Origin of the sequence: Streptomyces sp. ME02-8801-2C, assembly GCF_033793965.1 — a bacterium.
GTDB lineage: Bacteria > Actinomycetota > Actinomycetes > Streptomycetales > Streptomycetaceae > Streptomyces.
In genome coordinates this window covers 1-57,671 of sequence record NZ_JARAXP010000021.1, presented here as the reverse complement: position 1 = coordinate 57,671, position 57,671 = coordinate 1, and the positions used below count along the sequence as shown (strand labels likewise).

Below are 57,671 nucleotides of genomic sequence, written 5' to 3'. Positions count from 1 at the left end.
CCGAGCACATGGCCGACCTGAAGATCGGCCTGCGGTCGCTGACGCAGTCCGTGGAGACGCTCTCCGGCGGACAGCGGCAGGCCGTGGCGGTCGCCCGTTCCGTCGCCTGGGCGAGCAGCGTCGTCGTCATGGACGAACCCACCGCCGCTCTCGGCGTCAAGGAGTCCGGCCAGGTCCTCGACCTCATCCGCCGGGTCCGCGACAAGGGCATGCCGGTCGTCCTGATCAGCCACAACATGCCCCATGTGTTCGAGATCGCGGACCGCATCCATGTCCACCGGCTCGGCCGGCGCGCCGCCGTGATCAAGCCCTCCGACTACTCGATGGCCGAGGTCGTGGCCATCATGACCGGTGCGCTCAGCATCGACGAGGCCGGAGATACTGTCGTAGCGGATTCGGAGGCCGCGAAGGCCGCCGGAGTCCAGGCCACCTGACAGCTCAACCCCGCTCTCGCAACTCCGGCCGAGGCCGCGGCCGGAACCGAGAGCCCTCAGGAGACGGTTTCCTCCATGGCAGCGAACCGCCGCCCCACCCTTGCCGACGTCGCCCGCGAAGTCGGCGTCAGCGCCAAGACGGTCTCCCGAGTCCTCAACGAGGACGGACCCGCCTCCGCGCAGACCAGGGAACAGGTACTCGCCGCGGTGGCCAAGCTCGGCTTCCAGCCGAACCTGATGGCCCGCAACATCCGCGTCGGCGGCCCCGACACCACCATCGGCCTGGTCATCCCCGACCTCGCCAACCCCTTCTTCGGGGCCGTGGCCCGCGCCATCGAGGACACCGTCCGCGACCGCGGACTCACCCTCCTCATGGGCTCCTCCGCGGACACCCCCGAGCGTGAACGCGCCCTGACGGACAAGTTCCTGGCCCGCCGGGTCAGCATCCTGCTCGTCGTCCCGTCCGTCGGCGCCGACCACTCCCACCTCAAGTCCCACCGTACGGCGGGACTGCCCGTGGTCTTCCTCGACCGACCCGGGGTCGGTCTCGCCACGGACAGCATCGTCAGCTCCAACCGGGCCGGGGCCCACGGCGGGGTCGCCCATCTCGTCGCCCACGGGCACCGGCGTATCGGATTCGTCGGTGACCTGCCCCCGAAGCTGTACACCCGCCGGGAACGGCTGGCCGGTTACCGCTCGGCGCTGCAGGAGGCCGACATCCCCTACGACCGCTCGCTCGTCACCAACGCCCACGACCAACACGGCGCCGAGGCCGCGACCGCCCGGCTCCTCGAGCTGGCCGATCCGCCGACCGCCCTGTTCGCCGGCAACAACATCATGGCGCTGGGCATAGTCGCCGAACTGGCCCGCGGCAGGCGCAAGGACGTCGCCGTCGTCGCCTTCGACGACATCGCGCTCGCCGAGGCGCTCGAGCCGGCCCTGACCGTCGTGGCCCAGGACGCGGAGGAACTCGGCAGAACGGCGGCGACGACGGCGCTGGCCCGCCTGGACGGGGACCGCTCCCGAGCCCGGACCATCACCGTCCCCACCCGTCTGATCACCCGGGGGTCGGGCGAACTGCGTGTTCCCGCACTCCAGGAGGCGTGAAAGGAATTCCTCCCCGGGCGATGAGTTCCGGCGGGCTCGCGAGTCTCTTGTGGTGACCGTGACACGGCGTCGTACGAGGGCGCCCGGCACAGGACTCCACGGAGGACACCATGACGACCACGCCCAGTGACCCGACCGCAGCACCGGCCGGCCTTCCGCCCGTCGTCGACCTGGCCACCTGGCAGGTTGCCAGGGACGAGCTGCTGCTCCGCGAGAAGGCCCACACGCGTGAGGGCGACGCCATCGCGGCGGCCCGCCGCCGACTGCCCATGGTGGAAGTCGACGGGTTGGCCGAGGTCGTCGGACCGGACGGCCCCGTCCCGTTCCTGGACCTGTTCCAGGGACGGGACGAACTCGTCGTCTACCAGCACATGTGGTACGACGGCGCGCCGCACCAGGGGCAGTGCGAGGGCTGCACCACCACGGCCTGGCATCTCAAGGACTCCGTCTATCTCAACGCCCGCGGCGTCTCGTTCGCCGTGCTCACCACGGGCCCCTGGGACGAGGTGGCCTCCTATGTCGATTTCATGGGCTACACCCAGCCCTGGTACTCGGTACGCGACACGGACGCGCCGATCGGCGGCGAGATGGGTTACCTCGCCTCCTTCCTGCGCGACGGCGACCGCGTGTTCCTCACCTACTCCACGACCGGCCGTGGCAACGAGCCGGTCAACGGTTCCCTCGCCCTGCTCGACATGACGCCCTACGGCCGCGGCGAGGCGTGGGAGGACAATCCGGCGGGCCGGCCCGAGGGGCACAGCCCTTGCTGGTACTGGCGCTCGGACGCGGACGGGAACGCCGACTGGGGTCCGACCAGCCGCCCGGTACCGCAGTGGACACGGCCCGGCGCGACCCCCGTACAGACCCTCGGCCGGCAGGGCCACCACCACTGACGGGCGTCCGCCCCGACGGGGTGTGCGGCTTTCTGTTCGTCGGACGGGGGGTCATCTGCCGCGCAGCCGTGCGCTGATCGTCCTCCCCGTCTGCTGGACCACGTCGACGAGCCGGTCCAGGCTGTGCGCGGGATCGGTCACGACACTCAACGACGCGATGAGTACGCCACCCGGCCCGTACAGGGGCACCGCCACACAGCACACGCCGGGCACCACTTCCTCCCGGTCGAAGGCGACGCCCCGGTCGTGGATCGCCGCGCACTCCCGTCGCCAGGACGAGGGCAACTCCCCCAGCGGGAGACGCGGGTGCGCCCCGGCCACCAGGACCTTGCCCGCCGCGGTGAACCACGGCCAGACCGTGCCGTCGGGCTGCGGGTCGAGCGCGTCGTCGGTCTCGCATGCCGTCCAGTCGAGAACCAGGGTCCGTCCCTCCCGCAGGACGTTGACCCCGACCGAGGTGCCCGTGGCGCGTGCCAGCCGGCGGGCCGGCCCCCGGGCCGCGGATCTCAGCCCGGGATACGGCTGCCACGCCTGCCCGAGCCGGAACATCCGCGAGCCCACTCGATAACCCGTACGACTCCGCTCGACGGCGCCCAGGTCGACCAGTTGCTCCAGCAGCCGGTACGCGGTCGTCTTGGGCAGCCCGCACTCCGCCGCGAGCCTGGTCAGTCCCGCCTCACCGGCCCGCTCCAACGCCTCCAGCAGCGCGAAGGCGCCCTCCAGTACGCTCCGTCCGCCGACGTCCCGCACGACCGGCGGTCGCACCGCCACCTGTTCCGGCACGGTCAGCCGGTCCAACTGCCCCACCGGTGACGGTGCCGTCCTTGTCGCTGTCGCTCCCCGTGGTTCCTTCAAGTTCCTCTCCCCAACCACCGCCCGCAGTGCGGCCGCAGCCCGGACGGCTCGGGTCCCCGCGGCCGGACCACCCGTGTCGCACGACTCCCCGGCTCGCCGCGCCACGTCCCCCGTGTGCGGAGCGCCGCCGTGCGTGGGCGCCTCTCTCCCCCACACACTGAGGTCCGAATGTGGCTCAGAACGTTGTCGATACGTTGTCGCCCAGCGTGAGAGTGTGCGCGACACGTGGAGAAGATCTGCACGGGGGGTGCGGAGAACGTGATGGATTTGCGACTTCTCGGTGTGGTGGAACTGTCGGTGCGGGGCCGGACGACGGAGGTCGGACCGCCCCAGCGCCGGGCCGTGCTGGCGGCGCTGGCGGTGGACGCGGGCCGGCCCGTCACGGCCGACGTACTGATCCAGCGGGTATGGGGCGTCGATCCACCCGACGGTGCACGGCGTGCCGTGCACGCCCATGTCGCCCGGATCCGGCGACTGTGCGAGCAGCACGCGGACGCGGAGGACTCCCAGTTACGCCTGGTGCGCCGTTCCGGCGGGTACCTGCTGGAGGCCGCCCCGGAGCAGGTGGACGTCCATCGGTTCCGGCAACTGGTCTGCCGGGCCCGGGAGTCGGGGCGGACGGAGGAAGGGCGGGCGTCGCTGCTGCGCGAGGCGCTCGGTCTGTGGCGTGGGGAACCGCTGGCCGGGCTGAGCGGACAGTGGGCGGGACGGGTGCGTGAGACATGGCGGCAGCAGCGGGTTGACGCCGCCGTGGGGTGGGCCCACCTGGAGTCGCGGGTCGGCGATCCTGTCGCCGTGATCGGTCCGCTGACCGAACTGCTCGACGAGTATCCGCTGGTGGAGCCGCTGACCGGGGCGCTGATGCGGGCGCTGCACGCCGCCGGGCGCGGCGCGGAGGCGCTGGACCGCTACGCGAGTGTCCGGCGGCGGCTGGCGGAGGAGCTGGGCGCCGACCCGGGGACGGCGTTACGGGAGGTGCACCAGGCAATTCTGCGGGGAGGGCTGTCGGCGCCGCCCGCGCGGCCGACCGTCCGAGGGCCTGCCGAGGCGGCCCACCTCGTCCGTCGGGGGGCGCGGCCGACGTCTGCGGCCGTAGCTCGGCCGGGCGAGGTGCCCGTGCAACTGCCCATGGGCGTACGGGGTTTCACCGGGCGCGACCAGGAACTCGCCCGGCTCGACGAGATCCTCGCCTCGGCGGTGGAGCAACCGTCGGCGGTGGTGATCTCGGCGGTGTCGGGCACCGCGGGGGTGGGCAAGACCGCGTTGGCCGTGCACTGGGCGCGCCGAGCTCAACGGGCCTTTCCCGACGGGCAGTTGTATGTGAACCTCCACGGGTTCGACCCCGGCGGGCCGGCGGCGGGTCCGGCGGAGGCGGTACGGGGGTTCCTGGACGCCTTCGGGGTGCCGCCGTCCCGAATCCCGGCCGGTCTGGAGGCGCAGACGGGGCTGTTCCGCAGTCTGCTGGCCGGGCGGCGGGTGCTGGTGGTGCTGGACAACGCCCGTGACGCCGAGCAGGTCCGGCCGCTGCTGCCCGGGGCGCCCGGGTGTCTGGCGCTGGTCACCAGCCGGCGGGCGCTGACCGGGCTGGCCGCGGCCGAGGGGGCCCATCTGCTGACCCTCGGTCTGCTCGGACCCGGTGACGCGCGGGAGTTGCTGATCGGCCGGCTGGGAGCGGACCGGGTGGCGGCCGAGCACGCGGCCGTACGGGAGATCGTCGGTCGGTGCGTGGGGCTGCCGCTCGCGCTGGCGATCGTCGCCGCCCGCGCGGCCGCGCAGCCGGGTCTGCCGCTCGCGGCGCTCGCCGGGGAGCTGCGCCGGGCCGACGGACGCCTGGACGCCCTGGACGGTGGGGAGGCGGCCAGTCAGGTGCGGGCGGTGTTCTCCTGGTCGTACCACGCGCTCGGTGCCGACGCGGCCCGGCTGTTCCGGCTGCTGGGTCTGCATCCCGGACCGGACGCCTCGCTGTCGGCGGTCGCCGCGCTCGCCGACGTGCCGCTGCCGCGTGCCCGTGCCCTGCTGGCGGAGCTGGTCCAGGGGCATCTGCTCACCGAGCACGTCCCGGGCCGGTACGCCTTCCACGACCTGCTGCGCGTCTACGCCGCCGAACTGGTCGCCGCGTACGACAGCGACGACGTCCGGAACACGGCCGTACTCCGGATACTCGACCACTATCTGCACACCGCCCACGCGGCGGACGCCCTGCTCACACCCCGACCCCGGCCCACTCCGCTGCCGCCCGCCCAGCCGGGCGCCTCGCCGGTGCGGCTGTCGGACCACTCGGAGGCGCAGGCGTGGTTCACCGTCGAGCACGCGGTCCTGCTGGCCGCCGTGGAACAGGCCCCCGCCGCGGGCTTCGACACCCACGCCTGCGGTCTCGCCTCGGCGCTCACCACCTATCTCGACCGGCACGGATACCGGCGGGCACTGACCACGGTCCACACCACCGCGCTGGAGGCCGCGGTGCGCCGGGGCGACAAGGAGGGGCAGGCCGACGCCCACCGCGGGCTCGGGCTCGCGCAGGACCGGCTCGACCACCCCGACGACGCACGCGCCCACTACCTGCGGGCGCTGGACCTCTTCGACGAATCCGGCAACCACGCGGGGCAGGCCCGCGTCCACCAGCATCTGTCCCGGATGTACGAGGCACAGGGGCGGCACCTGTGCGCGCTCGGCCATGCCCGCGACAGCCTCGCGCACCACCGGGCCGCCGGTGACCGGGCCGGGCAGTCCGCCGCCCTCAACCACATCGGCTGGACCCTCGCCCAGCTCGGCGACCACCAGCAGGCGCTCGCCCACTGCCGCGAGGCCCTCGAGCTGGCCCGGGAGACCGAGGACCTCAACGGCCAGGCCCACATCCAGGACAGCCTCGGCTACGTCCACCACCATCTCGGCCGGCACGAGGCGGCCGTCGGCTGCTACCGGCAGGCCGTCGACCTGTTCCACCGGACCGGGGACCGGCACGGCGAAGCCACCGGACTCGTCCGGCTGGGCGACATCCAGCACACCGCCACTCACACCCACGCCGCCGCCGACGCGTGGACCAGGGCCCTGTCGCTCACCGCCGACCTCGGCCTCCCGAACACGGACCCCCTACGCACCGGCCTCCTGGACCGCCTCGCTACCGCCTCCAACCCCGATCCCCCGACCCGGCCCAGCCCAGATCCCCTACGGCCGACGCCGAGAACCAACCCAGACCGCCTCGCTACCGCCTCCAACCCCGATCCCGCATCGCGGCCCGCCCCGGACCCCCTACGACCCACGCCAGGCACCAACCCGGACCACCCCTCCCCCGCCTCCAACCCCCATCCCCCGACCCGGCCCAGCCCGGACCCCCTACGACCCACGCCAGACACCAACCCAGACCACCCCTCTCCCACCTCCACCCCCGATCCACCAACCCGGCCCGTCCCGGATCCCGTACGGCCGACGCCGGGCACCAATCCGGACCGCCCCTCTCCCGCCTCCGCCCCGAATCCCCCGTCCCGGCCCCTCCGGGATCCCGTCCCGGCGACGCCGGGTGCCAAGGCCGGGCCAGGTCCGATGAGCCCCTCTCCGGTCCACTGAACGGAGTCGGTCAGGCGGAGTCGCGTGCCTGGACCCGGAGTTCGGCCTCGACGAGGGCGGCGGGCGTGTCCTGGTGGTCGAGGGCGTCGACGATGCGGCGCGCCAGACCTCGGGCGATGGCGTCGGTGTCGCGGACGACGGTGGTGAGCGAGGGCCTCAGCAGTGCCGAGGCCGGGATGTCGTCGACGCCGATCACGGCGAGGTCGTGCGGGGCGCGCAGCCCCAGGGACTGCAGGGCCATCAGTACGGCCATGGCGACATCGTCGTTGAACGCGCAGATGCCCGTCACCGGCGGGTCGGCGGCGAGCCAGGCCTTCACCGCGTGGACGGCGCCGTTCAACTCCAGCGGAACGGTCCGGACGTCGGGCTCGGGGAGGCCGTGTTCGTCGCAGACCTGGCGGACCCCGGCCAGGCGCGGCTGGGCGAGGACGTCGAGCCGGCCGATGTCCGGGTAGGCGTAGCCGAGCCGGTGGTGCGAGGGGACGAGATGGCGGGCCTGCAGCGCGCCGATCGGTTCCTCGGCCACCAGTGGTGACTGGAGGTCACGCGCCACCGCGCCGTGCATCGTCATGACGACCTCGATGCCCGCCGCCCGCATGGCGTCCGCCTCGGACTCGGGGAACTCGTTGAGGGCGAGTACGGCGGCCGGGGTGAGGGCCCGCCAGATCTCGCGCAACGGCCGGGCGGGATGGGCCGACGAGTGCACAAGGAAGGTGAACTCGTGTTCGGCGAAGGCGTTGGTCAGCTGCTGGATGAGCCGTCCGAGGACGTGCTGGATCGGCCAGTCGGGCAGCAGGCCGAGCACGATGTCCGAGCGCCCCGTCCGCAGGGTGCGGGCGGCGGCCGAAGGGGCGTAACCGAGGCGGGCGGCGGCTTCCCACACCCGGCGGCGCGTCGCCTCCGCGATCTTCTGGTGCGGGGTGTCGTTGAGGACGTAGCTCACCGTCGCGCGCGAGACTCCGGCCTCCTGAGCGACATCCCCACTGGTGACCCGTCTGCCTCTGGACGTCCCCGCCATGCGCCCCCACCCTCTGGCCTCTGACCCACCGACAGACCTCTTGCCAAACCCACGATCGCGGGCTAGCTTACCGGCTCAGTCAACCTACACGTTTAAGTGACGCGTTTAAGTAACCCTTGGTAGTCGCCCCCCGGTACTCAGCGAAGAGGACCCATGCCTGGCCCGAACGAGACCACGAGCAACCCCTGGAAGACCGCGACGCTCGCCGGCATGGCCTCCTACCTCGATGCCGCGGCCCTGGTGACATCGGGAATCGCCATCGGCGGCTACTACGCCGCACCGCTCCAGCTCGCTCCCGGGACCATCGGCTCCCTGCTGGGGCTGCAGACCCTGGGCTTCGCGGTCGGCGCGCTGTTCGGCGGCCGGCTGGGCGACCGGTTCGGCCGGCGTGCCGTCTTCACCTGCTCGCTCGTCCTCTACGCGGTCGGCGTCCTGCTGCTCCTCGTGGCGGCGGGTCCCGCCGTGCTCTTCGCCGGTGTGGTGGTCACGGGGCTGGCCATCGGCGCCGACCTCCCGGTGTCACTGGCGCTCGTCAACGAAGAGGCGCCGGACGGCAGGAAGGGCACCATGGTGGTGTTCTCCGGCATGCTCTGGCTCGCCGGAATCGTGACCGTGCTGACGCTCAGCTCCTTCATGGGGGCGCGGGGCATGGCCGGCGGCCGGATACTCTTCGCCCACCTGCTGGTCGTGGCCCTCGTCGTCCTGGTCCTGCGGCTGAGCCTCGGCGAGTCGGCCGAGTGGCGCGCGGCGCGCCGGGCCGCCGACGCACATGCCGACGCCGACGCCGGGACCATCGAGTTCAGCCGCGTCCGGGATCTCTTCCGGGCACCGACCGTCCACGCCCTGCTCGCGACCGGCCTGTACTACGCCACCTGGAACCTCGGCGCGAACACCCTCGGGCAGTTCGGCACCTTCCTGTGGACCGCGCTGGCCGAGGGAGAGGTCGCGCGGTTCTCCCAACTGTCCCTGCTCGGGCTTCCGTTGGGCTTCGTCGCGGGCCTGGTGTTCATGCGGGTCATCGACCGACCGGCCAGGCACGGCTGGTTCGCGGCGGGCACCGGTCTCATCGTCGTCGCCTGGGCGCTGCCCGCCCTGCTCGGGCCCACCAGGTTCACCCTGGTCGCCGTCATGCTCGTCTCCGGTCTGGGCAACGCCTTCGCCGGCGAGTCCATCTACAAGATCTGGTCCCAGGAACTCTTCCCCACCCTGCTGCGGGCCACCGCCACGGGCGTGACCATGGCGTTCACCCGGGCCGTCGCCGGTCTGGCCGCCCTGGGCACGCCCGCCTTCGCCGTGGGCCACACCCGGCTGTTCTTCGGTCTGCTGTTCGGCTTGATGGTGGTCTCGGCGGTGATCGGCCTGCTCTGGGTGCCGCGACTGCCCGAAGCCGCCCGGCCCGAGGAGGCCGCCGGCCTCAGCAGCGACCCCGTCCTCACGCTCAAGACGACCGAAAAGGCTGCTCCTTGATCCGCCATCACGACTTCCGCCACCGCGAGCTGACCCTGCGCTCCACGCTGCACATCCCCGACGGCCCGACGGGAACCCGCTGGCCGACCGCCGTGTTCGTGCACGGCTTCGCCTCCAACCGGCTCGAACTGCCGGACTTCGTCGCCATGTCCCGGCTGCTGGAGTCCCACGGCATCGCCTCGGTCCGCTTCGACCTCTCCGGACACGGCGAGAGCGACGGCGACTTCTTCGACGTCACCATCACCGGTGAGCTCGACGAGACCCGCGCGGTACTGGAAGTGGTGCGGACCTTCGACTTCGTCGACCCCGGCCGTGTCGCCCTGGTCGGTATGAGCATGGGCGGCGTGGTCGCCGGCATCACGGCCGCAGAGGTGCCCGGGATCAGCGCCCTGTGCCTCTGGTCCCCGGCCGCCGTCGCCCCCTTCGAGATCGGCAGCGGCCGGCTCAAGGGCCGCAGTCTCGCCCCCGAGCTGGCGGAGAAGGGGTACGTCGACACCGGCGGCCACCGGATGAGCCCCGCGCTCATCGAGGACATCGCCGGCCTCGACGTCTACGGGCGCTCCGCCGCGTACACCGGGCCCGTGCACATCCTGCACGGCGACATGGACGACATTGCTCCCCTCGAGTACGTACGCCGCTATCTGGACCACTACGACGGCAACGCACAGCTGGAGATCGTGGAGGGCGCGGACCACGCCTGGGCCTCCATCCCGCACCGCACCACGCTGCACCAGTCCACGCTGCGATTCCTCCGGAGGCACCTCCAGCGATGAACACGTCGAGCCCTGCGGCACCTGACGCGCCGGACACCGCGACCTCGGTCGTCGCGCTGCGCACCGAGGACGACTCGGGTCTGGTGGCCACCCCGTACGCCGCCCCGCGCCTGTCGTGGTCGCTGACGAGCGAACGACCGGACGTCCTGCAACACGCGTACGAGGTCCAGGTGTCGGCCGGCCTCCCCTTCGACGACGGCCCGCCCGGCGAAGTGGTCGAGTCCGGCACGGTGACCGATCACCCGTGGCCGGCCGAGCCGCTGCGCAGCCGCGAGGTCCGGTTCTGGCGTGTCCGGGTCCGCACCGACGTCGGATGGACGGCCTGGAGCGACCCCGCCAGGGTGGAGGCGGCGCTCCTGGACGACGCGGACTGGGTGGCCCTTCCCGTCCATCTCCCCAGCGACCGGGGCCGTACCTCCCCCGGCCCGGCACCGCTGCTCCGCCGGGAGTTCGAGCTCCCGGCGGAGCCGGTGTCCGCCCGCCTGTACGTGACCTCACTGGGCGTCCACCGCACCGCCGTCAACGGGCATCCCGTCTCGGACGACCTGCTGGAGCCGGGCTGGACCAGCTACCCCAGCCGGCTGCTCTACGCCACCTACGACGTCACCGCCCTCCTGCTGCCCGGCACGAACGCCCTGTCCGCCGCGCTCGGCGACGGCTGGTACCGCGGCCACCTCACCTGGCACAAGAACCGCAACGTCTACGGCGACACCACGGCTCTCCTCGCCCAGCTCGAAGTCACCCTGGCCGACGGCAGCGTCGTCACGGTCGCCACGGACGACCACTGGCGAGGCGGCTACGGCGGTCTGCTGGCGGCGGATCTGTACGACGGCTGCGAACACGACCTGCGTCACGAACCGGACGGCTGGCAGCTGCGCGACTTCGTCGACGACGACTGGGAACAGGTCGCCGCCCTCCCCCTGCCCAGGGGGCTGACGCAGCGCGCGCACCCTGCCGTGCGGGTCGTCCAGGTGATCCGGCCCGAGCTGCGGACCCTGTCCGACGGCACGATCGCCGTCGACGCGGGCGAGAACATCACCGGCTGGCTCAGGCTCCGCGTGGACGGCCCGGCGGGCGGCACGGTCACCGTGCGGCACGCCGAGGTTCTCGACGCGGAGGGCCGGCTGCTGACGAGCCTGCTGCGCGGCGCCCGTGCCACCGACCAGTTCACGCTGGCCGGCGGCCCGACCGAACTGCGGCCGGAGTTCACCTTCCACGGCTTCCGGTACGCCGAGATCGTCGTCCCACCGACCGTGACCGTCGAGGCGGTCGAGGTCGAGGTGGTGGCCAGCGACCTGCGCCGCATCGGCGGGTTCCACTGCTCCGACGAGCGCGTGAACACGCTGTACGCCAACGTCGTACGCTCCCAGCGCGGCAACTTCCTCGCCGTGCCCACGGACTGTCCGCAGCGGGACGAACGGCTCGGCTGGACCGGCGACCTCATGGCCTTCGCCCCGACGGCGTGCGCCACCTTCGACAGCGGTTCCTTCCTCGACAGCTGGTTCACCGACCTGCGTATCGAGCAACGACCCGATGGCGCGGTCCCGTTGGTGATCCCCGATGTGCCGCTCGGCGAGCCGCCCCCGGCCGAGCTTCCGCACGCCGGCGGCGCCGCCGGCTGGGGCGACGCCGCCACCGTCGTACCGGCCGCCCTGTTCGAGGCCTACGGCGGGCACGCCATGCTGGAGCGGCACTACGCGGCGATGCGGGCGTGGGTCGGCTTCACCGTCGATCACCTGGACGAGGACGGTACCTGGAGCGGCAACGCGCAACTCGGCGACTGGCTCGACCCGGCCGCGCCACCGGAGGATCCGGCGCGTGCCACCACCGACTCCGGCTATGTCGCGACCGCGTTCGTCGCGCACAGCGCTCGTCTGCTCGCCGACGCGGCACGGGAGTTGGGGCACGCCGAGGACGCCGAGCGGTACGCGGACCTGCACCGGCGTACCGCCGAGGCGGCCTGGCGCAAGTGGGGCGACCACGCCCGCACCACGCAGACCGGCTGTGCGCTCGCTCTCGAGTTCGGTATCGCGCCGGCCGCCGAGCGCGCCGACGTGGCCAAGGCCCTCGCCGGTCTGGTGCGCGCCCGGGACGGACGCATCGCCACGGGGTTTCTGGGGACACCGTTCGTGCTGCCCGCACTCACCGGTACCGGGCACACGGACGAGGCGTACCAGTTGCTGCTCAACCCGGAGTGCCCGGGCTGGCTCTACCAGGTCGCCCGGGGTGCCACCACGATGTGGGAACGGTGGGACGCCGTCCGGCCCGACGGCACGATCGACGTCGAGAACGCGGGCATGATGCTGTCGTTCAACCACTACGCGTACGGCGCGGTCGCGGCCTGGCTCTACCGGTCCGTCGCGGGACTGCGTCCCGCCTCTCCCGGCTACCGCACCCTTGAGATCGCGCCCCGCCCCGGCGGCACGATCACATCGGCCGAGGCCTCGATCACCACTCCGTACGGGCCGGCGTCCGTCGCCTGGTCGATCGCCGACAGCACCCTCACCGTGAACGCCGTACTGCCGCCCGGCACCACCGGGCAGTTCAGCGCCCCGGAGGGCTGGAGCGGTGCGGAGGCCGTGGGACGGCTCGGGTCCGGCAGCCATCTCCTGACACTGCGTCCGCTCTGAGCCGTCGTGCGCCGGGTTTCGTCACCCCGCCCTCCATACCGCGGCCCGCTGTCTCTGACACGACAGCGGGCCGCTCCCCCTGGCCGCCGCGGTCCCTACTGCCGCAGGGCGTCGGCGAAGAAGTCGAGGGAGCGGTCGACCTCGGCCAGAGCCGGCGTCCGATTGAGGTGGCCGTGCGGCATGCCGACGGCGAGGTAGGCCGTCACCGGCACCTCGGACGCCGTCAGCTGCCGTGCCAGGAGTTCACCGGAGGGCCGCAGATCGTCGTACTCGGAGACCAGGAGACGTACCGGCGGGAGTCGGTGCAGCGCGGCCGCTCCCGGCAGTGCGTCGCGCGGCAGGTCGGTGAGCCTGCCGACGTAGTTCTCCACCATGAACTCGATGTCGGTCGTGGTGAAGCGCATCGTCGGTGGGAGGTGGGCCATGTCGGCGGCCGTGGCGGCGGTCGGCGCCGGGACGGGGAAGTGCGCGAACGGGTAGGCGAGCAGCAGGAGATCAGCCGGTCGCACGTCCTCGTCGCGGTCGTGCACGGCGGCGGCCAGAGCCAGGGCCGCGCCCGCGCTCGCGCCGCCGAGGGCCACGGTATGGGCGTCGGCGGCCCGTTCGTTCCGGAACCATCGCCATGCGGCGCGCACGTCGTCCAGCGGTACGGGATGACGGACCCCGTCCGTGGCCAGCCGGTAGTCGACGCAGACCACCGACGCCTGGGCCCGCGCGGCCAGTTCCGATGCCACGACGTGCGCCTCGGGCATGTCGAGGTCACCGGCGAGGAAGCCGCCGCCGTGCACCCACAGCAGGGCCGTGGAGCCCGGGTCCCGCGGTGTGTAGGTCCTGACCGGCACCGGCCCGTGAGGTCCGGCGATCTCGCCGTTCTCGACGGCGACATCGGGTTGCACCCAGGGCGACGGATCCTCCGCGAACCGGCCGAACCGCGACGCGGCCTCCGGGTCCACGAGGTCGGCGAACGTCAGGTCGGCTATGAGGTGCAGCCGCTGAGCGAGATAGGAGTCCAGGGGCAAGGTCGTCAGCTCTCTGTGCGGTCATGGGACACGGGAAGGGGCGACGGGGAGGCGTCGGGATTCGGCCACCCCGGTTTCGATGACGCCGGGCCGTCACGCCGACGCACGCACCTCCAGCCGGATGCGCGGCTCGACCACTTCCCCGGAGAGCTGCGTACCGGCGAGCGCCGCCGTCACGGAGTCCGCGTAGTACTCGGCGATGGCGGCGACGTCCTGGACGACCGTGGTCAGCGGCGGGCAGGCCACGGCCGAGGCAGGGCTGTTGTCGACGCCGATGACCGCGATGTCCCGGGGAGCCCGGAGGCCCAGGTGGTGCGCACCGGCCAGCACGGCCATGGCGACCTCGTCGTTGAACGCGCAGACGCCGGTCACCGGGATGTCCATGGCCCGCCAGGCCCGGATGGTGTCGGCGGCCCCGGCGGGATCGAGCGGGACCGTCCGGACGTCGGGCTCGGGCAGCCCCAGGTCGGCACAGACCTCCCGGACGCCGTCCAGGCGTGGCCGGGCGAACACGGCGACCCGTTCCTCGTCCGGATAGGCGTACCCCAGGCGCTGGTGGGAGGCGGCCAGATGACGGGCCTGCAGGGCGCCGATCGAACGTCCGCTGGTGTCGGCCTCGCCCGCGCCCTCCTCCTGCGCGTCGTACATGGCGACGATCACCTCGATACCGGCGGCCCGCATCGCCGCGGAGTCGAGGTCGGAGAACGGTTCGAAGGCCAGTACGGCGGCGGGGGTGAGGGCCTTCCAGATGTCACCGAGCGAGCGGGCCCCCCGGATGCTGGAATGGACGACGAAGGTCAGGCTGCGGCTCGCGAAAGCGCGGGTCAGCTCCTGGATCAGCTCTCCCGCCGAATGACCGAGCGGCCAGTCCGGCAGCAGCCCGAGCACGACGTCGGAACGCCCGTTGCGGAGCGTTCGCGCGGCGGGCGAGGGAGCGTAGCCGAGTGCGGCCGCGGCCGCCAGGACGCGTTGTCGGGTCGCGTCGGTGATCTTCTGATGTGCCGTGTTGTTGAGGACGAAACTCACCGTCGCTCGGGAAACACCGGCCTCACGGGCCACATCCGCGCTGGTGACCCTCCTGCTCCGTGGTGCCACTCACAACCGCCTTCCAGGAACCTCTTGCGCAATGCGAGAGACGCCGTTAATTTACAGGACATCAACTTTAACGTGTTAGCGACACGTTAAAGTAACTCAAAGTAGCGCACTGGCTCTGTGATCCAACCGCTGATCACGGTCGGTTGCAACCGCCGCGGAGACCCGCTCCACCCACACCGGGCTGGGACCACCCCACTGCCGGGCCCCGTCCCGGAACGTCCGCTCATCGGCGCCCCCATGAGTCACCCGATCCTCCCGGTTCCTGCCCCTCTCCCCGGCAATTCCACGCAACGGAGATCCTCAATGAAGAGAAGAACCGCACTCCAGGCCTCCATCGGTGTGGTGGCGACGCTCACGCTCGCCGCCTGCGGCGGTGGACAGACCAGCGGTGCCGGCGCCGGCCCGGTGAACCTGACCATCGCCCTGTCCTCGGCTCCCAACAGCCTGGACCCCGCCCAGGTCGCCGTCGGGCCCTTCCTGAACTACATGGACCCCGCCTACGCGACGCTGCTGACCCGCAAGGCCGACGGCACCCTGGGCGCCGGGATCGCCGACAAGTGGGGCTACGTCGGCCAGGGAAACACCAAGTTCCAGCTCCAGCTGCGCAAAGGCGTGAAATTCGCGGACGGCACGCCGATCACCGCGACCGATGTCGTCAACTCGTTCAAGTACTTCCAGAAGGGCAGCGGACCCACCGTCGCCAACTTCCGGCCCCTGACCTTCGCCACGCCCGACGCCTCGACCGTGGTCGTCAGCAGCCCGACGCCGAACCCCGACATGGGCACCCTGTTCACGCCCGCGTACATGGGTGGCGCCATCATCAGCCCGGCCGGGCTGAAGAACCCGAAGAAGCTGGCCTCCGCGACCTTCGGCTCCGGGCCGTACGTGTACAGCGCCAAGGAATCGGTCTCCGGTGACCACTACGTCTTCGTTCCGAACAAGAACTTCTGGGACCAGTCCGCCGTCCACTTCAAGAAGATCACCGTCCGGGTGATGCCGAACGTCAACTCGCAGGTGCAGGCCCTGAAGTCCGGGCAGATCGACATCATGTACGGTACTCCGGACGTGGGGCCGACGATCAAGGGCGTCAAGTCGCTCACCACGCTCACGAAGCCCACCACCTGGGCGGGCCTGTTCCTCCTGGACCGTGCGGGCACCATCGTCAAGGGCCTGGGCGACGAACGCGTCCGGCAGGCGCTGAACTTCGCCGTCGACCGCCCCGCGATCACGAAGGCGGTCTACGGCAAGTACGGCACCCCGGTCTCCCAGCCGCAGATGCCCGGTTACGACGGTTACAGCCCCGCGGCCGAGAAGGTGTACTCCTACGACCCGGCCAAGGCCAAGTCGCTGCTGAAGGCGGCGGGCTACGGGAACGGGCTGACCATCCCGGTGAACTACGGTTCGTTCGACCCCTCGACGACCAAGATGGTGCAGGCGGTGCAGGCCCAGCTCGCCGAGGTGGGCGTCAAGCTGGAGCTGAGGGCCGCCACGAACTTCGGCGCCTGGATCAACGACCTGCTGACGAAGAAGTACGCGGCCACCGTGCTGTCACCCGGCACGGGTGGCGAGTCCAACTTCTACGCACAGCAGGCGGGCTTCACCAAGACGGGCATCATGAACCTCTTCGGTGTGACCGACCCGGACGTGGATGCCGCCTACGCCCGGCTCGCCACGGCGGACGCGCAGTCCAGCGGGGCCGCCGCGAAGGATCTCACCGATGTGATCGTGCGCAAGGCGCTGGCGTTGCCGGTGTCCGGTACCGACACGATCGTCATGTACAACACCAAGCTGCACGGGGTGCAGTTCCCGGAGGGCAGCGCCCAGCTGACCCCGGACACCACGTGGACCGTTGGCTGACGAGGACCGATGTTTCCCATCCTTCTCCGCAGGCTGGCCCTGTCCATCCCGCTCCTGGTGATCGTCTCGGCGATCACCTTCCTCCTCGAGTCGTTCGTGCCCGGAGACCCCGCGCGAACCGTCCTCGGCATCAACGCGACACCGGAGCAGTACGACGCGCTGAAGGCCGCGATGCATCTCGACCAGCCGGTCGTCGTGCAGTACTGGCTGTACTTCCGGGACATGGTCCGGGGCGACCTCGGCACCTCGCTGTTCACCGGTGAATCCGTACTGGGGCTGATCGGGCAGCGACTGCCGGTCACCCTGGCGCTGGTGATCGGGGGAACCGTGCTCGCGAGCCTGGTCGGCGTGGTGCTCGGCGTGTTCAGCGCGACACGCGGCCGGTACAGCCGCCGGCTGTTCGACATCGTGTCGCTGCTGGGCAGCGCGGTGCCGAACTTCTGGATCGCGCTGCTGCTGGTCGCCGTGTTCGCCGTCAAGTTCGGGATCTTCCCCGCCACCGGTTACACCCCGTTCGCGCAGTCCCCGGGGCAGTGGGCGACGGGCCTGGTCCTGCCGGTGGTCGCTCTCTCGATCGGCGGGATCGCCTTCATCTCCAAGGTCACCCGCGACGCGATGCTGTCGACCCTGAGCCTCGACCACATCCGAACGCTGCGGGCCTCGGGCATCCGGTCCTCGTCGATCATCTGGAAGCACGCCCTACGAGGCTGCGGACTGCCGGTGGTGACCACTATCGGCCTCATGATGATCACGTTCATTCCCGGCACGATCCTCGTCGAGAACGTCTTCACCCTGCCCGGCCTGGGCACCACGGTCGTGGACGCGACCAACCAGCACGATCTGCCGGTCGTCCAGGGCCTCGCCCTCACCTTCACGGTCATGGTCATCGTGGTGAACCTTCTCGTCGACGTCCTCTACAGCCTCCTCAACCCGAAGGTACGTACGGAATGACCACTGTCGAGGCGCCCCCCAAGGCGCGAGCGCGGGCGAGGACCAACCCCTTCGCCGGGATATGGCGTCGTCCCGTCACCGTCACAGCGCTCGCTGTCGTCACGGTGATCAGCGTCGCCGTGATCCTCGCCCCGCTCCTGGCACCGCATCCGCCGCTCGCGCAGGACCTGTTCCACACCCTGTCCGGACCGTCGGCGGACCATCCCCTGGGCACCGACGCACTCGGCCGCGACGTACTGAGCCGGCTCCTCTACGGCGGACGACCCACCCTCGTCGGGGTGGGCCTGGCGGTACTCGTCTACGCCTTTGTCGGCATGTCGCTGGGCATGCTGGCCGGTTACCTGCGTGGCTGGACCGACCGGATCATCGTCGCCGTGCTGGACATCATGCTCTCGGTCCCGGCGGTCATCATCACGCTCGCGGTCCTGGCGATCTTCTACCAGAGCAATGTCGCCGCCATGCTCACGCTCGGCTTCTTCGCCTCCGCGGGCCTCGCCCGGATCATCCGCAGCTCCTGTCTGGAACTGCGCGAGGAGCTGTTCGTGGACGCCGCCCGGGTGAACGGGCTCGGCCCGGCACGCATCATGGCCCGGCACATCCTCCCCCGGCTGACAGGGCAGCTGCTGGTCCCCGTCTTCCTCTTCTCCGGCAACGCCCTCGCCATCCAGACCGGCCTCGGATTCCTCGGCCTGGCCACTCCGGCACCCGCCCCGAGCTGGGGCGGCATGGTCGGGGAAGGCGCGCAGATCATGCAGCAGAACTCCTATCTGCTCTTGGTGTCCGGTGGCGTGATCGGCCTCATGTCCCTGTCGTTCGGGCTGGTCGGCGACGGGCTGCGCGACCTCGACCAGGACCGGCGGCAGGCCACCGGCGGGCGCTCGCGCCGGCCGGTCCGCACGACGGCCCTCGAGGTCGCCGCGAAGCCGTCGGACACCCCGTCGGCCGACACGGTTCTCGCCGTACGGGACTACTCGATCGCCTTCGCCACGGCACAGGGGCCCCGGACGGTGGTCGACTCGATCAGCTTCGCCGTCCGTCCCGGGGAGATCTTCGGCCTCGTGGGCGAGTCGGGCAGCGGAAAGACGGTGACGGGCCTGTCCCTGCTGGGGCTGCTCGCCCCCAACGGGGCCGTGACCGGCGGTTCGGCGTGGCTGGCCGGCACCCGGATCAGCGGTCTGCCGGAGCGGGAGCTCGAGGGCATCCGCGGCCGGGAGATCGCCCTCGTGTCGCAGGAACCGATGGTGGCTCTCGACCCGTACTTCACCATCGGCTCCCAGCTGTCGGAGGTCATCCGGCGCACCGGCACCGCGCCGGGCGGGAAGGAAGCCGTACGACAGCGGATGCGGGAGCTGCTGACCAGCGTCCATCTGCGTGATCCGGACGATGTCGCGCGCCGCCATCCGCACGAGCTGTCCGGGGGCATGCTCCAGCGCGTCGTCATCGCCATGGCGCTGGCCGGATCCCCGAAGGTGCTGATCGCCGACGAGCCGACCACGGCTCTGGACGTGACCGTGCAGGCGGGCATCCTGGACCTGCTGCGGTCGCTGCGCGACGAGCACGGCATGGCGATCATCCTCATCACCCATGACCTGGGGGTGGTGGCCGACAGCTGCGACCGCGCCATCGTGATGGAGCACGGCCGGATCGTCGAGGAGGGCTCGGTCGACGACATCTTCTACCGGCCCCGGCACCCGTACACGAAGAAGCTCATCGAGAGCACGCCCAGCATCGCTCGTACCGAGGGCAGGATCGCGTGACCACAACACCCGTATCCCAGACACCCGTCCTGCGGCTCGACTCCCTGGCGGTCCGCTATCCGGGCCGGGGCTTCCGCAGGCCCCCGGTCACCGTCATCGAGGACGTGTCGTTCGAGGTCGGTCAGGCCGAGACGGTCGCCCTGGTCGGCGAGTCCGGCTCCGGGAAGACGACCATCGGCAGGGCGGTGCTCGGCCTCACCCCGGTCAGCGGCGGGCGCGTACTGCTCGACGGGCGGGACATCACCCGGCTCGCCGGGCGGGCCCGCCGGCTGCTCGCCGGCGACCTCCAGGCGATCTTCCAGAACCCGTACGGGTCGCTCAACCCCGCGCTGCCCGTGGGCCGGACACTGGCGGAACCCCTGCTCACCGGTTCGACCCGCTCACGTCAGGAGGTCCGCGACCACATCGGCGAACTGCTGCGCCGCGTGGGCCTCCCGGAGGACGCCGCCGACCGGTATCCGGCCCAGTTCAGCGGAGGTCAGCGTCAGCGTATCGCCATCGCCCGGGCGGTCGCCCGGCAGCCCCGACTCATCATCTGTGACGAGCCGACCAGCGCCCTCGACGTCACCACCCAGGCCGCCGCGCTGAGTCTCCTCACCGAGCTCCAGGACACGCTGGGGTGCGCGTACCTGTTCATCACGCACGACCTCGCCGTCGTCAAGGAGTTCGCGGCGCGCACCCTGGTGCTGCAACACGGGCGCATCGTCGAGGAGGGCCGCAGCACCGATGTGTGCGACCGTCCGCAGCACGAGTACACCCAGCGCCTGGTGGCGGCAGCGCCCGTACCCGACCCGGTACTGCAACGCAGCCGCCGGCAGCAGCGGTTGGAGGTGGAGGCGGCGACCGTATGACGGCCTCACTCCGTCTCCGCCCACCGGCGGATGAGTCGTACGGTGCGTTCGGGCTGTTCCTCGTGCAGGTAGTGCCCGACGCCGGGCCAGTGCTCCACCCGCGAGCCGGGCATGTGCAGGGTGGTCTCCTCCCAGGCGGCGGCCTCGGCGGACGTCCACACCGTCAGGGCCGGGCGGATACGACGGCGCAGGTACTCCTCGCTGTGCGGGCGGACGCCGACGGCCTCCGGGTCGGTGTACATGCCGGCGTACGTCTGCGCGACGACGTGGTCCGGAGTACCGAGCATGGTGCGGATGTGGGCGGTGCGCAGCCCGGGCGGGGCCTGGGCGGAGAACGCGCCGGCGACGAAGTCGGCCGCCGCGGCGGCTCCGTGCTCGCGGTAGGCGGCCAACCGGCCCGGAATGCCGTCGACTTCGGTGCCGTATGCGCCGTGCGCCGGGTCGAGGGCGACAACCGAGCGAACCAGGTCGGGCCGTCGTACGGCGAGCAGGTTGACCACCTGCCCGCCCATGGAGTGGCCGACGGCGACCACTGGACCGCGGTCGAGGACCTCGACCAGCGCCGCCAGGTCGTCCGCCATCTCCCTCGGCGAATTGCCCGTCCCCGGCACCTCGGAACGGCCGTGGCCGCGCAGGTCGGGGACGACGACACGGAACCGGTCGGCCAGGTTCTCGGCGTGGAACGACCATTCGCGGCCGTCGCCGCCCCAGCCGTGCACAAGCAGCAGGGCGGGGGCGTCGACGGGCCCCGAGTTCACGCAGAACAGGCGGCCACGACCGAGGTCGATCACGCGTGGCCCTCCTGACAGGTGGCGTACGCGCAGGCCGCGTGCGGCATGTGTTCGTCCTTCTTCACCCGGCGTCGCCCCTGTACAGCACCAGGGTGCTGAGCGGGCCGAGGCGGGGCCGCTTCCCGGCGCCGATCATCTTGCCGGTGACCAGATCCCGGGCGGGGCCGAAGTCGAGGCGGGCGGGCAGGACGCAGGTCCGGTCGGTGCTGGTGTTCATGGCGATGAGGTAGTCGCCGTACTCGCAGAGGTAGAAGGGCGCGCGGCCGACGAGCATGGTCTCGACGCCGTCGAAGTGGACGCCGAGGGTGGGATCGGGCACGTCGTCGGGGACGGGGGCGAGACGGTACACGTCACCGGCGAGTGCCTGGTGGAGGGTGTCGCCGGGCGGCGGGAAGCCGCCGGGTGGGAGGTGGGAGGCGCCGGGGTCGTTGATGGCGTAGTCCCACAGGACCCAGTCGCGGGCGGTGAAGGTGGAGTCCGTGGTGCCCGCGCTGTGCTCCCGGATGGTGGCCGAGCGCTGGTCGACTGGGGTGACGTGGTGGATGCGGGCGTAGTTGTTCACGCCCTGGCGGGAGCGGAAGTAGAGCGAGGCGAAGAAGAGTTCCTCGCCGTTCTTGACGGCGACACAGCCGTTCTGCTCGTCGGTGAGGACGAAATCCGGCTGGTCCCAGGCGGTCGGGATACGGGCGGGCCGGGCGGCCAGGGACTGGAAGCCGTCCCAGTCACGGGAGAGGAACCGCAGGGCGTTGAGGCCGACCCGGGTCCAGGGATGCGTGGCCTGGAGGTTGAGCTGTGGGTAGAGCTGGCCGTCGGCGACCATCTCCTGGGTCCAGCCGACGATCTCCGGGTCCTTGAACACGGCGGCCGACATGACGGGGTTGGAGTCCCAGGCGGTGCGTGAGGCGTATGCGGTCTCCCCGGGGTAGACCTCGTTGCGCCAGCCGATGACCGTCTCGATGCGGGAGATCCGATGGTGGTCCTTGTCCACGTCGACGACCCGGAACCGGCCCCGTGCCTTGGTCATCATGACCATGTGGTCGCGCAGTTCGGGCGCTTCCTGGCCCTGGTACCCGCGGGTGACCGACTCGTACATCATGACGAGCCAGTCGATGACCTCGCCGTAACTGCCGACGTAACCCAGTTCGCGGGTCAGGCCCGCCCTGGTCACCTGGTAGTAGTCGGCGCCGAGCGGTCTGGTCGGGTTGCCGTCCTGGTCCTCGGGGCCGAGGTAGGGGACCATCCCGATCGACTGGTACAGGTAGTCGCGGGCCCTGTCCTCCGGCAGAGCCAGCTCCGGAGCGAGCAGCCGCAGGCCGCGGTTGGTCTGGTAGAGGCCGATGGCGCAGATCTGGGCCTGGTTGCTGTAGTGCGGGAAGTGCCGGCGCCAGTAGTCGCGGCTGGACCTGAGCATGTCGACGTACGCGTCCCTGCGCGGCGGCGGCACGGGGACGGTGGTGTCGGTGGGGGCGACGAGGGTGATGTCGTCGAACCAGGCCGTGCCCGGGCCGGACAGCCGCAGGTGCAGCTCCAGTTGGGTGGCGCCGGTCGGGGTGGCGAAGACGAACTCGACGTACTCCCAGTCGTGGGTGCCCTTGCTCGCGTACACCTTGTGGTCGCTGCCGACGAGCTTGCCGCTCGCGTCGAAGAACAGCGGGTCGATGTGGGCGCCGGCGCCGGTGACACCGTCGGTCCTGATCCAGGCGCCGTACCTGTACGTGCCTGGCGTGATCCGTGTTCTGGGCGCCGAGTTGACGTAGCTGTAACCGCTCGCCGAGGTGACCTGGAGCTTCAGGGAGGCGGTACCGGAGCGCCGGACGGTGGTGTCGCGGGCCCAGGTGCCGCCGCCGGCGGTGGCCCAGCCGGGCATCTGCCAGGCCGTGGGTGTGGCGCCGCCGGACTCGAAGCCGGGGTTGGCGATGGCGTACGGCGAACCGGTGACCTGTCCGTCGAGGCGGTCACCGAGGTGCTCCCACAGCAGGGCCAGTACCAGCCCTACCCGTCCGAAGCCCTGCCACTGCTGGTCGGAGCCGGTGAGTACGGTGGCGTCGGCCTGCCATGCCATGTACCGGCCGTCGATGGCCATCAGGACCCGCTCGACCGCCTGCGGGTCCTGATGGGCGGGGCTGCCCGGCCACAGATAGCCCTCGGCCAGGGACTGCATGGCCCAGCCGTCCATGGTGGCCGGGGTGGCGGTGGTGAGGAGGTTCTTCTGGTCCTTCTGCACCCTCGCCCTGATGGCGTCCATGACCTCCTCGCCACCGGTGCGGACGGTCGCCGTGGGCGCGGTGCCCTGTACCTCTCCCCTGGGCGCCTCGAAGTAGGGGTCGGTGTGGGTGTAGAGGCGGTAGATGCCGCGCGAGGGCGTGGTCATGGTCCGGTACAGCTGGCTCGCGTCCTGGCCGTAGGACCAGATGCGGCCCATCGAGCGGATCTCCAGGGTCACCTTGTTCCGGCCCGCGGTCATGCGTTCCGGCAGCGGCAGGGTGTGGAAGAAGAAGCGGCCCGGGGTGCGGGGTGCGGTGTCGAGGATGTCCAGGCTGTCCACGGCGCCCTGGTCCTCGTAACCGACCTGCTTGCCCTCGCAGAAGAGCTGCAGCCGCCACATGTTCGTGCCGGACCCGGCCTCCTCCGAGGTGTCGTCGTGGTCGTCGCCCCAGAGCCGGACGGTGACATAGGTGGTGCCGGTCGGGCGGACGGTGACGTCGAACTTCAGTGTGCCGCCCCAGTAGGTCGCCGGAGTCGAGGGGTTGAGCACACGGGCCGGCTGGCCGAGACCGCCGGTGACGACGTCGGAGAGGGTGGCGTCGAGGTGGTGCGCGGCCTCGGAGTCCGCGTCGCCGAAGACGACGGTGTCGAGCGGGGCACGGCCACGCACGCGGAAGGTCTCCGGTTCGGCCGCGGCGGCGGGCTGGGCCAGGGGGAGGCCGAAGGCGGTCGCGGCGGCGCCGGTCGCCCCGGCGTACTTGAGGACGTCACGTCTCTTGGGTGCGTTGGGCACTGGTGTTCCTTTACTTGAGGCTGCCCATGAGGATTCCGCTGCGCCAGTACTTCTGGAGGGCGAACATGAAGATCGCCAGCGGAACGATGGACAGCAGTGACCCGGTGAGGACGAGGGTGTTCATGTCGCGCGACTGCTGTGCCTGCTGCACCCAGGAGAACAGGCCCAGGGTGACGGGGAAGGAGCGCTCGCCGTTGAGCATGAACAGCGGGAGGAAGAAGTTGTTCCAGATGCTGACGAAGTCGAGCATGAAGATGGTGATGCCGCCGGTTCGCATCAACCGCAGCGCGATGGAGAAGAAGACGCGCGTCTCGCTCGCGCCGTCGATACGGGCCGCCTCCATCAGCTCGGCGGGTACCGAGGTGTCGGCGTAGACCTTGCCGAGGTAGACCCCGAACGGGTTGATGAAGTACGGGATCAGCACGGCCCACACGGTGTTGGTGAGCCCGATCTCCGCGAAGACGAGGTAGAGCGGGAAGGCCAGCAGTGTGCTCGGCAGCAGGGAGGCCCCGACGATGACACCGAACAGGGCGCCCCGGCCGCGGAACTCGTACTTCGACAGGCCGTAGCCGGCGGCGAGCGAGATCAGCGTAGAACCGGCCGCCCCGACGGTGGAGTAGAGGACGGAGTTGAGGATCCAGCGGCCGAAGGCACCGTCGTGGTAGTCCCAGATGGCCTGGAAGTTGTCGGCGAGATGGTTGGAGGAGAACCACAGGCCGAAGGTGGAGTAGAGGTCCGTCTGGCTCTTGGTCGACGCCACCAGCAGGAACCAGGTGGGTGCCAGTGAGTAGAGCAGGAAGAGGACGAGCAGTCCGGTGGTCAGGGCCACCGCCCTGCGGGTGGGGCGCACTCCCCCGCCGGAGACGGGCGCGGCGTTCGAGGCGCTGCTCATGACATCTTCCTGTTCGTGACGCGGTAGAAGACGAAGGCGAGGATGCCGGTGGCGGCGGCGAGCACGAGCGATTCGGCGGCGGCGTACTGGTAGTCGCCGGTCTTGAAGGCCCGGTCGAAGATCTCCAGCATCGGAGTGAAGTCGGTGCTGATCGACTCGGGAGCCACGTACCGAAGGAACAGCGGCTCGGTGAACAGTTGGAGCCGCCCGATCAGGGAGAACATGCCGGTCAGTACGAGGATCCCGGTGATGTTCGGCACCTTGATCGACCAGGCGATCCGCCACTCCTTCGCGCCGTCCAGTCGCGCCGCCTCGTACAGCTCGCGCGGCAGCGCCTGCAGTGAGGCGGAGATCAGGATCATGTTGAAGCCGATGCCCTGCCAGGTCAGCAGGTTGCCCAGCGAGAGATAGGTGTTGAGGCCGCCGAAGAAGGTGACGCTCGTGCCCGCCCGGTGGGCGATGTCGACGATGGGGCTCGCGGTCGGGCTGTAGAGGAACAGCCAGATCAGGGTCGACACCACTCCGGGAATGACGTACGGGATGAGCAGTCCGGCACGGAAGAAGCGCACCGCGCGGGCCGCGACTCCGTCGAGCAGCAGGGCCAGCAGCAGCGAGATGCCCAGCATCACGGTGATCTGCGCGGCCCCGAAGAGCAGGGTGCGCAGCATGCCGGCCCAGAAGGTGCCGTCGGTGAGGATCGAGGAGAAGTTGGCGAAGCCCGCGAAGACGGTCTTCGTCGGTCCGAAGCCGATCCCGCTGCTCTTCTTCTCCTGCACGCTCTGGCTGAAGGCGTAGCCGATCGGCACGACGTAGGTGAGGACGAAGCCGATCAGGAAGGGCAGCATGAACAGCAGGCCCTTGTAGGCTCCGCGTCTCCCGGTCCTGCGGGGGGAGGTCCGCCGGACCGAGGAGCCCATGGTGACCTTCGCGGGTCGTGTGAGGGTGGACAAGGCAGTCTCCTGGTCGAGTGGTTCAGCCGGCCGCGACAGCCTTGACGCCCTTTTTCCTCAGGTCGGCCAGCACCCAGTCCTGAAGGTGCGTCAGCATGTCCTTCACCGTGAGCTGCTTGTTCATGACCTTGCCCCACTGCTTCTGCATCTCGGAGTACATGGCCGCGTAGTCGGGCCCGTACTGCCACTGGTCGCCGACGCGGGAGGCCGCGGTGGTGATGATGCGCGCGCCGTCGGACTTCCCGTTGAACATCTCCGTGGGGATGATCTTGTCCACGTAGGGGGAGACGTCCTTGACGGCCGGGAAGAGCCCCGACTTGGACTTCGGATCGGTGAGTGCGGTCAGGGACTCCTTGCTGCTGGACAGCCAGGCCGCGAACTGGGCGGCCCGGTCGGGGTACTCGCAGCCCTTCAGGACGGCGGTGACATCGAAGTTGCTGGAGGTCCGGGGCTCGGCCGGGTCGAACACCGGCGCGTCGGCGAGCTGCCAGTCACCCTTGGACTTGGGGAAGTTGGTGTCGTAGATCGGCAACTGCCAGGTCGACGTGGTCATCAGGATCGTCTTGCCGAGGTCCCACGTCTTGAAGACACCGGGGTCGGCGTAGGAGGCGTTGGAGGCGAGGTTGTCGTCGACCATGCGCTGCACGATGTCGGCGGCCTCGAGCGCGTCGGGCGAGGTGAAACCGATCTCCCAGTGGTCGCCGGCGATCCGGTACCACTCGGCGCCGGCCTGCCAGGAGAGATCGACGAGGGTGCTGGGGTCTTCACCCGCCATGTTGAAGATCTTGACGTTCTTGTCCTTCTTCTGCACCGCCTTGCCCGCTGCGATCAGGTCGTCCCAGGTGGTGGGGGCCTTGACGCCGTACCTCTGGAACAGGTCCGCGCGATAGGCGGTGAACAGCGGGGAGGATCCGGTGGGGATGCCGTAGGTGGCGCCGCCGGGGCTGACGGCGTTCCAGGCAGGGGTGGTGTAGCGGGCCTTGTACGGCGCCGCGACCCCGGTGATGTCGGTGAGCAGTCCGTCGGCGGCGAAATTCGCCAGGTTCATCCCGTCCATTTTGGACAGGCAGGGCGCGTTGCCCGAGGTCACCGCGGCGCGCAACTTCTGGTAAACGGTGTCACCGGCCGCGTTGACGTACTTCACCTGGGTCTCGGGGTGTTCCTTGTTCCAGACCGCGACCTGCTGCTGGATGCCCTCCGTCCAGCTCCAGAACTCCAACTGCACATCGCCCTGGGTGCTCTTGGCCGCCGAATCGCTGCCACCGCCCCCACAGGAACTCAGGGCGAGGGACAGGGAGAGGGCGGCGGCCGCGCCGGCGAGGGCTCTCGTACGGGTGGTGCTCATCGGTCCTCCGGGAGAAGGGCGGACAGCGCCGGCGGTGGGGAGGGGACGCGGGCGGCTGAGGGCTGGGCGGAAGAAGCGGTTGGCTGCGCTTAGGTAACCGTTTCCTGTGGACCGTAGGACCTCGGAGACGGCGCCACAAGAGGGAGGACGCCAAAATGTTTCACCGAGCTTGCCGGTCGACTACCCGGAAGTGGATTCTGACCTGGTAGTTTTCATGTTCCTTGCCCCTTGATGGCGCGACGCCGCGTAACGGGCACGCTCGGGTGGGGGCGTTGACTAGGCGGCCTGGCAGGGCCTGGAGTGAGATACGTTTACTACGACTGGCGCTCGCCGGCGAGCTGATCTCCGAGCGCATCGGGGTTCCCCTGAGCGTCACCTGGCCGGAGCCGCTGCACGCGGGTGGATCGAAGTGGCTGTCATGCACGACAGACCGATAAGAAATCGTTTACTGCACGACGCGAGTGCCGGTCACGCGTAGGGGTCATCCAACAGCGCGACCGGCAGGTTCCCCTCTTCGACATCGGCTCTCGGGATGCGAATGCCGAGGCAGTCGCTCACCGCCTGCCACACGACAGCCGGCACGCCGCCAAGGTTTGCGTCCACGAATCGTGTCCACTCCGGCACGTCACCGAACTCGGGACGACCAGGGTTCACGGCTCCGGCGGCGCGCAGCGCCTCGTCCAGCACCGCCACCTTGCCGGTCGCATCCTTGCGCCGAATGTCCAGCGGGCTCTCTCCGAACTCCGTGAACCACACCGCCCCGTCGCCCGGGGCGTACACCAGCCAGCACGGCTGAACCGCGATGTTCGGGTTGATGCACACCATTTCTTCGCCGGGGCGCGGCTTCACGGCATGATCGTCGTTGAACCATCTCTCGTACCAGGTGGCCGAGCCGGAGTCTTCCAGGACGTAACTCCACTCCCCCGAGACCCCGTACATACACGGCGTCCGTGATCCCGTCCCTGTGGGGAAGTCGAAATCCCGGTACCGGACATCGGTTCCCCCGCCCACGCCCCGGGCAGCCCCCAGGCGCTGGAGAAGCGTCTCCACCCCCAGCCCACGTACTGCGGTCAGTGCGACGCCACCCCGCATTCCCGGCGTCTGCCTCTGTCTCTCGTAGCAGTACGTGCCGAGCCACCTCAGGCTGTCGTCGTCCACTTCACGCCCCCGCTCTCGCCGCCGACAGCCTTTCACACGGACATGCGGCGTGGTCCGCCGCGCTCAGGAGCCTCGCTGGGCTCCCAGGCAGCCGGTATGACGACCCCGGTGCCGAAGTAACAGGTCACCTCACCAGGAGCCGACGGTCGCCGCCTGCACGGCATGGCTGTCGCTCAGTTCCCGAGCGCTGATCCAGTTCACCGTCCAGTCGTCATCGGAGGCACGCGTAAGCCCCGACTTCGCCGTGGACAGCGGCGAAGTCGGGGCTACGAGGGCTACGGGGGCTACGGGGGCTACGGGGGTTACGGGGGTTACAAGGCGGTCAGTGGCCGGCTCGGCGTGTGTGTGCTTCGGCGAGGAGGAGGTAGCTGGCGGCGGTCCAGGTGTAGGCGCGGTCGCGGAGGCCGGTGCCGGTGAGGGCGTCGAAGTTTTCGGCGAAGCCGTGGGTTTCGCACAGGGTGCGGAAGCGGGTGCTGATGTCGTTGGCGAGGTGGTGGTGGCCGGCGCGGCGGAGGCCGTCTTCGATGAGGACGGTGGCGGGGGCCCAGATGGGGCCGCGCCAGTAGCCGTCGGGGAGGTAGTGGGGGGAGGTGGGGAGTTCGGTGGCGAGGCCGTGGGGGGTGAGGTGGGTTTGGATGCGGTCGGCGAGTGTGTTGCTGATGTGGGGTGGGAGGTGTTCGCCGAGGGTGATGGGCATGAGGTCCAGGAGGCTGGAGGTGCTCCAGGTGTGTGAGGTGTGGACGCTTTGGGCCACGAACCGGTCGCCGGTCCAGAGCTGGTCGAGCAGGGCGGTTTGGGTTTCGGTGGCGGTTTGCTGCCAGTGGGCGGCGTCTTCCGTGTGCCCCAACTCGGTTGCGAGTTCGGCGAGTTGGTGGAGTTGGAGGGTGAGGAAGGCGGCGAGGTCGGCGGTGACGATGACGCGTTCGGGGTCGAAGGTGGTGGCGTTGTCCCAGCCGCTGTCGTTGCCGTGCTGGTAGTGGGGCAGGGTTGCGCCGGGGGCGCGGCGTGCGGTGAGCCAGAAGGTGGTCCAGCGGGTCAGTCTGTCGTAGGTCTTGGTGAGTTCGGCCTGCCCTATGGGTGTGGGCAGGAGGCGGCGCAGGTGTGCGAGGGCCCAGCCGTGGATGGGGGGTTTGACGAAGTTGTGGAGGACTTCGGAGTGGGTGACGGAGTCGGGCAGGGCGCCGGTGGCGTCCTGGTGGTCGAAGGGGAGGTGGTATTGGTCCCAGGCGAGGTGGGGGTGGCCGGGGGCGAGGGCGAGGGCGTTGAAGCAGTGGTCCCAGCTCCAGACTTTGTCCATCCAGTGTTTGGACATGAGGACGCCGGGGCGGGTGAGCAGGCCTGCGGGGCGGACGGTGGCCGACCACAGGACGTAGGCGGCGAGTTCGGCGGCCGGGGTGTCGGCCGAGCGCCAGGGGGCGACCGCGTCGACGAACGCTGTGAAGGAGGTTTGCGCTGCCTCGACGACCGTGGTGAAGGGTGCGGGTGAGGTGTAGGGCGGGCGGGCCGTGTCGAGTTCCTCGACCGCGATTTCCCAGGCGCCGTCCGCGTCGGCGGTGATGGTGAGGCCGCGGTCGGCGCTGCCCAGGGCCTGGGATCCGAACACCTCGGCGATGGTGCCGGTGAGCAGGGTGATGCGGTAGCGGCGGCCGGTTTCGTAGGAGGTGAATACGTGCGCCCGTGCCGCCGGGTCGTCGTAGAAGTAGGTGCCGCTGAAGGGGGTCAGGGCCTTCGCCGCCGCGGAGATGTGCAGAGCAAGTCCCGTCCCCTGCAGGCGTATGGTGTCCGGCGATTCGTAGGCGAGGTCGATCCGTCCGTCCTCGCCGGTCCAGGTGAGCAGGCCCGGTGTGGCGTCGATGCGGGTGTCTGCCCGCTCGTCGGTGGCAGGGTCGAGGGGGAGCAGGCGTAGGACGGCGTGCATGCCGTTTTGGTGGGAGACGAGGTGGAGGTCTTCGGCGCGGGTCTTTTCCGCCAGGACGGGTGAGATGCCGAACCACGATCCGTGGGTGCTGAAGGGGATGTCCTGGACGCAGAAGACGGGGCCGGATCGGTCGGCGGTCATGAAGCGGTACTCGTTTCTCGGGCAGGGGCGGCCGTCCGTCCGGGGATACGGACGGCAGGGACCGGAGGGGGGAGTGTGGGGGTGGTGGGGGTCAGTCTTTGACGGCGCCTGCGGTGACGCCTGCGGCGACGTAGCGCTGGGCGAGGACGAGGATGACCGTGGCGGGCAGGGAGGCCACGACGGCGGTGGCCATGATGGCGTTCCACTGCTGGTTGTTGTTGCCGATGTAGTGGTAGATGCCCAGGGTGATCGGCTCGTGCGTGCCGCCGTTGACGAGGGTGCTGGCGAAGATGAAGTCGGACCAGGACCACAAAAACGCGAACAGGGACACCGTGACGATCGAGTTGCGGCTCATCGGCAGCACGATCGACCAGAACGTACGCAGGGCCCGTGCCCCGTCCATCTGTGCGGCCTGGATGAGTTCACCGGGGATGGAGGACATGAACGCGGTGAAGATGAGGACGGCGAAGGGCACGGCGAGGGTGGAGTCGGCGACGATCAGGCCGGGGAGGGACTGCAGGACGCCGAGTTGGAGGTAGATGGCGTAGAAGCCCATCGCCATGATGATGCCGGGGATCATCTGCGCGGCCAGCAGCACGAAGGAGAGGATGCCGCCGCCGCGTGGGCGGAGTTTCGCCAGTGCGTATCCGGCGGGTGCGGCCAGGGTCACGGTCAGGATGACGGTGCCGAGGGCGACGACGAGGCTGGTGGCGAGGTAGGGCAGCTGCTCGTCGAGGACGGTGCGGTAGCCGGCCAGCGTCCCATGCAGAGGGATCAGGTCCGGGGGACTCTTGCGCATGTCCTGGTCGCGGGTGAAGGACACATTCAGCATCCAGTACACCGGGAACAGCATCACCCCGGTCAGCACCACACCGACAGCTGTCTTGCCCCAGGTGCGGTCGCGGCGCGTGAGAGTGGTGGCGGTTGCGGTCATGACTGGGCCTGCTTTCGCTGGATGCGCAGGTAGATCAGGCCGAAGACGAGGGCGGCGACGACCAGGAGGTTGCCGACGGCCGCTCCGGGCCCGAAAGCCGGCAGGAGGCTGCCGAAGCCGAGCTGGTAGGACCAGGTCGCGAACGTGGTCGAGGAGTCGGCGGGTCCGCCCTTGGTCATGATCCAGATGATGTCGAAGACCTTCAGTGTGTAGACCAGCCCGAGCAGGAGGGTGATCGCGGAGACCGGGCGCAGCAGGGGGAAGGTGATGGACCAAAAGCGGCGCCAGGCGTTCGCTCCGTCGAGGGCGGCCGCTTCGTAGAGGCCGGCGGGGATGGACTGCAGGCCGCTGTAGAGGACGACGAGATTGAAGGGGACACCGATCCAGATGTTCGCGATGATCACCGAGGCGAGGGACCAGGCCGGTGAGGTCAGCCAGTTCACCGGGCCGATGCCCATCGTGTTCAGGGTGGCGTTGACGATGCCGGAATCGGAGTTGAGCATCCATGACCAGGTGGAGGCGGACACGATCAGCGGCAGCAGCCACGGCACCAGGAACAGCGCCCGCAGGGTGGCCGACAGGCGGAAGTGCTGGTGGAAGAAGACCGCGAGGCCCAGGCCGATCGCGTACTGGAAGAGCAGGCACACGGCGGTGAACACGGCGGTGTGCACCAGGGCCGGGGCGAACGTCGGGTCGTCGAAGATCCTGCGGTAGTTGTCCAGGCCGGTGAAGGGGGCGTTGCCCTGCACGAAGGAGCGGACCGTGTAGTTGCGCAGGCTCAGGTCGAGGTTGCGGTAGAGGGGATAGGCGTAGAAGACGGCGAGGTAGCAGGCGACCGGGGCGATGAACGCCCAGGCCGTCCACTGCGAGGAGGTCGGACGGCGCCGTCGCGTGGTAGCCCGGGGAGTGGTCGGGGCGGCGGTTTCCGCCCCGACCCCCTCGCTAACCAGCCGGCCGTCGTCCGGCGCGTGTGTCGTGCGGTTCATCAACTGGCCTTCGACACTCGGTTACTTGACGGCGGACTGGGCGGCCGTGAGCGCGTCCTTCGGCGACGTGGAGCCGCTCAGCGCGGACTGGACCGCCTTCCACAACTGCTCCGAGATCTTGGGGTACTTGGTGCCCAGGTCGTCACTGGTACGGCCCTTGGCCGCCTTCACCGCGTCCACCCACGGCTTCAGCTGCGCGTTCGCCGCGACCTGCTTGCCCTGGACCTCGGCGGTCGGCGCGACATAGGACAGCGTCGTGTCGGTCGCCAGGAGGTTCTGGCTGCTGGTCAGACACGTCGCGATCTTCTGCGTCGTCGCATAGCGGGCGGTGTCGTCCTGCACCGGCACCGTCACGAACTCCCCGCCCGTCGGCGCCGCCGCGTTGCCGCCCGACGCCCCCGGGACCGGAATCACCCCGTACTCGAAGCCCGCCTTCTCCGCGTTCGCCAGCTGCCAGGTCCCGTTCTCACTGAACGCGTACTCCCCCGACGCGAACTCCTGCCAGCTGGTGGTCTGCGTGTTGTTGAGCACCGAGTTGGGCGCGTACCCCTTGTCCAGCCAGCCCTTCCACAACGCCAGCGCCGACACCGACTGCGGCGAATCCAGCGCGGTCAGCTTCGCCCCCGAACCCCAGAACCACGGCAGGAACTGGAAACTGCCCTCCTCCGTGCCGATCGCCGAGAACGTGATCCCCTTCTTCCCCGCCTTCTTCACCTTCTGAAGCGCCGCCGTCAGCGACGCCCAGTCCTTCACCGACGCGATATCCACCCCGGCCTCCGCCAGGACCTTCTTGTTGTAGTACAGGGCCAGCGTGTTGGCACCGATCGGCGTGCCATACGTCTTGCCGCCCGACTGACCCGCCGCCAACAGGTTCGGATCCACCGCGGACGTGTCCAGCCTGTTCTCGTCCGTCGTCGTGAGCACACCCGCCTCGGCCAGCGTGGAGACCACCGGGTTGTCCACGATCAGGACGTCCGGGGAGTTGCCCTGCTGCGCGGCCAGCAGCGTCTTGTTCGCCAGGTCCCCCGTGTCGAAACCGGTCCGCTTGACCCTCACCCCGGCCTTCGTGCCGCAGTCCTCCAGCAGCTTCACCCACGCCGACCCCTTCGCGAACTGCGGGTAGGGGTCCCAGATCGAGTACGTACCACCGGCGGCGGCCTTCGTGTCCGAACTGCCCGAGCCGGACGAACAGGCAGTGGCGCTCACAGCGACGGCCAGAGCGGTCACAGCGGCGGCGGTCAGACGGCGCTGTCTGGTGGATCGGTTCATGGCGGAAGTTCCTTTGTTTCTGGGCATGGAGTGCCGAGGCAAGGGCCGGCAGGCGGATGCACGCGCACGGGCGAGCGTGCGGTGAAGTGAGGAAGAAGAGAGGGAAGGAAGAGGTCAGGCCGTCATACCGGTCCGGCGTCCGTGCTCGGCGCGGTTCCGGCCGGGCCGGTGCTGGCCCGTAGCGAGATCGGCGGGGTGAGGAGATGGTGCCGGGGCGGCGCGTCGGGGTGGTTGAGCCGCTCTACGAGCAGGTCTACGGCGAGGCGGCCCATCTGCTCGGCCGGTACGTCCGCCGCGGTGAGCTGCGGGGTCACCGTCTCCGCCCACCGGCCGGCCACGACCCCGGTGAGGGAGAAGTCGCGCGGCACATGGCGGCCTGCCTCGGCGAGGCCCCGGTAGAGGCCGCCGAGCGCAGCCTCATTGAGGGTGACCAGGGCGGTGGTGGCCGGGTCGTCGTGCAGGATCCGTTCCAGGCAGGTCTGGCCCGAGGCGGCGTCGTCGCCACAGCAGTACGTGCGGACGGTGAGACCGCGTTCCGCCGCGGCCTTGGTGAAGCCGTTCAGCCCGCGCTGGGCCGACTCGTACCCGGTGCGCAGCAGTTGCTCGGGACGGTTGACGAAGGCGACCCGGCGGTGGCCGAGATCCGCCAGGTGATGGACGCAACGCTCCACCAGCGCGGTGTGGTCGAGCCCGACCCATGAACAGCTCTCGGTGCGAGCGGTACGGCCGATGGCGACGAACGGGAAGTCGAGGGCTGCCAGGTGATCGACCCGGTCGTCCTCCAGCCTGATCTCCATGAGGATCGCGCCGTCGACCCGCCGCTCCCCCAGCAGGCGCTGGAAGGAACGGTCGCTGTCCACACCGCTCGGCGAGAGCAGCACGTCGTAGTCGTGGGCCGCCGCGGCCTCCACCACGCTGCCGATGAAATCCAGCTGCATTCCCGTGTAGTGGTTGCCGGCCGGCGGGAACACCAGGCCGAGGGTGCTGGTCCGGCCGTTGGCCAGGGCGCGGGCGCTGGCGCTGGGCTGGTAGCCCAGTTCGTCGACGACGCGCTGGATCTTGCGGCGGGTGTCCTCCGAGACCGGGCGCTTCCCGCTCAGCGCGTAGGACACGGTGCTCCGCGAGACACCGGCCAGCCGGGCGATCTCACCGATGTTCACGGCAACTCCTTGTAGGAAGGGTGGAGCGGCGACTATCGGTTGTCGAACCGGTTCGCGTGAAGTGAAACTAGAAACAAGCCGGGCGCCTGTCAACACCCGTACCGGGCTTTCGGTGAAAACACCTTGCAATCCGGCGTACACGGCACAGGTTCGGCGTGTCGGGGGGATTGCTGGCCGGTTTCCTCGATGCTAGCTTCGCCGAACCGGTTCGACCGGCTACCCCTCCCCCTCCCGGCCAACCGGAACCTCCCCCTCAGGAATCAAGAATTAAGGACGCACTCCATGCCACCTGCTGACAGATCCGTCCGGCGCCGAGGTGCGGCCGCCGTGGCGCTGACTCTCGGCGCGGGGCTGCTCTCCGCGCCGGCCGTCCTCGCGCAGGCGGCCGACACTCCCCAGCCCGTCGCCCGCTACACCTTCGACCAGGACGACCTCGCGTCGGGCAGCATCACGGACAGCTCCGGAAACGGCCTGACGGCGAGCCTCGTGAACGGCGCCACCGCCCGCTCCGTCGCGGGCGCGGACGGTGGCAAGGCCATCGCCCTGCCCGGCGGGGCGCCCGACTCGAACGGCGCGTATGTCCGTCTGCCCCGCGAAGTGCTCGGCGACGCCACGGACTTGACGGTCTCGGCCCGGGTGAAGTGGGACGGCGACAAGTCGTCCTGGCAGCGGATCTTCGATCTCGGCACCAACACCACCAGGTATCTCTTCAGCACTCCGTACAGCGGCAACGGGCTGTTCCAGACCTCGGTGACCACCGGCGGAGGCGGGGCGGAGGCCCAGGCCGTCGGCTACGCGATGCTGCCCGCGAACGCCTGGCGGACCGTCACCGTCACTCTCGACACCAGTGCCGGTCGGCTCACCACCTACCTCGACGGCACGGCGGTGGCGTCCGCCGCGACCGGCATCAAGGCCAAGGAACTGCTGGACGGTTCGGCCACGGCCGCCGGTTACATCGGCAAGTCCTTCTGGCCGGACCCGCTGCTCAAGGGCGCGATCGACGACTTCGCCGTGTGGCACTCGGCGCTCAGCGCGCAGCAGGTGGCCGGCCTGGTCGGGACCGTGCCGACGCTCCAGGACCTGTCGAAGACCTCCTTCGCTGTCCGGACGACCACCGGCACCGCCCCGTCCCTGCCCGCGGCCGTCCGATCCTCCTTCTCCGACGGCTACGACCGCGACGCGGCGATCACCTGGGACGCCGTACCGGCCGACAAGTACGCCCGACCGGGGACCTTCACCGTCGCCGGAACCGTCGCCGGTCGAGCGGTCTCGGCGACCGTCACCGTGGTCCGCGAGGGTCAGCTGACCGTCGACCTCGGCTCCAACACCGGCGCGTTCCACGGCGGCGCCTCCGGCACCCTCTACGGGGTGTACGGGCCGGACGTCCCCACCAACAACCTCATCGAGGGCATGGGGCTGCGCACCGTCTCCACCAAGGCACAGGACGGCCCGCAGCACCCGGGCGCCGACGCGCTGGACGTGGTCGGGCCCCTGGCCGACTCCACCAACGGTGATGTGTACATCTACATGACCGACATCCACCGCGGCTTCCCCTACGAGTGGCCGGGCGACACCCCGCAGGAGAAGCTCAAGCTCTACGAGGAGAAGATCGCCAAGCAGGTCGACCAGGTGCTCCAACTGCCCGAGGAGTACCAGGACAACATCGTCTTCGTGCCGTTCAACGAGCCCGAGGGCAACATGTTCGGCACCGGCGACTGGAGCTACGACAAGGTCAGCTGGCTCAACGACCCCACCGACTTCTTCGCCGCCTGGGACGACGCGTACAAGCTCATCAAGGGCAAGATGCCGAGCGCCCGTATCGCCGGACCCAACACCAGCGTCCTCTACGACCAGGTGAAGGGTTTCCTCACGCACGCCCTGGCCGCCGGCACCCTCCCGGACGTCATCACCTGGCACGAGCTGAGCCACCCCGAGGCGGTGCGCTCGAACGTCGCCAAGTACCGGACGTGGGAGAAGGAGCTGTTCAAGGGCACCGCCCGTGAGGGTACGAGGCTGCCGATCAACATCAACGAGTACGCCTTCAACTACCACACCTCGGTACCCGGCCAGATGATCCAGTGGGTCTCCGCGATCGAGGAGTCCAAGGTCGACGCCGACATCGCCTACTGGAACATCGACGGGAACCTCTCCGACTCCGCGGTGCAGTCCAACCGGGGCAACGGCCAGTGGTGGCTGCTGAACTCGTACGCCTCGATGAGCGGGCACACGGTGACGGCGACGCCGCCGTTCCCCGGCGAGAACTACACAATGCAGGGCGTCGCGACCCTCGACGAGAAGAAGAAGCAGGCCCGGCTGATCTTCGGCGGGTCGACCGGGAAGGGCCACATCACGTTCGCGGGCGTTCCGAAGAAGCTCTTCGGGAAGAACGTGCACGCGTGGGTGCGGGAGATCGCGTGGAGCGGCCAGGTCGGCGACTCCTCCGGTCCGAAGCTGCTCGCCGAGCAGAACCTGAAGGTCGGTGACGACGGCACGGTGGTCGTCGACTTCGGCGACGGCACACTGCCGAGACTGGAGGAGTCCTCGGCGTACGAGATCGTCCTCAGCCCGGCCGGCAAGGCGAAGGGCGCGCAGTCCCCGCCCGTGCGCTGGCAGGCTTCGTACGAGGCGGAGGACGCCGTCCACACCGGGACCGGCTACTCCAAGAACGGCCCGGAGGGCTCACCTCGCGACGTGTCGAAGTTCTACACCTCGGGCGGATACGACGTCGGCGGTCTGCGCACCGGCTCGGACGTCACGCTCGACACGACCGTGGACGTGCCCGAGGACGGCACCTACGACCTGAGCGTCTTCGCCAACTCCCTGAACACCTTCGACAAGGTGAAGGAGCAGGGCCCCACCAACGTCTTCCTCCGGGTGGACGGGAAGGCGGACAGCGAGCAGGAGCTGTACATGCCGCTGGGCTACAAGTGGGTGGTCTGGGACCACACCGACACCAAGGTCCGGCTCACCAAGGGCAAGCACACCCTGACGCTCGCCGCGAAGAGCCTCGACGGCAAGCGCGTCACCAAGGGTGACGCCATCGTCGACCGTCTCGCCCTCTCCCTCCCCGAGGCTTCGGCCGCCACCCAGGTGTACGAGGGTGAGCTGGCCTGGCTGGGCGGCGGGGCGCGGCCGGTCTACGACCTGCCGAAGAAGGCCCGGGTCCCCGCCACCGGCTCGGGCGCGGCCAAGCTCCGGAAGGGCCAGACCGCCACGTTCTGGGTCTACTCCCCCGCCGACCGCGAGGCCACCCTCGAGGTCGACACCGTAGAGGGCACGGGCGCCCGGCTCTCCGTCAACGGGCACGACGTCCTGCGCCTGGACAAGAAGACGAGCAGGGTGGCGGTCTCCCTGTCGGGCGGCGTCAACAAGGTAACGGTGACCGGGGGTTCGACGACCACCCTCGTCGACCGCCTCACCGTCACTCCCACCGAGGGCACGCTCAAGACACGTACGTACGAGGCCGGCGACGCCGAGCTCGCGGGCTCGGCCACGCTCACCCCGCTCTCCCTGGCCACCGCCGGCACGGCGATCACCGGGGTCGGCGGTGCACCTGGCAACGGCAACACCGCGACGTTCACGGTCACCGCCGACCGGAGCGGCCTGTACGCGCTGCGCATCCGGTACTCCAACCCCGAGCAGGCCGAGGCCACCCACTACAACCCGGACCCGCTCGCCCGCCACGCCGACATCAGTGTCAACGGCGGCGAGACACGGCGCGTCAGCTTCCCGCACAGCTTCCACCAGAACAACTTCTGGGAGCTGACCGTCCCCGTCCAGCTGAAGAAGGGACAGAACACGATCGCCTTCAGCTCCGAGGAGCTGCCGAACTTCGACGGCACCACCTACGCCTCGGACACCTTCCCCGGCGTACCGCTCCGCTCGCGCTACGCACCGCTGATCGACCGGATCGCGGTCGCGCCGTACGCGCGCGAGACGCGATGACGTAGACGCCGTCTCAGACGTCGGCGTATACGCCACCCACAACGAAATGCCCGGGCCCGGCACACAGCCGGACCCGGGCTTTTCGTTGTGGGAGAGCCGCCTCAGTTGATGCGGACGATCTTCCAGAGCTGGTCGTCGACATTCACGTCGGTCCACTGGACGACCCCCGCGCCGTTGGCGGTGGAGGACTGGGCGACGCCGGCGTTGAGGCCACTGTTGACGTTCTTGACTTCGTAGTAGCCGTTGCCCGCGTCGGTCAGGGTCCACTTCTGCGAGTTGGCCGTGGAGGGGGTGTTCTGGACGACCACGGCTCCCGGGGTGGTGGAGCCGCTGCGGATGTCGAGATTGAGGTTGCTGTTGGCGTTCTTGATGGTCCAGGCTCCGTTGCCGGCGGACTGGAAGGTGAACAGCTGGCAGACGCAGGCGGAGTTCTGCCACTGCCCGACGGCGGTGTTGGTGGCCGTGGAGCCGTTCGGGATGTCGAGGTACTTGCCGCTGTTCTTGTTGACGAGGACGTACTGTCCGGTGCCCAGCGGGGGCAGGGCGGTCTGGGTGAGGTTCCAGCGCTGGCAGGCGCATCCGGTGGCGCTCCACTGGCCGGCGGTGGTGCCGGTGGCGTTGGAGGCGCCCGGGATCTCGAGGAGCTTGCCGGTGACGCGGTTGGTCAGCGTGTAACCGCCGGCGGGGTTGGGGGCGACGGCCCATTCGTGGTCGAGGGTGCCGTTGTCGTCCCACTGCAGGATCTTGGCGCCGTCGGCGGTGGACGCGCCCTGCACGCCCAGGACCTTGCCCGTGGCCACGTTGAAGATCTTGAAGTAGCCGGAGGGCTGCGCTGCGAAGCGCCACTGCTGGTCGGTGCCGCTCGTGGCGGTCTGCTGCGTCGCGAACGTGCCGTTGGCGGTGGAGCCGCCCGCGATGGCCAGGTTGAGGGCACTGCCCGCGTTCGAAGCCGTGTAGGTGGCGCCGTCCGAGATGCCGCCGCCCAGGTCGATGGTGCCGTAGGTGACGGGGTTGTGGAGGTTGCTGCCGCCGCTTCCCCCGCTGAGCACCAGCAGGCTGTGGCCGTCGGGCAACGGGAGCAGACCGCGGCTGTAGCCGCCGACGACGGTGGAGTTGATGCGTGTCCAGGTGTCCGCGGCACCGTTCGCGGTGTTGAGGAACAGGTCACCCGTGCTGTAGGCGCTGACGACCAGGGTGCCGTTCGGGCCGCCGGTGGGCAGCCAGGTGATGTACGGAGTGCTGGTGGGGACCGTGCCGTCGGTCGCCCGCAGGGGGATGCCCGTGACGGAGTTGAAGGCCTCCGGGTCGGCGGCGATCTTGTAGTAGACGGCGAAGTTGCCAGAGGGCGAGCCGCCGAACTCGTACGTCATGATGTAGTTGCCGTTGGGCAGCTTCGCCACGGTGGGCATGCCCGGGCGCTGGCTGTAGGTGGGCATCGCCACGTCGTTCACCACGGGGCCCCAGGTGCGGCCGTCCGTGGAGACCTGGTGCACGACCTTCTGGCCGTAGGCGGAGTCGCGCTGGTCGGAGTAGTAGACGATCAGCTTGCCGTTGGCGTAGAGGAAGAACGGCTCCCATACGGGGGTGTTGCCGTTGCCGTTCGTGTCGAAGGCAGGGCCGCCGGTGGCGATGTTGCTGACGAAGGTCCAGGTCAGTCCGCGGTCCGTGCTGGCGTAGACGTCGATCTTGATGGCCGAGCGGTCGGAGGGGACGGACGCTCCGGCGGCGAGGATGGTGCCCGCGGGGAAGTCACCCATGGCCGCGGGGAGCTCGAACAGCTCGGGCTCCCAGCGCATGCCCCAGCCGTTCTGGGTGTCGGCGACCTCGGAGATCTTCGTCCAGGCGTTGCCGTTGTCGGTGCTGCGGTAGATCGGGAGAACCGGTGTGCCGGTGCTGTACTGCTCGAACGTCGCCAGAATCGTGCCGTTGGCCGAGCCGTTGTGCTGCAGCCGCAGCGCCCGCGGATACAACGACCCGGGCGAGGGCGCGTCCGACGGCGGGGTGTACATCGTCTGCGACGGCCGGGCCAGGGCGTCCGCCCGGCCTGCGGCGGGCAGCAGCAGTGTCGCCACCGCGGCCAGCAGGGCGAAGACGGCCGTCAGGAGAAAGAGGGGACGGGAATGCGGAGCGGCGCCGGCTCTGGCGTCTGTCTGCGCATAGGACATTGCGGCTCCCGGGGGAAGGGATGAACGTGTGTTTCGACGCCCGCCGCCCGCACGGATCGATCCCGGGCGTGGAACAGCGGAGTCAAGGGACGAGTGACGCCGGCCGCCCTGACAACGGTCGACGTCGTGGCGTCGAGGAATGCTACGAGCTTTCGCTACGGGCTTCCTCGGCGGACAGCGGTGGTGCTCACGCGTGCCCTCTGTCCGCACCTGTCGGTGCGGTGGCTCAGGCGGTGCGAAGTGCCGTCCGCCCCCGGTGGGAGGGCGGAGGCGCGGTCGAGGCGCGGATGACGAGTTCGACCGGTGGTTGGCTCGCCGGAGGCAGGTAGGTCTCCGGCTTCTCGATGGCGTGCACGAGGAGCCGGATCCCTTCCCGCGCCGCGGCGTCGAAGGGCTGACGCGCGGTGGTCAGCGCAGGGGTGACGTGGGCGAAGACGGGGTTGCCGTCGAATCCGACCACGCTGATGTCCTCGGGTACCCGGCGGCCGGCCTCGCGCAGGGCGTGGATCAGGCCGATGGCCATCTCGTCGCCCGCCACGAAGACGGCGGTCACGGTACTGTCCGCCGCCAGTTCACGGCCGACCGCGTAGCCGGACTCGGGTGACCAGTCGCCCTCGATCACGGGGTGTTCGAGCGCACCGCGCGCCGTCAGCGCCGCGCGCCAGCCGTCGACACGGTCCTTGGAGGCGTACCAGCGTTGCGGGCCCGCGAGATGATGGACGGTGGTGTGTCCGAGATCCAGCAGGTGTTCGGTGGCCACGCGCGCCAGTTCGCGGGCACCCACACCCACGCTCAGGGTCCGGGCGGAGGTGAAGGCGGGCGGCGCGCCCAGGAAGAGGACCGGCACATCGATCCTGACGGAGACCTCTCCCTCCACGATGGGTTCGGAGACGACGACACCGTCAACCCCCTGTTCGAGGAGCGACAGCACCGCGCCCGCGATGCCTTCGGGGTCCCCGTCCACCGTGTTGACCACCCGCAGTGCGTAACCGGCGTCCCGTACGGCCCTCTCCACACCCACGAGGAGTGAGGCGGTGCCGTACCCGGCCGTGCCCAGGGCGACGACCCCGATCGAACGACTGCGGCCCGAGGCCAGCGCCCTGGCCGCGTGGTTCAGCCGGTACCCGAGTGCCCCGGCTGTTTCCAGGACACGTCGGCGGACCTCGTCGGAGACGTACGGCTCGTTGTTGAAGACCCGTGACACCGTCTTGCGCGAAACGCCGGCCGCGTGGGCCACGTCCGCGCTGCGCGGTGCCGGGGAACCCGCGCTCCGCGCCTCCGCTCGTGTCATGAGAACTCCCGATGGCCGTGAGTATCGAACCAGGTCAACCGTATGACCGCGCGGTCCTGACCGCGCGGTCATGTCTACGCAGCGCCAGGGTCCCCCGTCAAGAGAACGGGCAGCTTTTCTTGCGTCGAATGACCGATTTCTTTCTCATAGGACCGCCTGACGGGCACCTTGCCCGCAGAGTCTTGACAGCGGGCCCCTGGAAAGTTCACTCTTCACCGCGTCAGCCGATTGGATCTGTCCGATCGCGTTCGTTTCTGGTCGTATCCGTCGACCGCATCCCGTCATGCCCCCTTGAGCCGATGCGCCACGCCCGGGCCATGACAGCCCTTCAGGAGCCGAAATGCGCCATTCATCCCTTGGTCAGTCATTGCCTGACACCAGCCGACGCGCCGTGCTGCGCGGACTCGGCGGGGCCGCACTCCTGGGTGCCGGCATCCCGCTGCTGTCCGCGTGCGGCGGCAGCGGCAGCGGGTCCGACGCCAAGACCGTCACCGTCGGCTCCAACGCCTCCGACGCCGTCCCGAAGAAGGGCTACGGCGACATGTACGCGGCGTTCACGAAGCAGTCCGGGATCAAGGTCGACATCAACACCAAGGACCACGGCACGTTCCAGGAGCAGATCAACTCCTACCTGCAGGGCACGCCGGACGACGTGTTCCAGTGGTTCGCCGGCTACCGGATGCAGTTCTTCGCGGCCAAGGGACTGGCCACCCCGATCGACGACGTGTGGAAGACGATCGGCGGCAACTTCCCCAGCGCCATGCACGACCTGAGCAAGGGTCAGGACGGCAAGTACTACATGGTGCCGCTGACCACGTCCCCGTGGGCGGTCTTCTACCGCAAGAGCGTCTTCCAGCAGTACGGCTACGAGGTCCCCACCACGTGGGACGCGTACGTCGCCCTGTGCAAGCAGATGAAGAAGGACGGCCTGGTCCCGATCGCGTTCGGCGACAAGGACGCCTGGCCGGCGATGGGCTCCTTCGACCAGATCAACTTCCGCCTCAACGGCTACGACTTCCACGTCGAGCTGATGGCGGGCAAGGCCTCCTGGACCGACGCGAAGGTCCGCAAGGTCTTCGACACCTGGGCCGAGACCCTCCCCTTCCACCAGGACGGCGCGGTCGGCCGCACCTGGCAGGATGCCGCCCAGACGCTGGTCGCGAAGAAGGCAGGCATGTACATGCTTGGCATGTTCGTGGCCCAGCAGTTCACCAACAAGGCGGACCTGGACGACCTCGACTTCTTCCCCTTCCCGGAGATCGACCCGGCGTACGGTCAGGACACCGTGGAGGCGCCGACCGACGGCATCATGCTCAGCAAGAGCCCCAAGAACCACGCCGGTTCGGTCAAGCTGCTCGAGTTCCTGGGCACGCCGCAGGCCGAGGAGATCTACCTCAAGGCCGACCCGAGCCTCATCGCCGCCTCCACCAAGGCCGACACCTCCTCGTACAGCACCCTTCAGAAGAAGGGCTACGACATGATCGCGGGGGCCAAGCACCTCACCCAGTTCATGGACCGTGACAGCCGTCCGGACTTCACCTCGACGGTGATGCAGCCCGCGCTGCAGAAGTTCGTCCGCGACCCCAAGGGCGTCGACGGCATCCTGTCGTCCATCGAGCGCCAGAAGAAGGCGATCTTCGCCTCCTCATGAGCACCGACATCCTCACGAAGTCCCCGGAGGCGGCCGCCGAGCCGCCCCGGGGCGTGCCCTCGAACAAGCGGGTCCCGCAGGGCCATCGGCGTCTGCTGACCCGCCGTGACCGGCTCACGCTCGGTCTGATGGCCGGCATACCGACGATCCTGCACGTGGCCCTCGTCTGGCTCACCGCCCTGGCCTCCATCGCCCTCGCGTTCACCACCTGGGACGGCATCGGCTTCGACTCCATCAAGTGGGTCGGGCTGGACAACTTCCGCGAACTGTTCACCAACAACCCGCAGTTCTGGCCCGCCGTCGAGCACAACGTCATCTGGTTCGTCGTGCTCATCCTGATCCCGACCCCGCTCGGACTCCTCCTGGCCGTCCAGTTGGACAAGAACATCCGGTTCAGCCGGGTCTACCAGACGGCGTTCTTCCTGCCGGTCGTGGTGTCGCTGGCGGTGACCGGGTTCGTCTGGCAGCTGGTCTACAACCCGGACACGGGCCTGATCAACAGCCTGATCGGCGCCAACAAGCCCGGCCACTACATCGACTGGATCGGCGATCCGGACCTCAACCTGTGGGCCGTCCTGGTGGCCGCCTGCTGGCGGCACACCGGCTACATGATGATCCTCTACCTGGCCGGCCTCAAGGGCGTCGACCCCTCGCTGCGCGAAGCGTCGTCGCTCGACGGCGCGGGCGAGTGGCAGACGTTCAAGAACGTCATCTTCCCCACGCTGCGCCCCACCAACACGGTGGTCCTGGTCGTCACGATCATCGAGGCCCTGCGCGCCTTCGACCTGGTCTTCGTCTTCAACAAGGGGGCCCAGGGCACCGAGTTGCTGTCGATCCTGGTCACCAACAACATCATCGGCGAGTCCAGTCGCATCGGGTACGGCTCGGCGATCGCCGTGGTCCTGCTGGTGATCTCCCTCGCCGTGATCATCCCGTATCTGATCTCGACCTTCCGGAAGGAGCGGAGCGCATGAGCACCTCCATGGCGCTGAAACAGCGCACCCCCGTCCGCCCCGCCCGGATCCTGCTGCACACGTTCCTCGTCGTGACGTCGCTGGCCTGGCTCGCGCCGCTGCTGTGGGCGATGTTCGCGGCGCTGCGCCCGTACGCCGAGACCAGCGACAAGGGTTACGTTTCCTGGCCCGACAAGCTGAGTTTCGACAACTTCACCAACGCGTTCGAGCAGTCGGACATGCTGCACTACTTCGGGAACACGCTGCTCATCGCGATTCCGGCGGTGCTGCTGACCCTGTTCCTGTCGTCCTGCGTGGCGTTCTACGTCAGCCGCTTCGACTTCCGGGTCAACCTGTTCCTGCTGCTGGTCTTCACAGCCGGCAACCTGCTCCCGCAGCAGGTCATCATCACCCCGCTCTACCGCCTCTACCTGCTCGTCGACCTGCCGGGAATCACCGCGTCCGGCAAGCTGTACGACTCGGCGCTGGGGCTGGTGCTCATCCATGTGGCGTTCCAGTCGGGCTTCTGCGCGTTCGTGCTCGCCAACTACATGCGTTCCCTCCCGCACGAGCTGACCGAGGCCGCACTTGTCGACGGCGCCTCCGTCTGGCGCCTGTACTGGCAGATCGTGCTGCCGCTGTGCAGGCCCGCGATGGCGGCCCTGGCCACCCTCCTGTCCATCTGGATCTACAACGACTTCTTCTGGGCGATCGTGCTGATCTCCACCGGCGAGAACATGCCGATCACCTCGGCACTCAACAACCTCTCCGGCCAGTACTTCACCGACCCCAACCTGGTCGCCGCGGGTGCGTTGCTGACCGCCATCCCCACCCTGATCGTGTACTTCGCGCTGCAGCGGCAGTTCGTCAGCGGTCTGACCCTGGGCGCCAACAAGGGCTGACCCAGCCGTACGCGCCCCCACCCCCGACTTTCCGGAGCACTCCCCCATGAGCACCGCACGCCGCCTCCGTCTTCCCGGCATCGCCTACGGAGGCGACTACAACCCCGAACAATGGCCCGAGGAGGTCTGGGCCGAGGACATGCGCCTGATGCGCGAGGCCGGGGTCACCATGGTCAGCGTCGGCATCTTCTCCTGGGCGCTGCTCGAACCGGCCGAGGGCGTCTACGACTTCACGCGCATGGACCGCCTCCTCGACCTCCTGCACGAGAACGGCATCGGCGCCGACCTGGCCACCCCCACCGCGTCGCCGCCCGCCTGGTTCTTCAAGGCCCACCCCGAGGCGCTGCCGGTGGACAAGGACGGCCGCCGACTGTGGTACGGCAGTCGCCAGACGTTCTGCCCCTCCAGCCCCGCCTACCGCGAGGCCGCCCTGCGGATCGCGGGCGCGCTGGCCGAGCGGTACGCCGACCACCCGGCCGTCGTCATGTGGCACGTCCACAACGAGTACGGCTGCCACAACCCCGCCTGCTACTGCGACGAGAGCGCGGAGTCCTTCCGCCGCTGGCTGCGGGACAAGTACCAGGATCTGGACGCGCTGAACGACGCCTGGGGCACCACCTTCTGGAGCCAGTGGTTCTACGACTGGGACGAGATCATCCCGCCCCGGGCCACCGGAGCCGTCCCCAACCCCACCCATCAGCTCGACTGGCGCCGCTTCTGCTCCGACGAACTGCTCTCGCTGTGCACGGCCGAGCGCGAGGTGCTGCGGCAGGCCTCGCCGGACCTCCCCGCGACGACCAACTTCATGGTCCTGCGCACCTTCGACGCCCTCGACTACTGGCGCTGGGCACCGGAGTTGGACATCCTCTCCAACGACCACTACCTGATGTCCGACGACCCGGAGGCGGAGCTCGACATCGCGCTCAGCGGCGACCTGATGAGGTCGCTCGCGGGCGGCCCGTGGTTTCTCATGGAGCATTCGCCGGGTGCCGTCAACTGGCAGCAGGTCAACCGGGCCAAGGGTCCGGGTGAGATGCGGCGCAACGCGCTCGCTCATGTCGCCCACGGCGCCGACGGCATCGCGTTCTTCCAGTGGCGGGCGGCTAAGGCGGGTGCCGAGCAGTGGCACTCGGCGATGCTTCCGCACGCCGGCACAAACAGCCAGATCTGGCAGGACGTCGTCCAACTGGGCGCCGATCTGCGGGCGTTGGCCGAGGTACGGGACACCGATGTCGCGGCGCGCGTGGCGATCGTATGGGACTGGGACGCCCGTTGGGCACTGGAGCTGCCCGCCCAGCCGAGCAGCGAGCTGCGTTATCAGGATCTGGTGCGTGACTGGTACACCCCGCTGTGGCGTGCGGGTGTCGCCGTCGACTTCGTCCGTCCCGACGACCCCGGGCTGGACCGGTACCAACTCGTCCTGGTCCCGTCGCTGTACGTGGTGACGGAGACGGCCGCGGCGAACCTCACCCGGTTCGCGGAGAGCGGAGGAACGCTGGCCGTCGGCTTCCACAGCGGTATGGTCGACGAAAAGGGTCATGTGTTCCTCGGCGGGTATCCCGGCGCGTTCCGCGACGTCCTCGGCGTGCACACCGACGAGCTCTTCCCGCTGCTGCCGGGGCAGACGACGGGGCTGGCGGGCGAGGTTCCCCCGGGCGCCACGGCCGACCTGTGGTCGGAACGGGTCGGCCTGGCCGGCGCCCGGGCCGTCGCCTCGTACGCCGACGGTCCGCTGGCCGGGCATCCCGCCGTCACCCACCACCGGTACGGCAGCGGCACTGCCTGGTATGTGGCGACCCACCCCGACCAGGACACCCTGGCGGCCCTCCTCCACCGCATCCGCGAGGAGGCCGGTGTGGCTCCCGAGCACGAGGTGCCCGCCGGGGTCGAGGTCGTACGGCGTCGCGGCGCGGAGGCCGACTTCCTGTTCCTCGTCGACCACGCGGGGAAGGGCGCCGAAGTCCGCGCCGAAGGGGTGGAACTCCTCACCGGCACCCCGGTCTCGGGGACCGTCGTCGTCCCCCCGGGAGGCGTCGCCGTCGTCCGGGAACCGCACGGCACGCCGTCCTGACCCACCCGGATCGGACAGGGGTCCCGCTCAGTCGAGCGGGACCCCTGTCCGGCGTTCCAGGACGTGAATGAGGCGAGCCTGGAACTCCTTGTCCTGAGAGGCGGGGTGCGGTGTCTGTGTCCGCCGGTGGTACCAGTAGCCGCCGGTGCTCGGGGTCACGTCGTCGTGGGTGGCGAGCCACGCCTGTGTCCGGTGCCCAGCGACCAGGTCGTCCGATGCGCCGGCGCCGCCCATCCGGGTGGGAACCCAGCCGGGGTCGACCGCGTGGGCGACGGTTCCTTCCCAGCGGGACGCGAAAGCCAGCGCGAGGGTGGTGACCCACAGTTTGGTGTCGGAGTAGGTGGCGGTGCCGTCCGTCAGCCGTCCCAGGTCGGTGGAGCCGGATCGGTGCATGGAGCTGCTGAGGTAGACGAGTCTGGCCGGCTTGTCCATCAGGGCGGTCAACAGGTAGGGCGCGATCGTGTTGACCGTGGTCTGCTCCGGCGAGTTCAGGACTCCGGCGTTGTGGATGACGGCGTCGAAGCGGCCGAATCCGGAGGCCTGCCGGGCGACGTCGTGAATGTCGTCCAGTCGGGCGAGGTCCCCGAGGACGACGCCCTTCCACCGGGCGCTGTCGTCCTCGCGGGTGAGACGTGCCGGGGTGCGGACGTGGACGACCACGTCGTGACCGTCGTCGGCCAACGCGTTCGCCGCATCGCGCCCGAGGCCGGCGGCCGCGCCGGTTACCAGGATCAGTGCCACGTCAGTCATCTTTCGTCGTAGAGGAAACGACAGTATCGGCCCGGCGATGTGCGGCCCCGGCCGCCGCACATCGCGCCCCACAGGCAGGCGGCTCGAAGAGCCGATCCGCTGCCCCGGTCAGCGGATGGTCGTGCCGTCCGGCTCGTCGAGCAGCCCGAGTTCGTCCCGGGTCGGAAGGCCCTCCCAGTCGCCCCTGGAGGCGACGGCGAAGGCCGCCGTGGTGACGGCGCGGTGCAGCCGGGCCGGGATGTCCGCGTCGTCGAGGACGCCGGACAGGTATCCGGCCACGAAGGCGTCGCCCGCGCCGACCAGATCGACGGCGTCGACCTGTCGTGCGGCGCGGTCGGTCGGACCGTCCGCGGTGAACGTGGTCGCGCCGCGTGCGCCGCGTTTGACGACCACCTCGGCGACCCCCGCGGCCAGGATGCTCTTCACGGCCTCGGGTTCGTCGGCGTCGGGTCGTTCCAGTACCAGTGGCAGTTCGTCCTCGGAGGCTATGAGCAGGTCGGTGCGGAGCAGCAGCGGGCGCAGGGCGGTGCGGGCGGCGTCTGTACTCCACAGCCGGGAGCGGTAGTTGACGTCGAGGCACACGGTGATGCCGGCGTCGCGGGCGGCCGTGGCGGCGGCCAGCGCGGCGTGGGCGGCGGACGCGCCGAGCGCCGGTGTGATGCCGGTCAGATGCAGGACGCGGGTGCCGGGGGTCAAGGCGGGCAGTACGTCGGCCGGTGACACCGCCGAGCCGGCGGAACCGGTGCGGTAGTAGCTGACGCGGGTCAGGGTGCCCAGGCGGGGTTCGGTGAGCAGCAGTCCCGTGGGGCGGCCGGTGTCGTCGGTGGCCGCGTGGTCGGTGTCGACGCCCTCCGCGCGCAGCGTACGCAGGACCAGCGCGCCGAGTTCGTCCGCGCCGACCCGGCCGGCCCAGCGCACCCGGTGCCCGAGCCTGGCGAGGCCGATGGCCACGTTGGACTCGGCGCCGGCGACGGACAGGCCGAGGTTGCCGCCGAGTCGTAGCGCGCCGTGGGCGCGCAGTGCCGCCATGGTCTCGCCGAAGGTCACGACCTCGGCCGGAGTCTGGGTCGTCATACCGTCCCCCCTGCGGTGATTTTGCGGAACTCGGCCGCACGGACGCGGAGTTGACTGAGGTCGCCGCCGTCGGCCGCGTCACCGACGAGCGGTGAGCCCACGCCGACGGCGAGGGCACCCCGGTCCAGATAGGCGCGGGCGGCCGGTGCGTCTACTCCGCCGACGGGCACGAAGTGCACCTCGGGGAAGGGGTCGCGCAGGGCTTTCAGATAGCCGGGGCCGCCGAAGGAACCCGGGAAGAGTTTGATCGCGGCGGCGCCCCGGGCGAGGGCCGCTTCGACCTCGCTCGGTGTCAGGGCGCCCATCAACACCGGCACGCCGTACGGCTCCAGGCCGTCGACGAGGGCCGGGGTGACGAGGTAGGACGCGCCGGCGTCCAGGGCCCGGGCGGCGTCCGCGGCCGAGCGCACGGTGCCGGCGCCGAGGAGGGCGTCGGGGCCCAGTTCGGCGCGCGCCCGCCGTATGACGGTCAGGGCGTCGGTGGTGGTCAGCGAGACCTCGACCGCCGCGATGCCCTCCTCGGCGAGGGTGCGCACGGTACTCAGTGCCGCGGCGGCGTCCTTGCCTCGAACGACCGCCAGCAGGCGGTGGGTTCGGAGGGATTCCACCAGGTTCATGAAGGCGCGTTCTCCTTGTGCCAGGGCAACAGGCCCTGCGGGGTAGGGGGTTGTCGTGCCGCTGGTCACCACTCGGTGAATGCCCCGTCGGGGCCGCGCCATACGGGGTTGCGCCAGCGGTGTCCGGTCTCGGCGGCGTGGCGTACGGCCTTCTCGTCGATCTCGACGCCGAGCCCCGGGCGGGTGGAGGCGACCGCGTACCCGTCCTGGAACCGGAAGGGTTCGGGGTCCATCACGTACTCGAGCAGGTCGGACCCCTTGTTGTAGTGGATGCCCAGACTCTGTTCCTGGATGAGGAAGTTCGGTACGGAGAAGGCGATCTGGAGGCTCGCGGCGAGCGCGATCGGGCCGAGGGGGCAGTGGGGGGCCATGGTGACGTCGTACGTCTCGGCCATGGCGGCTATGCGGCGGACCTCGGAGATGCCGCCGGCGTGCGACAGGTCGGGCTGGGCGACGGCGATGCCGCTGGTCATGACGGAGCGGAAGTCCCAGCGGGAGTACAGGCGTTCGCCGGTGGCGAGGGGGATGCTCGTGCACTCCACCAGGCTGCGCAGCTGGCTAGAGTACTCCGGCGCGACGGGTTCCTCGACGAACAGCGGGTGCAGTGGCTCGAGTTGGGGCAGCAGTCGGCGTGACATGGCGGTGGAGGCGCGGCCGTGGAAGTCGACGGCGATGTCCCGTTCGTCGCCCAGCACCTCGCGGACGGCCGCGACGCGTTCGACGACCTCCGCGGTGCGGGCCGGGGTGTCGATGCGGGCGAGTTCCGCCGAGGCGTTCATCTTGACGGCGGTGAAGCCCGCCTTCATCTGTTCCTCGGCCAGTTCCGCGACATCGCCGGGGCGGTCTCCGCCGATCCAGGCGTACATGCGGACACGGTCGCGCACGGGGCCGCCGAGGAGGCGGTGCACGGGGACGCCGTAGGTCTTGCCCGCGATGTCCCACAGGGCCTGGTCGATGCCGGCGACGGCGCTGGAGAGGATGGGGCCGCCCCGGTAGAAGCCGCCCTTGGTGAGCACCTGCCAGTGGTCCTCGATGCGCAGCGGGTCCCGGCCGACGAGGTGGTCGGCCAGTTCGTGGACCGCGGCGCTTACGGTCTCGGCGCGGCCCTCGATGACGGGTTCGCCCCAGCCGGTGACGCCCTCGTCGGTGGCGACGCGCAGGAACAGCCAGCGCGGGGCCACCAGGAACGTCTCAAGTCCGGTTATTTTCAAGGGAGTTCCTTCGGCGACGGATCGGTCGCGGGGTCGTGGTCGGTCCGGGCCCGTACGGCTGCCAGGTCGTCGGTGGCCTGTGCCAGGAGGGAGTCGACGGCGGCCGCGGCGGCGTCCGGGTCGCCCGCCTCGACGGCGTCGAGCAGGTCCTGGTGCACGGGGATGGAGTCGGAGAAGTGCTGGGCGCCGTGCACGATCCGGTCGCGGACACGCAGGCCGGCCTCGATGACGACCTCCATCCGGCTGAGGAGTTCGTTGTGCGCGGCGTCGAGGAGGGCACGGTGGAAGGCCAGGTCGGCCTCGACCATGGCCGCCGCGTCGGCGCCCGCGGCCGCCATCGCGTCCAGCGCCTCCCGCAACGCGTCCAGGTCTTCGGGGGTACGGCGGAGCGCGGCGAGCCGGGCTCCGGCGGGCTCGACGATCGCGCGGACCTCGGCGAGGTCCTCCAGGAAACCGTCGGTCGGAGCGCTGCTGCCCTGCCAGCGCAGCAGGTCGCTGTCGAGCAGGTTCCAGTCGGCCCGGGGCCGGATGGTCGTACCGCGTTTCTGCCGTGACTCCAGCAGGCCCTTCGAGGCCAGTACGCGCATCGCCTCACGGACCACTGTCTTGCTGACGCCCAACTCCGCTTCGAAGTTGGCCGGGTCCACCACGGAGCCCGGGGGGTAGTCGCCGCGGACGATGCGTCGGCCCAGCTCCTCAACCGCCTGGCCGTGCAGCCCCCTGCCGGGATGGATCACCGTGTTCTCCGTTTCCGTTCCGGTCCTGTTCGCCGGGACCGCGCACGGTCCACCGTCGGGTGCGCGCCGCTCACGAGGACTCCTTCATGACGCTCCATCCTCCATCAACCACCAGGCTCGCTCCCGTCACATAGGACGCGTCCTGCGATGCGAGGAAGGCGACGGCGGCGGCCACCTCCTCCGGCCGCCCGAACCGCCGGGCGGCGGTGGCGGCCACACTGCGTGCCCGGTCGGCCTCCGGGATGCCGTCCCAGGCGGCGGTGAGAACGGGGCCGGGCAGCACGGTGTTGACCCGGATGTCGGGCCCGTACTCGACGGCCAACTGCCGCCCCAGCGAGCACAGCGCGCCCTTCGCGGCGGCGTAGGCGGCATGCCCGGGCAGGCCCATGACCGCGTGCACGGAGGAGGTGAGGACGACGGAGCCCGAGGTTTCGCGCAGCAGGGCCGCGAAGGTTTTCATCCCGCGCCAGGCAGGCTTGAGCAGCACGGCCATCTGACCGTCCCACTCGGCCTCGCTCAACTCGTGGGCGGGCTTGTTGAGCTGGGCGAAGGCGTTGCTGTGCAGGACGTCCAGCCGGCCGTGGTGCTCGTCGACGTGGCGGGCCAGGTGCTCCCAGTCGGCGGCCGAGGTCACGTCGCAGTGCACGTACTCCGCGCGTCCACCGCTGTCCGCGATGTCGGCCGCTACGGCCTTGCCGGCCGCGTCGTCCACGTCCGTGACCACGACCACCGCCCCTTCGGCCGCGAGCCGGTGTGCCGTGGCCGCGCCGATACCGTGCGCCGCCCCGGTGATCACCGCCACGCGCCCGGTCATCCTGCGGCATCCCGTCATCACGTGTGTCTCCCCTCGTTCCTGTCCACGCGACCACCATAGCTGTTTCAATTAATTATGAATATATCTTGACGGCGTGGCGATGCCGCTCCGAGACTGACCGGCACGCAACAGGCACCTGCAGGACGAAGCCAGGAAGGACCTCCTCCCATGAGCCGCACCACACCCCGCCGCAGAAGCCGGGGCACATTGGCGACGACCCTTGTCGCCGTCTCCCTGCTCATCTCGGCCTGCGGGGGTTCGGCCGATTCGACGGACAAGGCACAGGCACCCGCCAAGCCCGGCCAGAAGGTCGACCTGCGCTTCTGGTCGTGGGTTCCCGGCGTCGACAAGGCCGTCGACAAGTGGAACGCCACCCACCCGGACATCCACGTCAAACTGGAGAAGATCCCGGCAGGTGGCAGCGGCGGCTACGCGAAGATGCGCGCCGCCCTCAAGAGCGGCAACGCGCCCGATCTGGCGCAGGTGGAGTACCAGGAGATCCCCTCGTTCCTGCTGGAGAACGGCCTGGTGAACCTGTCCGAGTACGGCGCGGACAAGGACAGGTCGAAGTTCGTGGACTGGCAGTGGGAGCAAGGGGTCTTCGGCTCGGCCGTCTACGCGATCCCCCAGGCGTCCGGCCCGATGGGCCTGTTCTACCGCTCCGACCTGTTCAAGAAGTGGGGCATCACTCCGCCCACCACCTGGGACGAGTACGCCCAGGCCGCAGAGAAGATCAACAAGGCCGACCCGAAGGCCTACATCGGCACCTTCCCGCCCGGCAACTCGGCCTGGTTCACCGCACTCGCGTGGCAGGCCGGCGCCAAGTGGTTCGGCGTGGACGGCGACACCTGGTCGGTGAACATCGCCTCCCCGCAGACCCTCAAGGTCGCCGCCTACTGGGACGAACTGCGCACCAAGAAACTGATCAAGACCGAACCCGACTTCGCCAACGGCTGGTACAAGGACCTGCAGACCGGCTCCATCACCTCGTGGGTCAGTGCCCAGTGGGGCGACGCCATCATCAGCGGAAACGCTCCCAAGACCGCCGGCAAGTGGGCGGTGGCGCCCATGCCGCAGTGGACGAAGGGCGCGAACGTCTCCGCGAACTGGGGCGGTTCCTCCACGGCTGTCCTCAAGGGCGCGGGGCACATCCCCGAGGCCCTGAAGTTCGCCGAATGGCTCAACACCGACCCCGCGAGCGTCGACCTGCTGCTGCAGGGCGGATACGGCTGGCCCGCGGGAGCCGACGCGTACAAGGGCTCCTCGCTGGACAAGCCGTCGGAGTTCTACGGAGGCCAGAAGTACAACGAGGTCTTCGCACAGGCGGACAAGAACATCGACACCTCGTGGAAGTGGATACCGACGATCGACGCCACCTACCAGCACCTCAACGACGGCTTCCAGGCCGCCGTGGCCGGCAAGGGCTCGTTCGTCTCCGCGGTCGAGCAGGCGCAGAAGCAGACCGTCGAGGACCTGAAGGAGAAGGGTCTGAAGGTTTCCACCGGCCAGTGACCGCCTCCGGAGGGCGCGACACGGCCGCCGCCGTTTCCCCCTCCGGACTCCAGAAAGCACCCAGATGCCCACCCGTACCCGAGCACCCCGCCGCCGCAGAAACCTGGCGCCCGTCGCCTTCGTCGCGCCCTTCCTCCTGCTGTTCCTGTTGACCTTCGGCGCCCCCATCGGCTACGCCGTCTACCAGAGCGTCATGGATGTCGAGCACACCGGCCCGCTGGGGCTCGGCGGCAGCCGTACCGTCTTCGTCGCGCTGAGCAACTACTCCGACGCGTTGTCCGATGACGCCTTCCTGCGCAGCGTCGGTCGCGTGCTGCTGTTCGCGGTCGTCCAGGTGCCGGTGATGGTCGCGCTGGCCGCCGGGCTCGCGCTGCTCCTTGACAGCGCCTCGGCCAGAGGCGTGCGGTTCTTCCGCGCCGCCTACTTCCTGCCCTACGGCGTTCCGGGAGTCATCGCGTCCATCCTGTGGGGCTTCCTGTACGTACCGGGAGTCAGCCCTCTCGTGGACGGCATGAGCCACCTGGGCGTGTCGGTGGACCTGCTGGGCGGAAACACGGTCCTGTGGTCCATCGCGAACATCGTCACCTGGGAGTTCGCCGGCTACAACGTCCTGGTCCTCGTCGCCCAGTTGCGCACCATCCCCGCGGAGTTGTACGAGGCCGCCCGCATCGACGGGGCCAGTGCGTGGATGACGGTCCGGCACGTCAAGCTGCCGCTGCTGCGCCCGGCACTGATCCTCACCACGGTCTTCACCATCATCGGCACACTGCAACTGTTCGCGGAACCACTGGTGCTCAAGCCCGTCTCGTCGAGCATCGACAGCGCCTACACCCCCAACCTCAGCGCCTACAACGAGGCGTTCACCAACGACAACTACCACCTCGCCGCCGCCGAGGCAGTCCTGCTCGCCCTCGCCGCGTTCGTGCTCTCCTTCGGGTTCCTGCGGCTGGTCAACAAGAGAGGCGGGGACGCGTGAGTCTCCAGACAGCGGCCCGCACGGTCCCGCCGAGCGGTGAGAAGCCGGCCTCCGACGACGGCCCGACGTCACGCGGCGGCATCACCGGGGTCACCACACGCAGCCGCATCCTGGTCACCGGGTCGCTCGTGGCAGCCGCCGGGTACTTCCTGCTCCCGGTGTACTGGCTGGTCGTGGCGTCCACCAAGTCCACCGGCGACCTGTTCGGCAGCTTCGGGCTGTGGTTCTCCCATCCGCAGTTCCTGAGCAACCTGCACCAGGTGATCACCTACGACCACGCGATCTACCTGCGCTGGGCCGCCAACAGCCTGCTGTACGCGGGGGTCGGCGCCGGCGTGGCGACGCTGCTGGCCGCGATGTCCGGCTACGCGCTGGCCAAGTTCTCCTTCGCCGGCCGCGACACGATCTTCAACATCGTGCTGGGTGGCGTCCTGATCCCCGGCACGGCGCTGGCGCTGCCCATGTACCTGCTGTTCAGCGAGGCGGGCCTGGCCAACACCTACTGGGCCGTGCTGGTGCCGAGCTTCGTCAGTCCCTTCGGCGTGTACCTGTGCCGGATCTACGCCGCGGCGTCCATACCTGACGAGTTGTTGGAGGCGGCCCGCATCGACGGCGCGGGAGAGTTCCGCATCTTCACGACCGTCGCTCTGCGCATCATGACCCCCGCCCTGGTGACGATCTTCCTTTTCCAGTTCGTCGGCATCTGGAACAACTACTTCCTGCCGCTGGTCATGCTGTCCGACTCCAAGCTGTACCCCATCACCCTCGGTCTGACGTCATGGCAGTCCTTCGCCGACCGCCAGCCGCAGCTCTACCAACTGACCGTGGGAGGCGCCTTCGTCTCCGTCGTCCCTCTGATGATCGCGATGGTCGCCCTGCAGCGCTTCTGGCGCAGCGGTCTGACCGACGGCAGCGTCAAGGGCTGACCCGCAGGAAGGGCAGGGGGGGAGGGACGGTCCGTCCCTCCCCCCCTGCCCATCCACGTCAGGTCATCGGCCCCTGGGGTTCACCGCCTTGCGGAACACGTCGTAGACGAGCTTGGGCCGCTCCTCGGCGAAGGTGACCAGACCCATCACGGAGATGCCGTTGTAGTCCTGGTTGTATCCGGCCCGCTGCTTGTAGTCCTTGAGCACCCAGTAGGTGAACCCGGCGACGAAGGCGCTGCGCGCCGTCACCTGCGCCCAGTGCGCGGTGAAGCTCGCCGCCTGCCACTCCTCCGTGCCCTGGGTGGTGGCGGGGCCGTGGGTGCCGGCCACGGACCAGGTGCCGTTCTCGGTGATCAGGATCGGCTTGTCGGGGTACTTCGCGTGGACCGCGTCGAGCGTGGGGCCGAGGTCGGCGTCCTTGCCGTAGAAGTAGCCGAAGTACTCGTTGAACCCGATCACGTCGGCGAGGTCGAAGGCGGGGTCGTTGCTGGTGTTGGAGGCCCAGGTGACGGGCCGGGCGGTCAGGTCCACCGCCTTCACCGCCGCCTTGAGGTCGGCGAGCCAGGCCCGGTAGACGGGGGCGCCGCCGGTGTCGATCTCCGACTCGTTCTGGAGTCCCCAGAGGATCACCGAGGGGTGGTTGTGCTGGTTCCAGGCCATGGTCAGGGCCAGGGCGCGGGCAAGGCCGTAGCGCTCGGTCTGGAGCTTCTCCTGGGCGGTGTTGAGCCACATGGTGTCGATGTCGTCCATCACCAGCACGCCGTGCTCGTCCGCCCAGTCGTAGACGTACGGGTGACGGTTGTAGACGCAGTTGCGGACGAAGTTGGCGCCCAGCCTCGTGAGGTGGCCCAGTTCCCGGTCGTACTCGGCCGGTGTCATCGCCCTGCCGTGCGCGGCGGTCTCCTCGTGCCAGTTGAGGCCCTTGAGGAACAGCGCCTTGCCGTTCAGCTTCACCTGGGCGTCGCTGATGGACAGTTCACGTACGCCGTACCGGGTGGAGAGAGTGTCCACCCGTGGGCCGGAGTGCCTCCCGGCGGTCAGGGTGGCGCGGGCGGTGAGCAGGTGCGGTGCGGCCGGGCTCCAGCGCGGGGCGTGGGGTACGGGGACCGGGACACGCACGACGCCTGCCGACCGGGCGGCGATCCGGGCGGCGACCACGACGGGCCGGCCGCCGCTGCCACGGCCGGGATCCAGCGTGAGGCGGCCGTCGAAGTCGACGTCGCTGCGGTTCTCGACGACCGCCCGCGCGTCGAGGCGCCCGCC

The 57,671-nt window shown here is 69.8% G+C and carries 43 protein-coding genes (1 of these 43 running past the window's edge); 19 read left to right on the top strand and 24 right to left on the bottom strand.

The window, feature by feature from the left end:
• From PV396_RS39210 to PV396_RS39200, 3 genes are all read left to right on the top strand, one after another.
• Positions 1–434: the 3' portion of an ATP-binding cassette domain-containing protein gene (locus PV396_RS39210; protein ID WP_319213073.1), read on the top strand. 403 nt of this gene lie to the left of the window's left edge; only the last 434 of its 837 coding nucleotides appear in the window; its start codon lies beyond the left edge, outside the window; its stop codon occupies positions 432–434.
• A gap of 75 nt (positions 435–509) precedes the next feature.
• Positions 510–1,541 carry a LacI family DNA-binding transcriptional regulator gene (locus PV396_RS39205; RefSeq protein WP_319213071.1) on the top strand — a complete coding sequence of 344 codons (1,032 nt, stop codon included), beginning with the start codon at positions 510–512 and terminating at the stop codon, positions 1,539–1,541.
• A gap of 110 nt (positions 1,542–1,651) precedes the next feature.
• Positions 1,652–2,434, top strand: a complete 783-nt coding sequence (locus tag PV396_RS39200; RefSeq protein ID WP_319213069.1) for a DUF899 domain-containing protein — start codon at positions 1,652–1,654, stop codon at positions 2,432–2,434.
• 51 nt (positions 2,435–2,485) lie between these two features.
• On the opposite strand, the gene PV396_RS39195 is transcribed toward PV396_RS39200, so the two are convergent.
• Positions 2,486–3,241 carry an IclR family transcriptional regulator gene (locus tag PV396_RS39195; RefSeq protein ID WP_319213067.1) on the bottom strand — a complete coding sequence of 252 codons (756 nt, stop codon included), beginning with the start codon at positions 3,239–3,241 and terminating at the stop codon, positions 2,486–2,488.
• A gap of 309 nt (positions 3,242–3,550) precedes the next feature.
• On the opposite strand from PV396_RS39195, the gene PV396_RS39190 reads away from it, so the two are divergent.
• A complete protein-coding gene (locus PV396_RS39190) occupies positions 3,551–6,853 on the top strand; it encodes a BTAD domain-containing putative transcriptional regulator (protein ID WP_319213065.1) in 3,303 nt (1,100 codons plus the stop codon).
• 10 nt (positions 6,854–6,863) lie between these two features.
• Here PV396_RS39190 and PV396_RS39185 read toward each other — a convergent pair whose 3' ends face one another.
• Entirely contained in the window at positions 6,864–7,871 is a 1,008-nt protein-coding gene (locus tag PV396_RS39185) for a LacI family DNA-binding transcriptional regulator (RefSeq protein WP_319213063.1), read from the bottom strand.
• Positions 7,872–8,024: 153 nt separating this feature from the next.
• On the opposite strand from PV396_RS39185, the gene PV396_RS39180 reads away from it, so the two are divergent.
• Genes PV396_RS39180 through PV396_RS39170 form a run of 3 tightly spaced genes read left to right on the top strand, consistent with a single transcriptional unit; the run spans position 8,025 to position 12,741 of the window.
• Complete coding sequence (locus PV396_RS39180; RefSeq protein WP_319213061.1) at positions 8,025–9,338, top strand: MFS transporter; 1,314 nt, start codon at positions 8,025–8,027, stop codon at positions 9,336–9,338.
• On the top strand, positions 9,335–10,111 hold the full coding sequence (locus tag PV396_RS39175; protein WP_319213059.1) for an alpha/beta hydrolase: 777 nt from the start codon (positions 9,335–9,337) through the stop codon (positions 10,109–10,111). The genes PV396_RS39180 and PV396_RS39175 overlap by 4 nt, the downstream gene beginning before the upstream one ends.
• Positions 10,108–12,741 carry a family 78 glycoside hydrolase catalytic domain gene (locus PV396_RS39170; RefSeq protein WP_319213058.1) on the top strand — a complete coding sequence of 878 codons (2,634 nt, stop codon included), beginning with the start codon at positions 10,108–10,110 and terminating at the stop codon, positions 12,739–12,741. The genes PV396_RS39175 and PV396_RS39170 overlap by 4 nt, the downstream gene beginning before the upstream one ends.
• Positions 12,742–12,836: 95 nt before the next feature.
• Here PV396_RS39170 and PV396_RS39165 read toward each other — a convergent pair whose 3' ends face one another.
• Positions 12,837–13,760 carry an alpha/beta hydrolase gene (locus PV396_RS39165; RefSeq protein ID WP_319213057.1) on the bottom strand — a complete coding sequence of 308 codons (924 nt, stop codon included), beginning with the start codon at positions 13,758–13,760 and terminating at the stop codon, positions 12,837–12,839.
• A gap of 93 nt (positions 13,761–13,853) precedes the next feature.
• A complete protein-coding gene (locus PV396_RS39160) occupies positions 13,854–14,855 on the bottom strand; it encodes a LacI family DNA-binding transcriptional regulator (RefSeq protein ID WP_319213056.1) in 1,002 nt (333 codons plus the stop codon).
• A 303-nt stretch (positions 14,856–15,158) separates the two neighbouring features.
• On the opposite strand from PV396_RS39160, the gene PV396_RS39155 reads away from it, so the two are divergent.
• The 4 genes from PV396_RS39155 to PV396_RS39140 are packed head-to-tail and all read left to right on the top strand — an operon-like array spanning position 15,159 to position 20,271.
• Positions 15,159–16,712: an ABC transporter substrate-binding protein gene (locus PV396_RS39155; protein WP_319213054.1), complete on the top strand. Its 1,554-nt coding sequence runs from the start codon at positions 15,159–15,161 to the stop codon at positions 16,710–16,712.
• 9 nt (positions 16,713–16,721) lie between these two features.
• Positions 16,722–17,663: an ABC transporter permease gene (locus PV396_RS39150; RefSeq protein ID WP_319213053.1), complete on the top strand. Its 942-nt coding sequence runs from the start codon at positions 16,722–16,724 to the stop codon at positions 17,661–17,663.
• The gene (locus PV396_RS39145) at positions 17,660–19,420 is read left to right on the top strand and encodes a dipeptide/oligopeptide/nickel ABC transporter permease/ATP-binding protein (protein ID WP_319213051.1); all 1,761 of its coding nucleotides are present in this window, start codon (positions 17,660–17,662) and stop codon (positions 19,418–19,420) included. The genes PV396_RS39150 and PV396_RS39145 overlap by 4 nt, the downstream gene beginning before the upstream one ends.
• A complete protein-coding gene (locus tag PV396_RS39140) occupies positions 19,417–20,271 on the top strand; it encodes an ABC transporter ATP-binding protein (RefSeq protein ID WP_319213049.1) in 855 nt (284 codons plus the stop codon). Before PV396_RS39145 ends, PV396_RS39140 begins: the two co-directional genes overlap by 4 nt.
• A gap of 5 nt (positions 20,272–20,276) precedes the next feature.
• Here the strand turns inward: PV396_RS39140 and PV396_RS39135 are convergent, their stop codons facing one another.
• From PV396_RS39135 to PV396_RS39085, 11 genes are all read right to left on the bottom strand, one after another.
• Positions 20,277–21,062 carry an alpha/beta fold hydrolase gene (locus PV396_RS39135; protein ID WP_416071561.1) on the bottom strand — a complete coding sequence of 262 codons (786 nt, stop codon included), beginning with the start codon at positions 21,060–21,062 and terminating at the stop codon, positions 20,277–20,279.
• 61 nt (positions 21,063–21,123) lie between these two features.
• Positions 21,124–24,060 (bottom strand): twin-arginine translocation signal domain-containing protein, encoded by a 2,937-nt coding sequence (locus PV396_RS39130; protein ID WP_319213047.1) that lies wholly within the window; start codon positions 24,058–24,060, stop codon positions 21,124–21,126.
• Positions 24,061–24,070: 10 nt separating this feature from the next.
• The gene (locus PV396_RS39125; protein ID WP_319213046.1) at positions 24,071–24,952 is read right to left on the bottom strand and encodes a carbohydrate ABC transporter permease; all 882 of its coding nucleotides are present in this window, start codon (positions 24,950–24,952) and stop codon (positions 24,071–24,073) included.
• On the bottom strand, positions 24,949–25,902 hold the full coding sequence (locus tag PV396_RS39120) for a sugar ABC transporter permease (RefSeq protein WP_319213044.1): 954 nt from the start codon (positions 25,900–25,902) through the stop codon (positions 24,949–24,951). The genes PV396_RS39125 and PV396_RS39120 overlap by 4 nt, the downstream gene beginning before the upstream one ends.
• A 22-nt stretch (positions 25,903–25,924) precedes the next feature.
• Positions 25,925–27,247 (bottom strand): extracellular solute-binding protein, encoded by a 1,323-nt coding sequence (locus tag PV396_RS39115; protein WP_319213042.1) that lies wholly within the window; start codon positions 27,245–27,247, stop codon positions 25,925–25,927.
• Positions 27,248–27,715: 468 nt separating this feature from the next.
• Entirely contained in the window at positions 27,716–28,405 is a 690-nt protein-coding gene (locus PV396_RS39110; protein WP_319213041.1) for a hypothetical protein, read from the bottom strand.
• A gap of 322 nt (positions 28,406–28,727) precedes the next feature.
• Entirely contained in the window at positions 28,728–30,464 is a 1,737-nt protein-coding gene (locus PV396_RS39105) for an amylo-alpha-1,6-glucosidase (RefSeq protein WP_319213039.1), read from the bottom strand.
• Positions 30,465–30,555: 91 nt separating this feature from the next.
• The gene (locus PV396_RS39100) at positions 30,556–31,398 is read right to left on the bottom strand and encodes a carbohydrate ABC transporter permease (RefSeq protein ID WP_319213038.1); all 843 of its coding nucleotides are present in this window, start codon (positions 31,396–31,398) and stop codon (positions 30,556–30,558) included.
• A complete protein-coding gene (locus PV396_RS39095; RefSeq protein ID WP_319213037.1) occupies positions 31,395–32,384 on the bottom strand; it encodes a sugar ABC transporter permease in 990 nt (329 codons plus the stop codon). The genes PV396_RS39100 and PV396_RS39095 overlap by 4 nt, the downstream gene beginning before the upstream one ends.
• A 21-nt stretch (positions 32,385–32,405) precedes the next feature.
• Positions 32,406–33,653, bottom strand: a complete 1,248-nt coding sequence (locus tag PV396_RS39090) for an extracellular solute-binding protein (RefSeq protein ID WP_319213036.1) — start codon at positions 33,651–33,653, stop codon at positions 32,406–32,408.
• A gap of 122 nt (positions 33,654–33,775) precedes the next feature.
• A complete protein-coding gene (locus tag PV396_RS39085; protein WP_319213034.1) occupies positions 33,776–34,813 on the bottom strand; it encodes a LacI family DNA-binding transcriptional regulator in 1,038 nt (345 codons plus the stop codon).
• A 327-nt stretch (positions 34,814–35,140) separates the two neighbouring features.
• Between PV396_RS39085 and PV396_RS39080 the strand changes: the two genes are divergently transcribed.
• The gene (locus tag PV396_RS39080; RefSeq protein WP_319213032.1) at positions 35,141–38,758 is read left to right on the top strand and encodes a LamG-like jellyroll fold domain-containing protein; all 3,618 of its coding nucleotides are present in this window, start codon (positions 35,141–35,143) and stop codon (positions 38,756–38,758) included.
• A 101-nt stretch (positions 38,759–38,859) separates the two neighbouring features.
• On the opposite strand, the gene PV396_RS39075 is transcribed toward PV396_RS39080, so the two are convergent.
• A complete protein-coding gene (locus PV396_RS39075) occupies positions 38,860–40,923 on the bottom strand; it encodes an RICIN domain-containing protein (RefSeq protein WP_319213030.1) in 2,064 nt (687 codons plus the stop codon).
• A 226-nt stretch (positions 40,924–41,149) separates the two neighbouring features.
• Complete coding sequence (locus tag PV396_RS39070; protein WP_319213028.1) at positions 41,150–42,214, bottom strand: LacI family DNA-binding transcriptional regulator; 1,065 nt, start codon at positions 42,212–42,214, stop codon at positions 41,150–41,152.
• Positions 42,215–42,554: 340 nt separating this feature from the next.
• Here PV396_RS39070 and PV396_RS39065 point away from each other — a divergent pair, with 340 nt between their 5' ends.
• Genes PV396_RS39065 through PV396_RS39050 form a run of 4 tightly spaced genes read left to right on the top strand, consistent with a single transcriptional unit; the run spans position 42,555 to position 47,791 of the window.
• Positions 42,555–43,865 carry an ABC transporter substrate-binding protein gene (locus tag PV396_RS39065; protein ID WP_319213026.1) on the top strand — a complete coding sequence of 437 codons (1,311 nt, stop codon included), beginning with the start codon at positions 42,555–42,557 and terminating at the stop codon, positions 43,863–43,865.
• Positions 43,862–44,839: a carbohydrate ABC transporter permease gene (locus PV396_RS39060; RefSeq protein ID WP_319213025.1), complete on the top strand. Its 978-nt coding sequence runs from the start codon at positions 43,862–43,864 to the stop codon at positions 44,837–44,839. Before PV396_RS39065 ends, PV396_RS39060 begins: the two co-directional genes overlap by 4 nt.
• The gene (locus PV396_RS39055; RefSeq protein ID WP_319213023.1) at positions 44,836–45,720 is read left to right on the top strand and encodes a carbohydrate ABC transporter permease; all 885 of its coding nucleotides are present in this window, start codon (positions 44,836–44,838) and stop codon (positions 45,718–45,720) included. Before PV396_RS39060 ends, PV396_RS39055 begins: the two co-directional genes overlap by 4 nt.
• A 46-nt stretch (positions 45,721–45,766) precedes the next feature.
• The gene (locus PV396_RS39050; protein ID WP_319213021.1) at positions 45,767–47,791 is read left to right on the top strand and encodes a beta-galactosidase; all 2,025 of its coding nucleotides are present in this window, start codon (positions 45,767–45,769) and stop codon (positions 47,789–47,791) included.
• A 27-nt stretch (positions 47,792–47,818) separates the two neighbouring features.
• Here the strand turns inward: PV396_RS39050 and PV396_RS39045 are convergent, their stop codons facing one another.
• The 6 genes from PV396_RS39045 to PV396_RS39020 form a co-directional block, all read right to left on the bottom strand.
• Positions 47,819–48,541 carry an SDR family NAD(P)-dependent oxidoreductase gene (locus PV396_RS39045; protein WP_319213020.1) on the bottom strand — a complete coding sequence of 241 codons (723 nt, stop codon included), beginning with the start codon at positions 48,539–48,541 and terminating at the stop codon, positions 47,819–47,821.
• Between the two features lie 108 nt (positions 48,542–48,649).
• A complete protein-coding gene (locus PV396_RS39040) occupies positions 48,650–49,615 on the bottom strand; it encodes a sugar kinase (protein ID WP_319213019.1) in 966 nt (321 codons plus the stop codon).
• The gene (locus PV396_RS39035; protein ID WP_319213018.1) at positions 49,612–50,232 is read right to left on the bottom strand and encodes a bifunctional 4-hydroxy-2-oxoglutarate aldolase/2-dehydro-3-deoxy-phosphogluconate aldolase; all 621 of its coding nucleotides are present in this window, start codon (positions 50,230–50,232) and stop codon (positions 49,612–49,614) included. Before PV396_RS39035 ends, PV396_RS39040 begins: the two co-directional genes overlap by 4 nt.
• Before the next feature lie 65 nt (positions 50,233–50,297).
• Positions 50,298–51,443 carry a galactonate dehydratase gene (gene dgoD / locus PV396_RS39030; RefSeq protein WP_319213016.1) on the bottom strand — a complete coding sequence of 382 codons (1,146 nt, stop codon included), beginning with the start codon at positions 51,441–51,443 and terminating at the stop codon, positions 50,298–50,300.
• Positions 51,440–52,180, bottom strand: coding sequence for a FadR/GntR family transcriptional regulator (locus tag PV396_RS39025; RefSeq protein ID WP_319213014.1), 741 nt, complete (start codon positions 52,178–52,180; stop codon positions 51,440–51,442). The genes dgoD and PV396_RS39025 overlap by 4 nt, the downstream gene beginning before the upstream one ends.
• 70 nt (positions 52,181–52,250) lie before the next feature.
• Positions 52,251–52,994 (bottom strand): SDR family oxidoreductase, encoded by a 744-nt coding sequence (locus tag PV396_RS39020; protein WP_319213013.1) that lies wholly within the window; start codon positions 52,992–52,994, stop codon positions 52,251–52,253.
• A gap of 168 nt (positions 52,995–53,162) precedes the next feature.
• On the opposite strand from PV396_RS39020, the gene PV396_RS39015 reads away from it, so the two are divergent.
• From PV396_RS39015 to PV396_RS39005, 3 genes are all read left to right on the top strand, one after another.
• A complete protein-coding gene (locus PV396_RS39015) occupies positions 53,163–54,506 on the top strand; it encodes an ABC transporter substrate-binding protein (protein ID WP_319213010.1) in 1,344 nt (447 codons plus the stop codon).
• Positions 54,507–54,570: 64 nt separating this feature from the next.
• Entirely contained in the window at positions 54,571–55,482 is a 912-nt protein-coding gene (locus tag PV396_RS39010; protein ID WP_319213009.1) for a sugar ABC transporter permease, read from the top strand.
• Positions 55,479–56,408 (top strand): carbohydrate ABC transporter permease, encoded by a 930-nt coding sequence (locus PV396_RS39005; protein WP_319213008.1) that lies wholly within the window; start codon positions 55,479–55,481, stop codon positions 56,406–56,408. Before PV396_RS39010 ends, PV396_RS39005 begins: the two co-directional genes overlap by 4 nt.
• Positions 56,409–56,471: 63 nt before the next feature.
• Here PV396_RS39005 and PV396_RS39000 read toward each other — a convergent pair.
• Positions 56,472–57,671: glycoside hydrolase family 2 TIM barrel-domain containing protein (locus PV396_RS39000; protein WP_319213007.1), on the bottom strand; the 1,200-nt coding region annotated here is incomplete at its 5' end.

Excerpts from the sequence above, each read along its gene's own strand:
- PV396_RS39205 (WP_319213071.1), top strand. The coding sequence starts at position 510 with ATGGCAGCGAACCGCCGCCCCACCCTTGCCGACGTCGCCCGCGAAGTC.
- PV396_RS39200 (WP_319213069.1), top strand. The coding sequence starts at position 1,652 with ATGACGACCACGCCCAGTGACCCGACCGCAGCACCGGCCGGCCTTCCG.
- PV396_RS39190 (WP_319213065.1), top strand. The coding sequence starts at position 3,551 with ATGGATTTGCGACTTCTCGGTGTGGTGGAACTGTCGGTGCGGGGCCGG.
- PV396_RS39185 (WP_319213063.1), bottom strand. The coding sequence starts at position 7,871 with ATGGCGGGGACGTCCAGAGGCAGACGGGTCACCAGTGGGGATGTCGCT.
- PV396_RS39180 (WP_319213061.1), top strand. The coding sequence starts at position 8,025 with ATGCCTGGCCCGAACGAGACCACGAGCAACCCCTGGAAGACCGCGACG.
- PV396_RS39170 (WP_319213058.1), top strand. The coding sequence starts at position 10,108 with ATGAACACGTCGAGCCCTGCGGCACCTGACGCGCCGGACACCGCGACC.
- PV396_RS39155 (WP_319213054.1), top strand. The coding sequence starts at position 15,159 with ATGAAGAGAAGAACCGCACTCCAGGCCTCCATCGGTGTGGTGGCGACG.
- PV396_RS39150 (WP_319213053.1), top strand. The coding sequence starts at position 16,722 with ATGTTTCCCATCCTTCTCCGCAGGCTGGCCCTGTCCATCCCGCTCCTG.
- PV396_RS39145 (WP_319213051.1), top strand. The coding sequence starts at position 17,660 with ATGACCACTGTCGAGGCGCCCCCCAAGGCGCGAGCGCGGGCGAGGACC.
- PV396_RS39125 (WP_319213046.1), bottom strand. The coding sequence starts at position 24,952 with ATGAGCAGCGCCTCGAACGCCGCGCCCGTCTCCGGCGGGGGAGTGCGC.
- PV396_RS39115 (WP_319213042.1), bottom strand. The coding sequence starts at position 27,247 with ATGAGCACCACCCGTACGAGAGCCCTCGCCGGCGCGGCCGCCGCCCTC.
- PV396_RS39105 (WP_319213039.1), bottom strand. The coding sequence starts at position 30,464 with ATGACCGCCGACCGATCCGGCCCCGTCTTCTGCGTCCAGGACATCCCC.
- PV396_RS39100 (WP_319213038.1), bottom strand. The coding sequence starts at position 31,398 with ATGACCGCAACCGCCACCACTCTCACGCGCCGCGACCGCACCTGGGGC.
- PV396_RS39095 (WP_319213037.1), bottom strand. The coding sequence starts at position 32,384 with ATGAACCGCACGACACACGCGCCGGACGACGGCCGGCTGGTTAGCGAG.
- PV396_RS39090 (WP_319213036.1), bottom strand. The coding sequence starts at position 33,653 with ATGAACCGATCCACCAGACAGCGCCGTCTGACCGCCGCCGCTGTGACC.
- PV396_RS39075 (WP_319213030.1), bottom strand. The coding sequence starts at position 40,923 with ATGTCCTATGCGCAGACAGACGCCAGAGCCGGCGCCGCTCCGCATTCC.
- PV396_RS39070 (WP_319213028.1), bottom strand. The coding sequence starts at position 42,214 with ATGACACGAGCGGAGGCGCGGAGCGCGGGTTCCCCGGCACCGCGCAGC.
- PV396_RS39065 (WP_319213026.1), top strand. The coding sequence starts at position 42,555 with ATGCGCCATTCATCCCTTGGTCAGTCATTGCCTGACACCAGCCGACGC.
- PV396_RS39060 (WP_319213025.1), top strand. The coding sequence starts at position 43,862 with ATGAGCACCGACATCCTCACGAAGTCCCCGGAGGCGGCCGCCGAGCCG.
- PV396_RS39055 (WP_319213023.1), top strand. The coding sequence starts at position 44,836 with ATGAGCACCTCCATGGCGCTGAAACAGCGCACCCCCGTCCGCCCCGCC.
- PV396_RS39050 (WP_319213021.1), top strand. The coding sequence starts at position 45,767 with ATGAGCACCGCACGCCGCCTCCGTCTTCCCGGCATCGCCTACGGAGGC.
- PV396_RS39045 (WP_319213020.1), bottom strand. The coding sequence starts at position 48,541 with ATGACTGACGTGGCACTGATCCTGGTAACCGGCGCGGCCGCCGGCCTC.
- PV396_RS39040 (WP_319213019.1), bottom strand. The coding sequence starts at position 49,615 with ATGACGACCCAGACTCCGGCCGAGGTCGTGACCTTCGGCGAGACCATG.
- PV396_RS39035 (WP_319213018.1), bottom strand. The coding sequence starts at position 50,232 with ATGAACCTGGTGGAATCCCTCCGAACCCACCGCCTGCTGGCGGTCGTT.
- PV396_RS39020 (WP_319213013.1), bottom strand. The coding sequence starts at position 52,994 with ATGACCGGGCGCGTGGCGGTGATCACCGGGGCGGCGCACGGTATCGGC.
- PV396_RS39015 (WP_319213010.1), top strand. The coding sequence starts at position 53,163 with ATGAGCCGCACCACACCCCGCCGCAGAAGCCGGGGCACATTGGCGACG.
- PV396_RS39010 (WP_319213009.1), top strand. The coding sequence starts at position 54,571 with ATGCCCACCCGTACCCGAGCACCCCGCCGCCGCAGAAACCTGGCGCCC.